At 72.2% G+C, this 55354-nt stretch carries 54 protein-coding genes (1 of these 54 cut by a window edge); 21 read left to right on the top strand and 33 right to left on the bottom strand.

Annotated features, from left to right (window positions below; all coding sequences use genetic code 11):
- Window positions 1–240: 240 nt before the first annotated feature.
- The 3 genes from ACLIBK_RS10340 to ACLIBK_RS10330 all read right to left on the bottom strand — a co-directional run bounded on the left by ACLIBK_RS10340 (window position 241) and on the right by ACLIBK_RS10330 (window position 3349).
- Complete coding sequence (locus ACLIBK_RS10340; RefSeq protein WP_415387172.1) at window positions 241–1095, bottom strand: alpha/beta fold hydrolase; 855 nt, start codon at window positions 1093–1095, stop codon at window positions 241–243.
- Window positions 1082–2263 (bottom strand): CaiB/BaiF CoA transferase family protein, encoded by a 1182-nt coding sequence (locus ACLIBK_RS10335; RefSeq protein WP_415387243.1) that lies wholly within the window; start codon window positions 2261–2263, stop codon window positions 1082–1084. The genes ACLIBK_RS10340 and ACLIBK_RS10335 overlap by 14 nt, the downstream gene beginning before the upstream one ends.
- Window positions 2264–2452: 189 nt before the next feature.
- Entirely contained in the window at window positions 2453–3349 is an 897-nt protein-coding gene (locus tag ACLIBK_RS10330) for a metallophosphoesterase (protein WP_415387171.1), read from the bottom strand.
- Between the two features lie 343 nt (window positions 3350–3692).
- Here ACLIBK_RS10330 and ACLIBK_RS10325 point away from each other — a divergent pair, with 343 nt between their 5' ends.
- Window positions 3693–4376 (top strand): hypothetical protein, encoded by a 684-nt coding sequence (locus tag ACLIBK_RS10325; protein ID WP_415387170.1) that lies wholly within the window; start codon window positions 3693–3695, stop codon window positions 4374–4376.
- A 47-nt stretch (window positions 4377–4423) separates the two neighbouring features.
- Here the strand turns inward: ACLIBK_RS10325 and ACLIBK_RS10320 are convergent, their stop codons facing one another.
- Window positions 4424–5404, bottom strand: a complete 981-nt coding sequence (locus ACLIBK_RS10320) for a tripartite tricarboxylate transporter substrate binding protein (RefSeq protein ID WP_415387169.1) — start codon at window positions 5402–5404, stop codon at window positions 4424–4426.
- A 277-nt stretch (window positions 5405–5681) separates the two neighbouring features.
- Between ACLIBK_RS10320 and ACLIBK_RS10315 the strand changes: the two genes are divergently transcribed.
- From ACLIBK_RS10315 to ACLIBK_RS10290, 6 genes are all read left to right on the top strand, one after another.
- Window positions 5682–6734, top strand: a complete 1053-nt coding sequence (locus ACLIBK_RS10315; RefSeq protein WP_415387168.1) for a catalase family peroxidase — start codon at window positions 5682–5684, stop codon at window positions 6732–6734.
- The gene (locus ACLIBK_RS10310) at window positions 6731–7276 is read left to right on the top strand and encodes a cytochrome b (protein WP_415387167.1); all 546 of its coding nucleotides are present in this window, start codon (window positions 6731–6733) and stop codon (window positions 7274–7276) included. Before ACLIBK_RS10315 ends, ACLIBK_RS10310 begins: the two co-directional genes overlap by 4 nt.
- Window positions 7277–7523: 247 nt before the next feature.
- A complete protein-coding gene (locus tag ACLIBK_RS10305) occupies window positions 7524–9035 on the top strand; it encodes an aldehyde dehydrogenase family protein (RefSeq protein ID WP_415387166.1) in 1512 nt (503 codons plus the stop codon).
- Window positions 9036–9049: 14 nt separating this feature from the next.
- The gene (locus ACLIBK_RS10300) at window positions 9050–9619 is read left to right on the top strand and encodes a hypothetical protein (RefSeq protein WP_415387165.1); all 570 of its coding nucleotides are present in this window, start codon (window positions 9050–9052) and stop codon (window positions 9617–9619) included.
- 213 nt (window positions 9620–9832) lie between these two features.
- On the top strand, window positions 9833–12190 hold the full coding sequence (locus tag ACLIBK_RS10295) for a penicillin acylase family protein (RefSeq protein WP_415387164.1): 2358 nt from the start codon (window positions 9833–9835) through the stop codon (window positions 12188–12190).
- A gap of 40 nt (window positions 12191–12230) precedes the next feature.
- Complete coding sequence (locus ACLIBK_RS10290; protein WP_415387163.1) at window positions 12231–12998, top strand: arginyltransferase; 768 nt, start codon at window positions 12231–12233, stop codon at window positions 12996–12998.
- 144 nt (window positions 12999–13142) lie between these two features.
- Here ACLIBK_RS10290 and parC read toward each other — a convergent pair whose 3' ends face one another.
- Window positions 13143–15386, bottom strand: a complete 2244-nt coding sequence (parC, locus tag ACLIBK_RS10285; protein WP_415387162.1) for a DNA topoisomerase IV subunit A — start codon at window positions 15384–15386, stop codon at window positions 13143–13145.
- A gap of 212 nt (window positions 15387–15598) precedes the next feature.
- On the opposite strand from parC, the gene ACLIBK_RS10280 reads away from it, so the two are divergent.
- Window positions 15599–16993, top strand: coding sequence for a hypothetical protein (locus tag ACLIBK_RS10280; RefSeq protein WP_415387161.1), 1395 nt, complete (start codon window positions 15599–15601; stop codon window positions 16991–16993).
- A gap of 185 nt (window positions 16994–17178) precedes the next feature.
- Here ACLIBK_RS10280 and recO read toward each other — a convergent pair whose 3' ends face one another.
- The 8 genes from recO to folK all read right to left on the bottom strand — a co-directional run bounded on the left by recO (window position 17179) and on the right by folK (window position 24537).
- Entirely contained in the window at window positions 17179–17916 is a 738-nt protein-coding gene (gene recO / locus ACLIBK_RS10275; RefSeq protein ID WP_415387160.1) for a DNA repair protein RecO, read from the bottom strand.
- A gap of 156 nt (window positions 17917–18072) precedes the next feature.
- Entirely contained in the window at window positions 18073–18981 is a 909-nt protein-coding gene (era, locus tag ACLIBK_RS10270) for a GTPase Era (protein WP_415387159.1), read from the bottom strand.
- Window positions 18974–19675 carry a ribonuclease III gene (gene rnc, locus ACLIBK_RS10265; RefSeq protein ID WP_415387158.1) on the bottom strand — a complete coding sequence of 234 codons (702 nt, stop codon included), beginning with the start codon at window positions 19673–19675 and terminating at the stop codon, window positions 18974–18976. Before rnc ends, era begins: the two co-directional genes overlap by 8 nt.
- A gap of 20 nt (window positions 19676–19695) precedes the next feature.
- Window positions 19696–20451 (bottom strand): signal peptidase I, encoded by a 756-nt coding sequence (gene lepB, locus ACLIBK_RS10260; protein ID WP_415387157.1) that lies wholly within the window; start codon window positions 20449–20451, stop codon window positions 19696–19698.
- Between the two features lie 414 nt (window positions 20452–20865).
- Window positions 20866–21273: a holo-ACP synthase gene (gene acpS / locus ACLIBK_RS10255; protein ID WP_415387156.1), complete on the bottom strand. Its 408-nt coding sequence runs from the start codon at window positions 21271–21273 to the stop codon at window positions 20866–20868.
- Window positions 21270–23459 (bottom strand): RelA/SpoT family protein, encoded by a 2190-nt coding sequence (locus tag ACLIBK_RS10250; RefSeq protein WP_415387242.1) that lies wholly within the window; start codon window positions 23457–23459, stop codon window positions 21270–21272. Before ACLIBK_RS10250 ends, acpS begins: the two co-directional genes overlap by 4 nt.
- 107 nt (window positions 23460–23566) lie before the next feature.
- The gene (rpoZ, locus tag ACLIBK_RS10245) at window positions 23567–23971 is read right to left on the bottom strand and encodes a DNA-directed RNA polymerase subunit omega (protein ID WP_415387155.1); all 405 of its coding nucleotides are present in this window, start codon (window positions 23969–23971) and stop codon (window positions 23567–23569) included.
- 65 nt (window positions 23972–24036) lie between these two features.
- A complete protein-coding gene (gene folK / locus ACLIBK_RS10240) occupies window positions 24037–24537 on the bottom strand; it encodes a 2-amino-4-hydroxy-6-hydroxymethyldihydropteridine diphosphokinase (RefSeq protein WP_415387154.1) in 501 nt (166 codons plus the stop codon).
- A 125-nt stretch (window positions 24538–24662) separates the two neighbouring features.
- On the opposite strand from folK, the gene ACLIBK_RS10235 reads away from it, so the two are divergent.
- Complete coding sequence (locus ACLIBK_RS10235; protein ID WP_415387153.1) at window positions 24663–25373, top strand: uracil-DNA glycosylase; 711 nt, start codon at window positions 24663–24665, stop codon at window positions 25371–25373.
- Here ACLIBK_RS10235 and ACLIBK_RS10230 read toward each other — a convergent pair.
- On the bottom strand, window positions 25355–25786 hold the full coding sequence (locus tag ACLIBK_RS10230; RefSeq protein WP_415387152.1) for a hypothetical protein: 432 nt from the start codon (window positions 25784–25786) through the stop codon (window positions 25355–25357). The two genes, ACLIBK_RS10235 and ACLIBK_RS10230, sit on opposite strands and share 19 nt — an antisense overlap.
- Window positions 25786–26526: an SDR family NAD(P)-dependent oxidoreductase gene (locus ACLIBK_RS10225; RefSeq protein WP_415387151.1), complete on the bottom strand. Its 741-nt coding sequence runs from the start codon at window positions 26524–26526 to the stop codon at window positions 25786–25788. Before ACLIBK_RS10225 ends, ACLIBK_RS10230 begins: the two co-directional genes overlap by 1 nt.
- Before the next feature lie 189 nt (window positions 26527–26715).
- On the opposite strand from ACLIBK_RS10225, the gene ACLIBK_RS10220 reads away from it, so the two are divergent.
- Window positions 26716–26922, top strand: a complete 207-nt coding sequence (locus ACLIBK_RS10220) for a hypothetical protein (RefSeq protein WP_415387150.1) — start codon at window positions 26716–26718, stop codon at window positions 26920–26922.
- 270 nt (window positions 26923–27192) lie between these two features.
- On the opposite strand, the gene ACLIBK_RS10215 is transcribed toward ACLIBK_RS10220, so the two are convergent.
- The 4 genes from ACLIBK_RS10215 to dapA form a co-directional block, all read right to left on the bottom strand.
- On the bottom strand, window positions 27193–27864 hold the full coding sequence (locus ACLIBK_RS10215) for a sulfite oxidase-like oxidoreductase (protein ID WP_415387149.1): 672 nt from the start codon (window positions 27862–27864) through the stop codon (window positions 27193–27195).
- 79 nt (window positions 27865–27943) lie between these two features.
- Entirely contained in the window at window positions 27944–28402 is a 459-nt protein-coding gene (locus ACLIBK_RS10210) for a DoxX family protein (RefSeq protein ID WP_415387148.1), read from the bottom strand.
- Window positions 28403–28483: 81 nt separating this feature from the next.
- Window positions 28484–28972, bottom strand: a complete 489-nt coding sequence (gene smpB, locus ACLIBK_RS10205) for an SsrA-binding protein SmpB (protein WP_415387147.1) — start codon at window positions 28970–28972, stop codon at window positions 28484–28486.
- Between the two features lie 18 nt (window positions 28973–28990).
- Window positions 28991–29869 carry a 4-hydroxy-tetrahydrodipicolinate synthase gene (gene dapA, locus ACLIBK_RS10200; protein ID WP_415387146.1) on the bottom strand — a complete coding sequence of 293 codons (879 nt, stop codon included), beginning with the start codon at window positions 29867–29869 and terminating at the stop codon, window positions 28991–28993.
- A 233-nt stretch (window positions 29870–30102) separates the two neighbouring features.
- Here dapA and ACLIBK_RS10195 point away from each other — a divergent pair, with 233 nt between their 5' ends.
- The 5 genes from ACLIBK_RS10195 to ACLIBK_RS10175 all read left to right on the top strand — a co-directional run bounded on the left by ACLIBK_RS10195 (window position 30103) and on the right by ACLIBK_RS10175 (window position 34693).
- Window positions 30103–32067: a transglycosylase SLT domain-containing protein gene (locus ACLIBK_RS10195; RefSeq protein WP_415387145.1), complete on the top strand. Its 1965-nt coding sequence runs from the start codon at window positions 30103–30105 to the stop codon at window positions 32065–32067.
- Window positions 32064–32903 carry an alpha/beta fold hydrolase gene (locus ACLIBK_RS10190; RefSeq protein WP_415387144.1) on the top strand — a complete coding sequence of 280 codons (840 nt, stop codon included), beginning with the start codon at window positions 32064–32066 and terminating at the stop codon, window positions 32901–32903. Before ACLIBK_RS10195 ends, ACLIBK_RS10190 begins: the two co-directional genes overlap by 4 nt.
- A complete protein-coding gene (locus ACLIBK_RS10185) occupies window positions 32900–33343 on the top strand; it encodes a phosphatidylglycerophosphatase A (RefSeq protein ID WP_415387143.1) in 444 nt (147 codons plus the stop codon). The genes ACLIBK_RS10190 and ACLIBK_RS10185 overlap by 4 nt, the downstream gene beginning before the upstream one ends.
- Window positions 33343–33825, top strand: coding sequence for a CinA family protein (locus tag ACLIBK_RS10180; RefSeq protein ID WP_415387142.1), 483 nt, complete (start codon window positions 33343–33345; stop codon window positions 33823–33825). The genes ACLIBK_RS10185 and ACLIBK_RS10180 overlap by 1 nt, the downstream gene beginning before the upstream one ends.
- A 151-nt stretch (window positions 33826–33976) precedes the next feature.
- Window positions 33977–34693 (top strand): glycosyltransferase, encoded by a 717-nt coding sequence (locus tag ACLIBK_RS10175; RefSeq protein WP_415387141.1) that lies wholly within the window; start codon window positions 33977–33979, stop codon window positions 34691–34693.
- 43 nt (window positions 34694–34736) lie between these two features.
- Here ACLIBK_RS10175 and ACLIBK_RS10170 read toward each other — a convergent pair whose 3' ends face one another.
- Window positions 34737–35636 carry a branched-chain amino acid aminotransferase gene (locus ACLIBK_RS10170; protein WP_415387140.1) on the bottom strand — a complete coding sequence of 300 codons (900 nt, stop codon included), beginning with the start codon at window positions 35634–35636 and terminating at the stop codon, window positions 34737–34739.
- A 113-nt stretch (window positions 35637–35749) separates the two neighbouring features.
- Here ACLIBK_RS10170 and ACLIBK_RS10165 point away from each other — a divergent pair, with 113 nt between their 5' ends.
- From ACLIBK_RS10165 to ACLIBK_RS10155, 3 genes are read left to right on the top strand one after another with little or no spacing between them, the layout of a single operon-like run.
- Window positions 35750–36334 carry a MarR family winged helix-turn-helix transcriptional regulator gene (locus ACLIBK_RS10165; RefSeq protein WP_415387139.1) on the top strand — a complete coding sequence of 195 codons (585 nt, stop codon included), beginning with the start codon at window positions 35750–35752 and terminating at the stop codon, window positions 36332–36334.
- Window positions 36331–37026, top strand: a complete 696-nt coding sequence (locus tag ACLIBK_RS10160; RefSeq protein ID WP_415387138.1) for a response regulator — start codon at window positions 36331–36333, stop codon at window positions 37024–37026. Before ACLIBK_RS10165 ends, ACLIBK_RS10160 begins: the two co-directional genes overlap by 4 nt.
- A 5-nt stretch (window positions 37027–37031) precedes the next feature.
- A complete protein-coding gene (locus ACLIBK_RS10155; RefSeq protein ID WP_415387137.1) occupies window positions 37032–38426 on the top strand; it encodes an ATP-binding protein in 1395 nt (464 codons plus the stop codon).
- Between the two features lie 306 nt (window positions 38427–38732).
- Here ACLIBK_RS10155 and ACLIBK_RS10150 read toward each other — a convergent pair whose 3' ends face one another.
- From ACLIBK_RS10150 to ACLIBK_RS10130, 5 genes are all read right to left on the bottom strand, one after another.
- The gene (locus ACLIBK_RS10150) at window positions 38733–40319 is read right to left on the bottom strand and encodes an ABC transporter substrate-binding protein (protein ID WP_415387136.1); all 1587 of its coding nucleotides are present in this window, start codon (window positions 40317–40319) and stop codon (window positions 38733–38735) included.
- Window positions 40320–40345: 26 nt separating this feature from the next.
- Entirely contained in the window at window positions 40346–41542 is a 1197-nt protein-coding gene (locus ACLIBK_RS10145; RefSeq protein WP_415387135.1) for an amidohydrolase, read from the bottom strand.
- 64 nt (window positions 41543–41606) lie between these two features.
- Entirely contained in the window at window positions 41607–42476 is an 870-nt protein-coding gene (locus ACLIBK_RS10140; RefSeq protein WP_415387134.1) for an aldose 1-epimerase family protein, read from the bottom strand.
- Between the two features lie 10 nt (window positions 42477–42486).
- A complete protein-coding gene (locus ACLIBK_RS10135) occupies window positions 42487–43671 on the bottom strand; it encodes a M20 family metallopeptidase (protein ID WP_415387133.1) in 1185 nt (394 codons plus the stop codon).
- A gap of 209 nt (window positions 43672–43880) precedes the next feature.
- Entirely contained in the window at window positions 43881–45287 is a 1407-nt protein-coding gene (locus tag ACLIBK_RS10130; protein WP_415387132.1) for an amidase, read from the bottom strand.
- Window positions 45288–45402: 115 nt separating this feature from the next.
- Here ACLIBK_RS10130 and ACLIBK_RS10125 point away from each other — a divergent pair, with 115 nt between their 5' ends.
- Window positions 45403–46590, top strand: coding sequence for a hypothetical protein (locus tag ACLIBK_RS10125; RefSeq protein ID WP_415387131.1), 1188 nt, complete (start codon window positions 45403–45405; stop codon window positions 46588–46590).
- Window positions 46591–46731: 141 nt separating this feature from the next.
- Window positions 46732–47628, top strand: coding sequence for a polysaccharide deacetylase family protein (locus ACLIBK_RS10120; RefSeq protein WP_415387130.1), 897 nt, complete (start codon window positions 46732–46734; stop codon window positions 47626–47628).
- A 275-nt stretch (window positions 47629–47903) separates the two neighbouring features.
- Here ACLIBK_RS10120 and ACLIBK_RS10115 read toward each other — a convergent pair whose 3' ends face one another.
- The 8 genes from ACLIBK_RS10115 to msrA form a co-directional block, all read right to left on the bottom strand.
- A complete protein-coding gene (locus ACLIBK_RS10115) occupies window positions 47904–48656 on the bottom strand; it encodes an N-formylglutamate amidohydrolase (RefSeq protein ID WP_415387129.1) in 753 nt (250 codons plus the stop codon).
- 115 nt (window positions 48657–48771) lie between these two features.
- Window positions 48772–49623, bottom strand: a complete 852-nt coding sequence (locus tag ACLIBK_RS10110) for a transglutaminase-like domain-containing protein (RefSeq protein WP_415387128.1) — start codon at window positions 49621–49623, stop codon at window positions 48772–48774.
- A 55-nt stretch (window positions 49624–49678) separates the two neighbouring features.
- A complete protein-coding gene (locus ACLIBK_RS10105) occupies window positions 49679–50560 on the bottom strand; it encodes a transglutaminase family protein (RefSeq protein WP_415387127.1) in 882 nt (293 codons plus the stop codon).
- Window positions 50561–50734: 174 nt separating this feature from the next.
- A complete protein-coding gene (locus ACLIBK_RS10100; protein WP_415387126.1) occupies window positions 50735–51676 on the bottom strand; it encodes a sterol desaturase family protein in 942 nt (313 codons plus the stop codon).
- 81 nt (window positions 51677–51757) lie between these two features.
- A complete protein-coding gene (locus ACLIBK_RS10095; protein ID WP_415387125.1) occupies window positions 51758–52510 on the bottom strand; it encodes a polysaccharide deacetylase family protein in 753 nt (250 codons plus the stop codon).
- The gene (locus ACLIBK_RS10090) at window positions 52507–53508 is read right to left on the bottom strand and encodes a YncE family protein (protein ID WP_415387124.1); all 1002 of its coding nucleotides are present in this window, start codon (window positions 53506–53508) and stop codon (window positions 52507–52509) included. Before ACLIBK_RS10090 ends, ACLIBK_RS10095 begins: the two co-directional genes overlap by 4 nt.
- A gap of 153 nt (window positions 53509–53661) precedes the next feature.
- Window positions 53662–54081 (bottom strand): peptide-methionine (R)-S-oxide reductase MsrB, encoded by a 420-nt coding sequence (gene msrB, locus ACLIBK_RS10085; RefSeq protein ID WP_415387123.1) that lies wholly within the window; start codon window positions 54079–54081, stop codon window positions 53662–53664.
- Window positions 54078–54629 (bottom strand): peptide-methionine (S)-S-oxide reductase MsrA, encoded by a 552-nt coding sequence (gene msrA, locus ACLIBK_RS10080; RefSeq protein ID WP_415387122.1) that lies wholly within the window; start codon window positions 54627–54629, stop codon window positions 54078–54080. Before msrA ends, msrB begins: the two co-directional genes overlap by 4 nt.
- A 214-nt stretch (window positions 54630–54843) precedes the next feature.
- Here msrA and ACLIBK_RS10075 point away from each other — a divergent pair, with 214 nt between their 5' ends.
- Window positions 54844–55354, top strand: partial view of a serine hydrolase domain-containing protein gene (locus ACLIBK_RS10075; RefSeq protein ID WP_415387121.1) — the 5' end (the start) only. 593 nt of this gene lie beyond the right edge of the window; the window shows 511 of its 1104 coding nt (coding positions 1–511); the start codon lies at window positions 54844–54846; its stop codon lies beyond the right edge, outside the window.

The following is a 55354-nucleotide window of genomic DNA, read 5'->3' as shown; positions in this document are numbered from 1 at the left end:
CTGTGCGCAGAAAAGCGCGTCGCGGGCCCAGGGTCCCGAAGCCAGGGCGATTTCGGTCAGAAATTTGCCCAGCCTCGCTCTCGGAAGTCTTTCGGATCGTCGGGCCACTCCCGGAGCGAGCGCAGGGAAGGGCGATGTGGCGGGACGAGGCGCTGGGGCGGCCCTGCGAGGAGCGGTGCGCCGGCAACCCGGCTGGGTGCCGCACGACCCACCGGCCAATGATTCAGCCGGGTGAGCGGCTCAGCCTTCCAGGAACCCCAGCACCGGCGCGATCTGCGCCGGATCCATCAGGGCCGGCGCGTGGCCGCAATCCGGCAGCGTTGCCAGCTGCACCCCCGGCTTCGCGGCCGTGCGGGCGGCGGTTTCGGGCAGCAGCAGCGTGCTCTCCGCTCCGCGCAGCACCAGGGTCGGCAGCGCCAGCCGGTCCCACAGGGTCCAGAGATCCGCATCCGCCGCCGGTCCCTGCCGCGCCGGCACGGCGATGGCGGGATCGTAGTGCAGGCGCAGCTCGCCCGCCGCCGTCATGCGGCCGCTGTGCCGCGCGAGGTGGCGCCATTGCGCGTCGCTCAGCCGCCCGAAGGGGGCGTGGACGCGGCGCAGGTAGTGTTCCAGCGCGGCGAGGTCGGGAAAGGCGAGGTCCGGCGACAGGTAGTCCGCGATCGCCGCCAGGGCCGCCGCGGGGATGAAGGGGCCGATGTCGTTCAGCACCATCCGGCGCAGCGCCGCCTCCGGCACCGCGGCCACGGCCATGCCGATCAGCCCGCCCATGGAGGTGCCGACCCAGTCGAAGGGCCGGCCCAGTGCGCGCAGCAGGGGCAGCAGGGCCACGGCGTAGTGCGGCACGGTGTAGAGCGCGCCGTCGGGCAGCCAGTCGCTCATCCCGCGGCCGAAGATGTCGGGGCAGATCACCCGCCGTCCGCGCGCGGCCAGGGCGGCGGCCAGGGTGTCGAAGTCGCGGCCCGTGCGGGTCAGGCCGTGGACGCAGACCACGGGGTCACCGGCGAGCGGACCCCATTCCGTCCAGCGCAGCGTGGCGGGGGCGCCGGCGACCTCGCAGCGGTAGCTGCCGGCGCGGGGGTCGTCAGGCGATCCCATCGGCCCGCAGCTTTGCGATCGCCTCGGCGGAATGGCCGAGGGCGGAGAGCACGGCCTCCGTGTGCTGGCCCAGCACCGGCGGCGGGGCGCGGTAGCTCGGCGGGGTATCGGACAGGCGCACGGGGTTGGCGATGACCTTCACCGTTTCGCCCGAGGCGTGGTCCATTTCCACCACCACGCCGCGCGCCTGCACGTGCGGGTCGGCGAAGACCTGGCTGAGCTTGTTGATCGGGCCGCAGCCGATCTTGGCGGCTTCCAGCGCCTCGACCCATTCGGCGGTGGAGCGCGCCTGCATCACCGGGGTCAGCGTGTCCGTCACCAGCTGGCGGTTCTGCACGCGGGCGGCGTTGGTGCTGAAGCGCTCGTCGGCCAGCAGGGCTTCCTGGCCGGTCAGCTCGCAGAAGCGCTTAAAGGTCGGGTCGTTGCCGACGGAGAGCACGATGTGGCCGTCCGCCGTGGGGAAGACCTGATAGGGCACGATGTTGGGGTGGTCGTTGCCCAGCCGCGCCGGGTCCTGCCCGGTGGCGAGATAGTTCATGCCCTGGTTGGCCAGCCAGGCGACGTGCGTGTCCAGCATGCCGATGTCCACCTGCTGGCCCTGGCCGGTCTCGGCGCGGTGGCGCAGCGCGGCCAGGATGCCGATGCAGCCGTAAAGGCCGGCGAAAAGGTCGGCCACGGGGATGCCGACCTTTTGCGGCAGGCCGTCCGGCTCGCCGGTCAGGGACATCACGCCGCCCATCGCCTGGATCAGCCCGTCATAGCCGGGGCGCGGGGCATAGGGGCCGGTCTGCCCGAAGCCGGTGATGGAGCAGTAGATCAGCCGGGGATAGCGGGCGCGGAGGTCCTCCCAGCCCAGGCCGTACTTGGCCAGGGCGCCGACCTTGAAATTCTCCACCAGGATATCGGTGTCGGCCAGCAGCTGGTGCACGACCGCCTGGCCCTCGGGGCGGGCGATGTCCAGCGTGACGGACTGCTTGTTGCGGTTCACGCCGACGAAATAGGCGCTCTCGCGGGTGTTGGGCACGTAGGGCGGGGCGAAGCCGCGGGTGTCGTCGCCGCTGCCGGGGCGCTCGATCTTGATCACCGTGGCGCCGAGGTCGCCCAGCATCTGCGTGCAGGTGGGCCCGGCCAGCACGCGGGTGAGGTCGAGCACCCGCAAGCCGTTCAGGGCGCCGGGGGTGAGGGCGGCGGCTGCGGCGCCCGGCGCGCCGGCGGCGCCCGGGTTCGGCTGGTTCCCGCTCGGCTGGTTCACGGCGACGCGCTCCCTTCCCGGCCGGGCACGGCCGGGATGGACGGGCGCGGCGGCCCCCTTCCCTGCCGGCAAGCCAGCGGGCCGGTCAAGGGCAGGCGGGTAGGCTCAGGCGAGGTGGATCAGGGTGAGTTCCGGCGGCACGCCCAGGCGGACCGGCAAGGCGCTGCAGCCCAGGCCGCCCGACACGACGAGGTTGCGCCCGTCCTCCTCCACCAGCCCGTAGGCGTAGCGGTTGCCGTAGCGGGACGGCACCATCGGGGAATAGTTGTTCAGCCGCACTTGGCCGCCATGCGTGTGGCCCGACAAGGTCAGGGCGACCCGCGCGGGAACGGCGGGAAAGATGTCCGGCTCATGCGCGAGCAGGATCGCGGGTGCGTCGCCGCTTACCTGCGCCAGGGTTGCCGGCAGGTCGTCCGCCCCGCCGCCGTTGCGGAAGGCCCACTGGCTGTCGGTGCCGCAGAGCCAAAGGCCGTCATCGCCATGGGGCAGCAGCGCGGCGGCGTTGGACAGCACCCGCAGACCGGCGCGCTGCAGGTGGCCCTCAATGGCGGGGCGGCCCAGGCGGCTCCGCTGCACCTCGCGGTCATCCCACCAGTCGTGATTGCCCAGCACCGCGAAGGTCCCTAGCGGCGCGTCGAGCCCCGCCAGCACCCTGGCCACGCCTTCCATGGGCAGGCGCCGGGACACGAAGCGGTGATGCGCTGGCAGGTCCCCCAGCACCGCGTGCAGGTTCGGCCGCAGGGAATTGGCGAGTTCGACGACACGGGCGAGACGGGACAGGGGCATCCAGGGTTCGCAGCAATGCGGGTCCGTGAGCACGCAGAGCGCCATCGGCGGCCGCGCGCCCCAGCCGGGAAGCGCCAGCCGGTATTCCTGGACCACCAGGCGGAAGCCGGGCTCTAGCACCACGGCATAGGCCGCCACCGCACCGCCGGCGGAGGCCAGCGCGGCGACGCCGCCGAGCGAGGCCCGGAGCAGGTGGCGGCGCGTGGGCCATTGCATGCGGGAGGTCTGCCTGTGAAGCGTTCGGTGCGGGGCGCCTTCCCGGCCGCCCGGGGCCGGCGGCCAGGCGGAAGCGGCCGCCTGCCGGGATGGCGGGTGACCGATAGCATGGCGCCGGCCCGGCTTCCCACCCGTCGCAACGCGGTGGCCGGAAGCCGTGTTCGCAGCAACAGGTGATCGGCGGGCCCGCCGGTGCAACCATTCGGCGCTAGCCCTGAATGATGTTCTATCGTAACGTTGCGCTTCCGTTGGACCGGCGGTTCCGCCCGGCCGGCCGGGCACTGCCGTCCCGGCGGCGGGCCGGCGCGAACGGCGGGCGTCACCATTCCGAAGGGGTTCCACGATGGGCGACATGACCGCACTGGACTGGGTCAATCCCTACATGTCGGCGCGGCGCCAGCTGATCTGCGGCGAGCTCGCCCGGCTGATCCCCAGCAAGGACACGGTGATCACCTCGAACGGCGCCGCCAGCGGCAAGTTCTTCGAATGGACCGGCTACACGCAGGCCGCGCTGGAAAGCGCCTGGAAGGCAAACGGCTTCGCCAAGAATGAGAAGGGAAACTGGGAACGGACCAGCGGCGTCGCCGTCACCACCTCCTGCGAGGCGCTGATCGGCAAGGTGTTCAACCGCATCGAGGCGGCGGGGATGGGCAAGCGCAAGGGCGGCACCACCACCTTCAGCCTGCCCGGCAACGACTTCTACGGCCGCGAGCCCGCCACCACGCCGGTCGGCTGGCACTGGTACCGCGAACGGTCGGACACGGTGCACCCGCAGCCCGGCGATGCCTTCCAGATCGGCACGCCGGTGAAGCAGGGGCAGTGGCAGCACCACCATGTCGGCATCATCACCTTCTGGATCAACGACGCGCTGCCGCAGTGGGAAACGGTGGAAGCCGGCCAGGGCGGCCCGGGCAGCGGCTACGATTCCATCAAGCGCAAGCCGCTGCGGCTGGTGGACCCCGTGCACAAGACCGATCCCAAGCGGGTCATCATGGGCTGGCTGAACATCGACGAGCATTTCGGCTGAGGCCGGGCCGGCATCGCCGCCCCGCCCCCGGCAGGGCCGCCCTGCGCCTAGCTATCGGCGCGGATGTTGTTGTCGCGGATCACCTGCCCCCACTTGCTGATCTCCTCCCGCAGGAAGCGGTCGCATTCGGCGGGGGAGGAGGCGACCACCTCGGCGCCCTGTTCCTCGAACTTGGCGCGGATCTCGGGCTCGCGCAGCACGGTCGTGACCACCTCGTGCATGCGGGCCAGGATCGGCTCGGGGGTGCGGGCGGGGGCCAGCAGCGCCCACCAGGTCGGTGCCTCGAAGCCGCCGAAGCCCTGCTGCGCGAAGGAGGGCGTGCCCGGCAGGAAGCGCGACTCCCCCGCGGTGGTGACGCCCAGCGGCCGCAGCGTGCCGGCGCGGACGTGCCCGGCGATTGGCACGATGTTGGTCATGAACAGCGGCACGTGGCCGGCCACCGCGTCCTGCGTCGCCGGGCCCGCGCCGCGATAGGGCACGTGGGTCAGCCGGAAGCCGCCCTGCTGCTGCAGCCGCGTCATCGCCACGTGCGACAGCCCGCCCACGCCGGAGGAGGCGTAGGAGATGCTGTCCGGGGCGCGCTTGGCCGCTTCCACCACCTCGGCGAAGCTGCGGTAGGGCGCGTCGCGATGCGCCACCAGGGCGAGCGGCCCGCTGGCCACCAGCGACACCGGCGCCAGGTCGCGCAGGGTCTGGAAGGGCAGCTGCATCACCGTCTCGTTGGTGGCCTGGGTGTCGTAGGCCAGCAGCCAGGTGTTGCCGTCCGGGGCGGCGCGGGCGACCTCGACCGCGCCGATGCTGCCGGAGGCGCCGCCCTTGTTCTCCACCACCAGGGGCTGGCCGAGCAGCTGCTGCCAGCGCGGCTGCAGGATGCGCGCCAGCGTGTCCACGGACCCACCGGGCGGCCAGCCCACCACCAGCCGCACGGGGCGGTTGGGCCAGTTGCCCTGGGCGCGGAGCGGGCGGTGGCCGGCCAGGGCGGCGCCGAGCAGCCCCCCGGTGCCGGCAACGAGACTGCGACGGTTCATGGCGGACCCGGTTTCCTTCCCAACGCCTGCGCCTCGGAACGGGCGCTGGACTGTGTTCCCGCGTTACACCGGCGCGCGCCCGGAACGGAAGGGCTGCCGTGCCGGGGATGGCATCGGACATGGGCGCCGGCCCATCGCGCCTGCGGGACGGCCCACCCAGACAGTGGAAAGCTGCGGCGATCGGTGCGATTTTGTACACAGGACACGCGCGCTTCGGCCTGCCACCCCGAGACCGACCCAGGCGCGTGCGCTTTCCGCAGCGAATGGAAGGGTTCCCATGCCGTCGCCCCAACCACCGCAGTTCCGCCTGGGGGCCTTCGTGGTGATCGCCGCCGTGCTGGGCGGCAGTGCCGCGGCCTTCGCCTATACCGCCGGCTGGTTCTCGCCGGAGCGCCTGTCGCGCGAGCGGGTGCTGGCCGCGCTCAGCCCGCCCGCCGGCCCGGCGCCGGGGCACCGGCGCAACCACGTCACCGGCCTCTGCTTCACCGGCACCTTCGAGGCCAACGGGGCCGGCGCCGCCCTGTCGCGTGCCTCGCTCCTCGCCGCCGGGTCCTATCCGGTGATCGGGCGCCTCAACCTAGGCACCGCCGACATCTCGGAACCCGAGGGCAAGCCCCGCGTGCGCGGGCTGAGCCTGCGCATCACCGCGCCCGACGGGGCGGAATGGCGCACCGCCATGATCAACGCCCCCGTGTTTCCCGTGTCCACGCCGGAAGCCTTCCTGGCGCTACTGCAGGCCGCCGGCAGCAAGGAGCCGGGCGCCTTGCCGGCCTTTGCCGCGGCGCATCCGGAAATCGCCGGCTTCGGCGCCTGGGCGGGGGGCGGTCCCTGGACCGCCAGCTATGCCGAGGAACGCTACAACGGGCTGAACGCCTTCATCTTCACCGATGCCGGCGGCAACGACCACGCGGTGCGCTGGTCGATGCGCCCGCAGGCGCAGCCGGTTCCCGTGGCGGCGGCGGAACTCGCGTCCCGCGCGCCCGATTTCCTGGATCGGGAGATCCGGACCCGCCTCGCCGCCGGGCCGGTGCGCTGGACCATGACGGTGACCGTGGCCGAGCCGGGCGACCCGGTGGCCGATCCCAGCAAGGCCTGGCCGGAGAGCCGCCGCACCCTGGAGGTCGGCACCCTGACGGTGCAGGCGCTGCAGGCGGAGCCCGATGGCCCCTGCCGCGACATCAACTACGACCCCACCGTGCTGCCGCCGGGGATGCGCACCTCCGCCGATCCCTTCCCCGCCGCGCGGTCCTCGGCCTACGCGCTGTCCTTCCGGCGGCGCGCGGCCGAGGCGGCGCAGTATCCCCACACCCCTGCCGGAGCCCGCCCATGACCGCCATGCGCTTCAGCCCGGCCCAGCGCGTCCTGCACTGGGTGATGGCGGCCTGCATCCTGGCGATGCTGTTCATCGGGGTGGGCATGGTGTCCACCATCTCGGCCCGCTACCTGACGCTGGTGTCGATCCACAAGCCGCTGGGGATCGCGATCCTGGTGCTGGCGCTGCTGCGCCTGGGGCTGCGGCTGCGCCGCGGGGCGCCGCCCCTGCCGGCCGACCTGCCGGAGCCGATGCGGCTGGCGGCGCAGCTGTCGCACGTCGCGCTCTACGGGCTGATGATCGCCATGCCGCTGCTGGGCTGGGCGATGCTGTCGGCCGAGGGCATGCCGGTGGTGCTGTTCGGCGGGCTGCGCCTGCCGCCCATCCTGCCGCCCGGGCTGGAACTCTACGCGCTGCTGCGCGCCGCGCATGGGTACCTGGCCTACGCCTTCTTCGCGGTGATCCTGCTGCATATCGGCGGCGCGCTGTTTCACGCGCTGGTGCGCCGCGACGGCGTGTTCGAGGCGATGGCGCCGGTTCCGACCCGGGCGGTGGAGTAGCGGCGGTTGCGGAAGGCCGGGGGAGTGAACTCCCCCGGGCCCCCTCCTTCTTTCGGGCGTTAAGCGCACGGGTGGCCCGGGGCGCGCCCGAAAACTCCCGAAAATAGAAGGGGGTCCGGGGGGATACTTCCCCCCGGCTTACGCCCCCGCAGGGCCCGCTTGCCCGCCTGCGGAGCCTGGGCGCATGGTCCCCGCCCCCTTTCCCGGTGCCGTCGCGCCCCACCCTTGTCCGAGGACCCCGCCGCCCATGCTGGACCGCCCGCACCCGACGCCCGAGGCGCCGACCACCGACTGCTTCGCCCTGGCGCGGCAGCTTTCGGGCCGGCACTTCATCGGCGGCCGCTACGTCGCGGCCCGCTCGGGTGCCAGCTTCCCGGTGGTGAACCCCGCCACCGGCGAGGAGGTGGCCCGCGCCGCCGAGGGCGACGCGGCGGACGTGGACGCGGCGGTGGGGGACGCTGCCCGGGCGCAGAAGGAATGGGCCAAGGTGCCGGCCCGCAAGCGCGGCGCCCTCGTGCACCAGTGCGCGGCGATCGTGCGGGAGCACGTGGAGGAGCTGGCTCGGCTGATCGCGCTGGAAACCGGCAAGGCGCTGCGCACGGAAAGCCGGGTGGAGGCCAACACCGTGGCCGACATCCTGGAATTCTTCGGCGGCCTCGGCGGCGAGTTGAAGGGCGAGACCGTGCCCTTCGACCCCAAGGTGCTGAGCGTCACGGTGCGCGAGCCGCTGGGGGTGGTGGGCGCCATCATCCCCTGGAACGTGCCGATGCTGCTGATGGCGCTGAAGATCGCCCCCGCGCTGGTGGCCGGCAACACGGTGGTGGTGAAATCCGCCGAGGAAGCGCCGCTGGCGGTGCTGCGGATTTGCGAGCTGCTGAACCGCGTCCTGCCGCCCGGCTGCTTCAACATGCTCTCCGGCTTCGGCCCGGACTGCGGCGCGCCGCTGGTGGAGCATCCGCTGGTGCGCAAGGTGACCTTTACCGGCTCGGTGGAGGTCGGGCGCATCGTGGCCAAGGCGGCAGGCGAGAAGCTGATCCCGGTGACGCTGGAGCTGGGCGGCAAGTCGCCGATGATCGTCTTCGCCGACTGCGACTTCGACAAGACGGTGGCCGGGGCCCTGACCTCGATGCGCTTTACCCGGCAGGGGCAGAGCTGCACCGCCGCGTCGCGCATCTACGTGGAGCGGCCGATCTTCGACCGCTTCGTGGAGGCCATGGCCGCCAAGGTGGACGCCATGCGGATGGGCGACCCGCTGGACGAGGCGACGGACATCGGCACCATCATCAGCCCCGAGCAGTTCGGGAAGGTGCGCGGCTTCATCGACGAAGGGATCGCGACGGCGGGCGCCACCGGCCGCGCCTGTTCCGCCCTACCCGCCGACCCCGCACTGCGGAAGGGGCTGTTCATCCAGCCGCATATCTTCACCGGGCTGACCGGGGAAAGCCGGCTAGTGCAGCAGGAAATCTTCGGCCCCGTCACCTGCATCTTCCCCTTCGACGATGCCGAAGCGGTGCTGGCCGAGGCCAATGGCACGGAATACGGGCTGGCGGCCTCGCTGTGGACCAACAACCTCAAGGTCGGGCTGGACCTGGCGCACCGGCTGGAGGCGGGGCTGGTGCAGATCAACCAGAACCTCGTGGTGCAGGCCAATCTCAGCTATGGTGGCGTGAAGTCTTCGGGACTGGGCAAGGAGGCGTCGCTGGAAGCGATGCTGGAACACTTCACCCACAAGAAGACCATCATGGTCCGCATGGACTGAAAGGCGGGCCTCCCGTGGATTTCTCGAACAAGACCGCCGCCGAGCTGCGGACCATGGTGGACAACGCCGCCCGCGCCAGCGCCGTGCCCAAGGCCACAGCGCAGCGCCTGGCGGCCGCCACCGCGCTGCGCGAAGCGGCGGAAGCGGAACTCGCCCGGCGCGGCCCCGCCGCCCGCCCGCGCGGCGCCCTGACGCCCGAGGCGGAACTGGTGGGCGCGGCCAAGGCGCGGCTGGTGGCGGCCGCGGGCCGCGCGGCGGCGGCCTTCGACCTGTCGCCGGAGCGCGCCAACACCCGCACGCCGCATGCGCTGCTGGGCAAGGATGGCGGGCCGAAGCTGGGCGGCCGGGCGCGCAGCAAGCAGGTGCGGCGGGACCTCTACATCTCCTACCGCAACGGGGACCGGGTCGCGGCGCTGACCTTCCTCCTGCGCGATGCCGAGGACACCGAGGGCAGCTGGGAAGGCGGGGCGGTGGTGCCAGGGCAGCAGGAACCCGCGCCCGGCGGCTACGCCGGCCCGGATGCGGAAGCGGCGGAGGCCGCCTTTACCGCGCTGCTGGAGCAGATCGCGCCCAAGCGCGACTGAGCGCGGCCCGCCGCGGACCGGGTGGCGCGCCCGGTTCGCGGATCGGGCGGAAGCGCCGGCCGCCCGCGGCTGGAAGCGCCGCGCCCTGCGGCCCGGCGGGACGCTCCCTGGCGGCGCCCTCCCGCGGGAATCTCCGCCGGGCGGAGGCGCTGACACCGCGCCCTCACCGGCATACGGCTTGGCGGCAGGGCGCGGCGTGTTCATCCTGCCCGCATGCCGCCCCGACGCCGTCCCCTGTTTCGCCGCGTGTTGCTGCGCCTTCTCGGCGTGCTCGTGCTGCTGGTGCTGCTGGCGGCCGGGGGGCTGGCGGGGGCGCTGTGGTGGACCCTGCCAGGCGTGGGCGGCACCCTGACCCTGGCGGGGCTGTCCGCCCCGGTGCAGGTCAGCTTCGACGCCGACGGCATCCCGCGCATCGCCGCGGCGACCGAGATGGACGCCGCCATGGCCGTGGGCGTGCTGCATGCCCGCGACCGGCTGTTCCAGATGGAAACCATGCGCCGCGGCGCCAGCGGCCGTCTGGCGGAGATCGCCGGCCCCGCCGCGCTGCGGGTGGACCGCTTCACCCGCGTGCTGGGGCTGGCGCGCCGGGCGGAGGCCGATCTCGCGTCCCTGCCCGCGGATACCCGCGCCCTGCTGGACAGCTATGCCGCCGGGGTGAACAGCGTGATCGCCAGCCGCGGCCGCTTCGCCGCGCCGGAGTTCCTGTGGCTCGGCGCGCCGGAACCCTGGACGGCGCGCGACAGCCTGCTCTGGGGCAAGGTCATGGGCCTGTACCTGTCGGGCAACTGGCGGGGGGAGCTGGAGCGCGCCCGGCTGGGGACGCTGCTGCCGGCGGACCGGCTGATGCAGCTCTGGCCGGAGGACACCCGGCCGGGCGGGGCCGAGATTGCCGCGATCCCGGGGGTGGAGCGCCTCCTGGCCGCGCTACCCCGCTTCCCCGGGGACGCGCCGCTGCCGGAGATGGCCTCCAACGCCTGGGCAGTGTCGGCCGAGCGGTCCGCCACCGGCGGGGCGCTGCTGGCCAACGACCCGCATCTGGGCTTCACCGCGCCGATCCTGTGGTACCTCGCGCGGATCGAACTGCCGGGTGGGCGTTTCCTGGCCGGGGCGACCTCGCCCGGCGTGCCCTTCGTGGTGATCGGGCGGTCGGACCGGCTGGCCTGGGGCTTCACCACCACCTCCTCCGACACGCAGGACGTGTTCCTGGAACGCCTCGCCGGCCCGGAGAACTACGACACCCCCGACGGACCCCGCCCCTTCGCCGTGCGGGAGGAGATCCTGGGCGTGCGCGGGGCGCCGAGCGAGACGCTGCGCATCCGCGAGAGCCGGCACGGGCCGGTGATCTCCGACCTCGACCCGCCCTCCGGCAGCCCTACCGTGGTCGCGGTGGCCATGGCCAACCTGGCGCCGGGCGACACCTCCGCGGCCGGGCTGCACGCACTGAACCGGGCGCGCAACCTGGACGAGGCGCGGGCGGCGGCGGCGGGCATCCTGTCGCCGTCGCAGAACCTGACCGTGGCCGATGCCGAGGGGCAGGTCGGGATGTTCCTGACCGGCCGCACGCCGATCCGCGCTTCGGGCGACGGCAGCCTGCCGGCGCCGGGCTGGGACGGCAGCCGCGACTGGACGGGCTGGGTGCCCTTCGACGACCTGCCGCACGTGGCGCGCCCGGCCTCGGGCGCGGTGGCCAACGCCAACAACAAGGTGCAGCCGGCGGACTCGCCGGTGTTTCTCGGCCGGGACTGGCCGGGCGACTGGCGCTTCCGCCGCATCGCCGAGGTTCTGCGCGAGCGCCCGCGGCATGCGCCGGGAGATTTCGTCGCCCTGCAGGAGGACACGGTGAGCCTGCTGGCGCGCGACCTGCTGCCGCTGCTGCGCCGCTTCCCACGGCCGGACGGCTTGGCCGGGCAGGTGCGCGACCTGCTGACCACCTGGGACGGCGAGATGGCGGCTGACCGGCCGCAGCCGCTGATCTTCAACGCTTGGCTGCGGGAGGTCGGGCGGCTGGTGCTCGCGCAGGGCGGGCTGCCGGCCGGCACCGCCTCCGCCAGCCCGGAATTCCTGGCCTCGGTGCTGGGGCCGGAGGCGCCGACGGCCGCCTGGTGCGGCCCGCCCGGTTGCGAGGCGCTGGCCGCCCAGGCGCTGGAACGCTCCGCCCAGGAGCTGGCCGACCGCTTCGGCGCCGATCCCTCGGCTTGGCGCTGGGGGGCGGTGCACGTGGCGCGCTTCGAGCATCCGCTGCTGCGCTTCATCCCCGTGCTGTCGGATTGGACCGGCATCACCGTGGCCACGCCCGGGGATGGGGGAACGGTGAACCGCGGCGGCTATCGGGACGACTTCGCCCATGTGCACGGCGCCGGGCTGCGCATGGTGGCGGACCTGTCCTCGCCGGACGGGATTTGGGTGGCGATCGCCACGGGACAGTCGGGCAACCCGCTGTCGCGGCACTGGTCGGACCTGAATGCCCGCTGGGCCGCGGGGCGGCCGGTGCTGTTGCGGCGGGAGGTGCCGGTGGCCAGCCGCCTGGAACTGCTGCCGGCGACGGAATCGGGACGGGTTTCCGCGCGTTAGCATTGCCGAGCCGGGGGTGAATCCCGACAATAGGAGGCTCATGCTCCAGCGTCCGCCGACCCGCCCGCAGTTCTTCTACACCACCGCCCCCCTGCCCTGCCCCTATCTCCAGGGCCGGACGGAGCGGAAGATCGTGACCGAACTGGCCGGGCCGGATGGCGAGGTGCTGCACGACCGCCTGTCGCGGGCAGGCTTTCGCCGCTCGCACAACATCGCCTATGCGCCGGTCTGCCCGGGCTGCCGCGCCTGCATCCCCATCCGCATCCGCGCCGCCGACTTCGCCCCCGACCGCACCCAACGCCGCATCGCCCGCGCCAATGCCGGGCTGTCCGTGCGCGAAGCCCAGGCCCGCGCCACGGCGGAGCAGTTCGCGCTGTTCCAGCGCTACCAACAGGCGCGGCACGGCGACGGCGACATGGCCGCGATGGGCTTCTACGATTACCGCGCCATGGTCGAGGACACGCCGATCACCACCAACATGGTGGAGTTCCGCGACCCCGGCGACCGGCTGGTGGGCGCCTGCCTGACCGACATGCTCGGGGACGGGCTGTCGGCGGTGTATTCCTTCTACGACATGGCGCTGGAGCGCCGGTCGCTGGGCACCTTCGCCATCCTGTGGCTGGTGGGGCGGGCGGTGCAGCTCGGCCTGCCCTTCGTGTACCTGGGCTACTGGGTGCCGCAGAGCCGCAAGATGGCCTACAAGGCCCGCTTCCGGCCGAGCGAGATCCTGAGCGGCGGCACCTGGCGGGCGCTGACCGACAGCGAAGTGCCGGAGCCGGCGGCCTTCGCGCCGGAGACGGTGGCCTGAAGGCCGGGGGAGTGAACTCCCCCGAGCCCCCTCCTTTTTTCGGGGGTTAAGAGCGCCGTGGCCACCGGCGCACCCCGAAACTCCCAAAAATAGAAGGGGGTCCGGGGGGATATTTCCCCCCGGCTTAGGCGCTGCTGTTACCGCCTACCCGTCGAAACGGTTAGACCGCGGGAAGCCGTTGGGCGGCTGCTTGCCGGCCCCGCCGCGATTGCCGCGCCACGTCGTCAGCACGGTTTCCGTGCGCACCCGGTCGCCCAGCTTCCAGCTGAGGCCGGCGCGGGCGGAGAACACCGTCACATCAGACAGCCCGCCATCCTTGTAGCCCTGAAGCGCGACGCCGCGGCCGCGCGACATGGTCGGCACCTGTTCCAGTGGAAAGACCAGCAGCTTGCGGTTCTCCCCGACTGTGGCGACCGTGTCGCCCTCGGCATCCACGCAGGCGTGCAGCGTGTCGGGGCTGTCCACCACCAGCACCTGCTTGCCGGTGCGCTTCTCGGCCAGCAGGTCCTCGGACTTCGCCACGAAGCCGCGGCCGCTGCGGGAGGCCAGGAGGAACTTCAGCCCTTCCTTCCACACGAAGGCGGCGATCACCTCGTCCTCGTTGGCCAGGTCGATCAGCAGCCGCACCGGCTGCCCGTCGCCGCGGCCGCGCGGCAGGGCATCCGCCTTCACCGTGTAGGAACGGCCGTTGGAGGCCAGGAAGCAGATGCGGTCCGTGGTCTCGGCGTGCAGCCGCAGCAGCAGGGAGTCGCCTTCCTTGAAGCGCAGCTCCGCATCCTCGGGCAGGTGGCCCTTCTGGGCGCGCAGCCAGCCCTTCTCGCTGAGGATCACCGTGACCGGCTCGCGCTCCACGAAGGCGGAGGTGTCCACCGACGTCGCTTCGGGGGCGGCCTGCTGCAGCGTGCGGCGGTCCCCCAGCGGGCCGGAGCCGAACTGCTCGCGCGTGGCTTCCAGTTCCTCGGCGATGCGCTTCCAGCGGGCGGCTTCGCTGCCCAGCAGCTTCTGCAGGCCCTTCTGCTCGGCGGAGAGCTTCTTGTGCTCGCGCCGCAGCTCCATCTCCTCCAGCTTGCGCAGGGCGCGCAGGCGCATGTTCAGCACCGCCTCCGCCTGCACGTCCGTCAGGGTGAAGGTGCGGATCAGCGCTTCCTTGGGGTGGTCCTCCTCGCGGACGATGCGGATCACCTCGTCCAGGTTGAGGTAGACGATCAGGTAGCCGTCGAGGATCTCCAGCCGCCGCTCGATCGCGGCGAGCCGGTGCTGCGAGCGGCGCACCAGCACGATCTGCCGGTGGTCCAGCCAGTGCCGCAGCACCTCGCGCAGCCCCATCACCCTGGGCGTGCGATCGGCGGTCAGCACGTTCATGTTCAGCGGGATGCGGCTTTCCAGCGGCGTCGCGCGGAACAGCGTTTCCATCAGCATCGCCGGCTCGACCGTGCGGGCGCGCGGTTCCAGCACCACGCGCACCACGTCCGTGCTCTCGTCGCGGATGTCGGCCAGCAGCGGGAGCTTCTTCTGCTCCATCAGCTCGGCGATCTGCTCGATCAGCCGCGACTTCTGCACCTGGTAGGGGATCTCGGTGATCACGACCTGCCACAGGCCGTTCTTCGCCTTCTCCACCTCCCACTTGGCGCGCAGCCGGAAGCCGCCGCGGCCGGTCTCGTAGGCCTGCAGGATGGCCTCGTGGCTCTCCACCAGCACGCCGCCAGTGGGGAAGTCCGGGCCGGGCATGTGCTGCACCAGCTCCGCCGTGGTGGCCGCGGGATTGCGCACCAGTTCCAAGGCGGCGGCGCAGATCTCGCCGGCATTGTGCGGCGGGATGGAGGTGGCCATGCCCACCGCGATGCCGTTGGCGCCGTTGGCCAGCAGGTTCGGGAAGGCGGCCGGCAGGACGATCGGCTCCTGCTCCTCGCCGTCATAGGTGGCGCGGAAATCGGCCGCGTCCTCCTCGATGCCGTCCAGCATCGCCTTGGCCACGGCGGTCAGCTTGGCCTCGGTGTAGCGCATCGCCGCGGCGTTATCGCCGTCGATGTTGCCGAAGTTCCCCTGGCCTTCCACCAGCGGGTAGCGGGCGGCGAAGTCCTGCGCCAGCCGCACCAGCGCCTCGTAGACCGAGGCATCGCCGTGCGGGTGGTACTTGCCGATCACATCGCCCACCACGCGGGCGCATTTCTTGAAGCCGCCGGCGGGGTCCAGCTTCAGCTGCTGCATCGCCCAGAGCAGGCGGCGATGCACCGGCTTCAGCCCGTCCCGCACATCGGGCAGGGAGCGGCTGACGATGGTGGACATCGCGTAGGCGAGGTAGCGCTCGCTCAACGCCTCGGCCAGCGGCGACTCGCTGATGCGGTCGCCCTCGGGGCCGGGAGGCAGGGTCTTCACGTCGTCGGGCATGGCGGGCGGCCCAGATGTTCCTAATTCGTTCCTGGCTTCCGTTCTAGCAGCGATGCGCGGCGGAAGCCAGGGAAACACGGCGGCGGCTGGGACAGCGACCGGCGCCGCCCGGCCGCCCGACGCGGCCCGTCGGCAGGTTCGCGGGTGCCCGGGTTGATCTCCGTCCGCCGCGGGCGTTAGCAGGCGCTTCGGAACGACGGGGGAAAGAGCCGATGACCCAGCACCAGGCAGACCGGGCCGGTCACGCCCCCGGGGCAGCAGGTGGCCCCGCGCCGTCGCGCCCCGGCGGGATGCGGGTGCTGGGCCTGCTGGGAACGGCCGCCCTGGCTCTGGCGGTGCCGGCGGCCGGCGCGCTGGCGGGCCCGGGTGCCGAGGCCCGGCGCGGCGCGATGGCGACTGAAGCGATGCCGGTGCAGGACAGCAGCCCGCATTTGCCCAAGGTGCTGACCAAGCCCGAGCCCAGCGGCGCCGAGCGTCCGCCGGTGGTCCGCGAGCCGACCCGGCCGCCGGCCGCCGGCAACCGGCCCTCGCAGGGCGGCAACACGGCCGGCGTAGCGCTGCGGCGCGAGGATGCCGCGAACACCCCGCCGCTGCGCCCCGACCAGCCGGTGAGCGTGCAGCTGAACGGGCGGCAGAACGCCTTTTTCCGCATCGCGCCGGAGGTCACCGGCCCCTTCATCGTGACGACGCGGCGCCTGGGCCAGGGCACAGACAGCACCCTGGCCCTGCTCGACCGTGCCGGCACGGTGATCGAGGAGGATGACGATGGCGGCGACGAGAGCCTCGCCTCCCGCGTGGAGTCCGGCTCGGGCCAGCGGCCGGCCCTGGTGCGCGCCGGCACGGCCGACAATGCCGGCGGCAGTTTCGAGGTGGTGCTGACCCGCGACGTCGACCCCGGGCCGCAGCCCTTCGGCACCAACGCGGCGGAGGCCGCGCGCTACCCGCTGCCGGCTGCCGGGGCGGAGGTGCATGTCCGGCTGCGGCGCGGGCAGGCCGCCTTCTTCGCCCTGCCGGAGGGGCCGCGCAACCTGGCGGCCTTTACCCGCAACCTGCGCAACCAGACCGACACGGTGCTGCAGCTGCTGGACGCCTCCGGCCAGGTGGTCGAGGAGGACGACGATGGCGGCGAGGGGCTCGGCTCGCGCCTGCCGCTGGGCGAGGCCGGTGCGGGTGCCGTGGTGCTGCGCGCGGCGACGCTGAACGAGCAGGCCGGCGAGTTCGACCTCGCGGTCGAGGCGGTGGCGCCCTACGTCCCCTATGAGGGCCCGAGCACGCCGGCCGAGGCGGCGAACCGTCCGCCCCTGGCGCTCGGGCAGTCGCTGCACCTCCGGCTCCGCGCCGGGCAGGCGGCGGTGTTCGCCCTGCCGTCTGAGGACGGGGCGCTGCTGGCCCTGACCCACGGGCTGCGCCGGGGCACGGACACGGTGCTGGAACTGGTGGACCCGGCCGGCACCGTGCTGGCCGAGGACGATGATGGCGGCGAGGGCCTGTCGTCCCGGCTGGCGCTGCCGGCTGCCCCGCGACCGGCCTTCCTGCGCGCCCACGGGCTGGAGGATCAGCGCGGCGATTTCGAGCTGGTGCTGATGCGGGCCGCGCGGGCGGAGTGACGGCATCTGCCTTTGTTTTGGCTTGGTGAAATCAGCAAGCCGAGGGGAAGTATCCCCCCGGACCCCCTTCTATTTTCGGGAGTTTCGGGCTGCGCCCGTGGTCGGTGGCGCGCTTTTACTTCCGAAAAAAGGAGGGGGACTGGGGGAATTCACTCCCCCGGCCTTCTGCTCCTCGGCCAGGCGAGTCACTCCGCCACGGCCAGGGCGGTGACGCGGTCGTAGAACATCTCGCGCGCGTCCGGCACCGCCCGGTGGCGTGCGCCGAAAGCGTCGCGGGCCAGGAAGTGCCCGGTCAGCCGCAGCCCCGCCACCCAGTCGGCAGGGCCGGAAGGGAGGTCCGGGTCGCGCAGGAAGCCCGGCAAGGGCAGCAGCCGGTCCAGGAAGGGTTCGGCGGCGCCCGCCGACACGGCGCGCCCGGTGCGGGGGGACACGTGGGTCAGCGCCTCGCGCGTGCCGGTGGCGGCGCAGCTGTCCAGGTCCAGCCCGTAGCCGAGTTCCGAGAGCAGCAGCACCTCCCAGCGCAGGTAGTCCGGCAGCACGGCGCGGGCGCCCTCGCCCAAATGTGCCAGCACCGGCACCAGGGCGCGGAAGGCCCGCGGGTGCGGCTCGCGTTCCGGCAGGGCTTCGGCTGCCACGGCGCAGGCGGAGGACAGCAGCGACAGGGCCAGCCGGTCCTCCATGGCCAGCGCCGCGGTGGGGTGCACCAGTTCCCCCGTCAGGGAGCCGAGCTGTTCGGCCAGCCGCGCCTTCCAGCGCGCCTCCACGAGGTTGCCGGGCTGCCAGATCGGCGCCTGGTTGCGCGAGGCGCCGCCATGCGCCAGGCCGGCATGGCGGCCCTGTTCCTCCGTCAGCAGGGTGACCACCGCCCCGCCCTCGCCCATCGGCCGGGCGTCCAGGACGATGGCCGGTGCTTCCCATTCCATGCGGGTGGAAATGGCCCCGCCGGGGCCGCTGCGGAAGGGCTGCCGGGGTCCGGGCCTTGCCGCGGAAGCGGGACGGCCGCCATCGGGCGTGCGGAGCGGCGGTTGCCGGGCGCACCGTCCGGCGCGGTGTGCGACCAACCTCGCGGGACGGCGCGGTCAGCCTTCCTCGTGCAGCCCGATGGCGCGCAGCCGGGCGCGTTCCTCGTCCCAGCCGGGACGTTCCTTGACGTTGAGGAAGAGGTGGACGCGGCGTTCCAGCAGCTTGCCCAGTTCCTCGCGGGCGCGGCGGCCGATCTCCTTCACCCGGCTGCCGCCGTCGCCGATCAGGATCGCCTTCTGCGTCGCGCGGGCGACGTAGATGGTGCAGTCCACCCGCACCGAGCCGTCGCGGCGTTCTTCCCAGTTCTCCGTCTCGACGGTGGCGTGGTGCGGCACTTCCTCGTGCGTCTGGCGCAGGATCTGCTCGCGCACGATCTCGGCCGCCAGCATGCGCTCGTTGAGGTCGGAGAGCTCGTCTTCGGGGAAGAGCCAGGGGCCGGGGGGAACCGCCTCGGCCAGCTTCTCGCTCAGCCGGTCCAGGCCGTCGCCCTTCTCCGCGGACACCATGAAGGTTTCGGCGAAGGTGAGCTGCTCGTTGAGTTGGGCCGTCAGCGGCAGCAGGCGCTTGGTGTCCAGCAGGTCGGTCTTGTTGAGCACCAGCCAGAGCGGCGGCGAGCCCTTCTTCAGCCCCTCGACGATGGAGGCCACGCCCTCGGTCAGCCCGGCACGGGCATCCACCACCAGCAGGGCGAGGTCGGCATCCTGCGCCCCCGTCCAGGCCGCCTGCACCATGGCGCGGTCCAAGCGGCGGCGTGGGCGGAAGATGCCGGGCGTGTCGGTCAGCACCACCTGCGACTGGCCGAGCATCAGCACGGCGCGCACCCGGAAGCGCGTGGTCTGCGGCTTGGGCGACACGATGGAGACCTTGGTGCCGGCCAGCCGGTTCACCAGGGTGGACTTGCCGGCATTGGGGGCGCCCAGGACGGCGGCGATGCCGGCGCGGCGGGGGGCGCTGTCGTCAGCCATCCCGGCCTCCATCGCGAGGGGGCAGGCCGGCGAGCCAGGCTTCCGCCGCGGCCTGTTCCGCCGCGCGCTTGGTGTCGCCCACCCCTTCGGCCGTGCGGCCGGCGGCCTGGACGGAGACGGAAAAGACCGGCGCGTGGGATGGGCCGGCGGCGCTGTCCGTGCGGTATTCCGGCAGGCCGAGGCCGCGGCCCAGGGTCCATTCCTGCAGGCGGCTCTTCGCCGACATCGGCGGGGTGGGGTCGGCGGCCAGGAAGCTGGCCCATTCCTGGCGCACGAAGCGCCGCGCCGGTTCCAGCCCGCCATCGAGGTAGAGGGCGCCGATCAGCGCCTCGGTGGCGTCGGCCAGCACGGTGGCGCGCTGGCGCAGCCCGGTGCGGCCTTCCGCCGGCGGGATGCGCAGGGCGGCGGACAGGCCGATCGTGTCGCCGATCTTGGCCAGCACGTCGGCCGCCACCAGCACGGCCAGGCGCTTGCCCAGCTCGCCCTCGCGCTCCTGCGGGAAGCGCTCGCTGAGCCATTCCGCGATGCACAGCGCCAGGACGCGGTCGCCCAGGAATTCCAGGCGCTCGTTGCTGTCCAGCATCCGGCGCTTCGGGTCCGCGGCGGACCGGTGGGTCAGCGCCTGCGCCAGCAGGCCAGGATCGCGGAAGCGGTGCCCGAGGTGCTGCCCGAGGGGGGTGTCGGCGTCCGTCATGTTCTCATCCGCCCCACACCTCAGCGGACGGCCGTGAACAGCCGGCTCCAGCGGATGGTGAAGGGCCAGGCCCAGACTTCCCACCAGCGCGCGGAACCGTCCGTGGAGAAGAACAGGAACTCGGCCCGGCCCACCAGGTTCTCCACCGGCACGAAGCCGACGGCGTACATGTAGCGGCTGTCCTGGCTGTTGTCCCGGTTGTCGCCCATGGCGAAGACGTGGTTCGCCGGCACGAGGTATTCCGGCGTGTTGTCGGCCGGCTGGTCGTCGGAAATCTCGATGATGGAATGCGTGCGCGGCTCGGCGCCGGTGCTGGCGGGCAGGGTTTCCTGGTAGCGCCGCACGGACATGCGCGGCCCGTCGCCTTCCACCGTGTAGGTTCCCACGGATTCGCGCCGCACGGACTGGCCGTTCACGAAGAGGACGCCGCCGCGGACCTGGATGCGGTCGCCGGGGAGGCCCACGATGCGCTTGATATAGTCGGTGGTGCCGTCGGAGGGCAGCTTGAACACTGCCACGTCGCCGCGTGCCGGCAGGTGGCCGAAGATGCGGCCCGAGAACAGGTTGGGCGAGAAGGGCAGCGAGGCGCGGGAATAGCCGTAGGAATACTTCGACACGAACAGGTAATCGCCCACCAGCAGGGTGGGGATCATGCTGCCCGAAGGGATGTTGAACGGCTCAAAGGCGATGGTGCGGATGCCCACGGCGATTAGCCCGGCATACACCACCGTTTTGAGGGTTTCGGCCCAGCCGCCCTGGGCCTTCTTCTTGGTCATGCTCAAGGGAATGGGGTCCGCTTCCGCGCGCCACGGGACGGGGGCGACGGGCGGCGGATAGAGCCCCTGCCCCCCTGCCCTGTCAAGGAAGGGTGACCGGGACGGTCAGGCCGGGTCGCGGAGGGTGGCGGCGTCCCGGGAGGGGGAGAAGGAATTCTCCCCCTCCCGGACCCTCCCCCTCATCTTCTTTCAGGGGTGCTGCCGCGAGCTGGACTGACAGGTCGGGTGCGCCGGAGGGCCATGCCCTCCGGCGACTGTGGCGTCAGCCCACGCTGCCGAGGATGAATGTCTTCCGGGGCCTGAAGCACCCGACATGGCCACTCCGACCGCGGCAGCACCCCGGAAAAAAAGATGATGGAGGGTACGGGAGGGAGAATTCCTTCTCCCTCCCGGGTCACGGGCGCCGCCCCACCCTCATGGCAGCGGCACGGCCGAGACGATCACCACCGCCTCGGCATAGGGCCACTCGTCGGTCATGGTCAGGCTGATCTGGGCGCCCATGCCGCGCGGCGTGATGGCGGCCAGCCGCGCCGCGGCGCCGCCGGTCAGCCGCAGGGTGGGCTGGCCGGAGGGGAGGTTCACCACGCCCAGGTCGCGCCAGAACACCCCTGCCGCCATGCCGGTGCCCAGGGCCTTGGCCGCGGCTTCCTTGGCAGCGAAGCGCTTGGCGTAGGTGGCGGCGCGGATCTTCTCGGTGCGGGACTCCGCCTTGCGGCGCTCGGCCTCGGTGAAGACGCGGTTGAGGAAGCGCTCGCCGTGGCGCTGGATGGTGCGCTCGATGCGGCGGATGTCGATCAGGTCGTTGCCCAGGCCGATGATCATGCCTTGGCGCGCTCCACCTGCTCGATGCCGGGACAGGCGCGCAGGGCGGCGATGACGCCGGACAGGTGACGCAAGTCCTTCACTTCCAGGTCCACGTTCAGCTCGCTGAAATCGGCGGCGCGATGGAGGAACTTCAGCGACTGGATCTTGCCGTGCTGCTTGGCGATGGCGATGGTCAGCGCCGCCACCGCCGCGTCGTCATTGGCGGTGATCACCGCCAGCCGGGCCACGTGCTCGCCGCCGGCGCCGTCCGCCTGGTCCCAGTCGATGTCGATGAAGCGCTCCGGCGTCGCGGCAAAGGAGGTCAGGGTGGAACATTCGGCGTTGTGCACGGTGACGCCCTTGCCCGTGGTGACGATGCCGACGATGCGGTCGCCGGGAACGGGGTGGCAGCAGCCGGCGAAGCTGACGGCCATGCCGGCCACCAGGCCGGAGATGCCGTGCGCGACTTCGGGGCGGCGGGCCTGGCGTGGCGGCACCACGGTGGCGCCGGGCTTGCCGCGGGCACGGCCGACTGGCAGGCCTTCGTGCACCGGGCGCTGCGGGCCGCGCAGCTCCGGTACGGCGGCGTGCAGCACGTCGCGGGCGGAGATGTTGCCGTTGCCGACGGCGATGCAGAGCTCCTCGAAGCCCGGCTGCTTGAGCGCCTTGACCGCGGGCTCCACCGTCTTCTCGGAGAAGTCGAGCCCTTCCTGGCGGAAGGCGCGGGCGATGGCGCCGCGGCCGCTCTCGCGCGATTCCTCGCGCTGGCGGGACAGCACCACCCGGCGGATGCGAGCGCGCGCCTTGCCGGTGACGACGAAGCGTTCCCAGGCCGGGTTGGGCGAGTTGCCCCGGGCGGTGATGATCTCGACCTGGTCGCCGTTTTCCAGCGGCTGGCGCAGGGGCTTGATCTGGCCGTTGATCTTGGCGCCCACCGTGCTGTCGCCGACCTGCGAGTGCACGGCGTAGGCGAAGTCCACGGGCGTGGCGCCGCGCGGCAGGGCGATCAGGTCACCCTTGGGGGTGAAGCAGAAGACCTGGTCGCGGTGCAGCTCGAGCTTGGTGTTCTCTAGGAAATCCTGCGCCTCGCCGGCATTCTCCAGGATGTCCAGCAGATCCTTGACCCAGGGGTAGCGGCGGCGCGGCTGCGCGGCACCCTCGGGGCCCTGCTTGTAGATCCAGTGCGCGGCGACGCCGTACTCGGCGACCTCGTGCATCTCGGGGGTGCGGATCTGCACCTCGATCTTGGCGTTGTGCCGCTCGGGCACGGTGACGCCGGTGTGCAGCGACTGGTAGCCGTTGGTCTTCGGCGTCGAGATGTAGTCCTTGAAGCGCCCGGGCACCACGCGATAGGCAGAGTGCACGGCGCCCAGGGCGGCGTAGCACTGGCCCTTGTCCGGCACGATCACCCGGAAGGCCATGATGTCCGAGAGCTGCTCGAACTCCACCTTCTTCTCGTGCATCTTCAGCCAGATGGAGTAGCCGGATTTTTCCCGGCCCTGCACGTCCAGCACGGGCACTTCCGCCTCCACCAGCTTGCGGCGCAGGTCGGCGGCGATCTCCTCGATCAGGTCGGCGCCCTGGCCGCGCAGGAAGGCCATCCGCGCGGTGATGGTTTGCCAAGCGTCGGGCTGCAATTCGCGGAAGCAGATGGATTGCAGCTCGGCCCGCAGCGCCTCCATGCCGATGCGCTCGGCGAGGGGGGCGTAGATCTCCATGGTTTCGCGCGCCACGCGCTGCCGCTTCTCCGGCTTCACCACGAAGTTCAGGGTGCGGACATTGTGCAGCCGGTCGGCCAGCTTCACGAGCAGGACGCGGATGTCCTCGCTCATGGCCAGCACCAGCTTGCGGAAGTTCTCGGCCTGCTTGGTGCGCTCGGACTGGATTTCCAGCCGGGTCAGCTTGGTGACGCCGTCCACCAGCTTGGCGACCTCGGGCCCGAAGCCCTTTTCCAGCTCGCGCAGCGTCAGGCCGGTGTCTTCCACCGTGTCGTGCAGCAGGGCGGTGGCGATGGTCGCGGTGTCCAGCCGGTAGCCGGCCAGGATGCGGGCCACCGCGACGGGGTGGCCGATATAGGGGTCGCCGTTCTCGCGCTTCTGGCCGGAATGGGCGTCGCGGGCCAGGGCATAGGCCCGCTCGATCAGGCCGCGGTCGGCCCGCGGGTCGTAGGCGAGGACGAGGTCGGCGATCGCGGCGCCGTCCATGGCCTCGGGCGCCGGCGCGAGGCCGGCGGGGGGCGCCGCGGCGACGCCCTCGGGGGCGTGCGCCGCCCAGCTCCAGGGGGAACCGGGGGCGCTCACGCCGGCTCCGGTCAGCGGCGGTCGCCGCCGCCCAGCTCGGCGGCGATGGCCGCCTCGATGTCGTCGGCGCCGAGGTCGTCCACGGTCATGCCGGCATCGGCCGCCTCGCCCTCGTTCACGTCCATGACGCCGAAGATGTTCTCGTCGGTGGCGATGAGGTCGATGACCTCCTCTTCCACCGGCTCCGGCTCGGGCGCGCGCAGCAGGGACTTCACGATGTCCTGCTCCAGCGCGTCGAGGTCCAGCGTTTCCTCGGCGATCTCGCGCAGGGCGATCACGGGATTCTTGTCGTTGTCGCGATCCACCGTCAGCTCTTCGCCACGGCTGATGTTGCGCGCCCGCTGCGCGGCCTTCAGCACCAGCTCGAAGCGGTTGGGAATCTTGTCAATGCAGTCTTCAACCGTGACTCGGGCCATGGAACACCAGTGTTTCTGCGGGGGACAGCGTCAGATAGCGACGACGCCACGATGCCGCAAGGGTTTCACAACCGGTGCATGGACATTGCCGGTATGCCGCGCAGCAGTTCCGCCATGCTCATTCCGGTCACGGGATGGTGCCAGTCCGGGGCAACCTCGGCCAGCGGCACCAGCACGAAGGGGCGCAGATGGGCGCGGGGATGCGGCAGGATCGGGTCCGGCCCGGCCCTCACCAGGTCGCCCACCGCGAGGAGGTCCAGGTCCAGGGTGCGGGGCGCGTTGAGGTAAGGGCGGGCGCGGCCGGCGCCGCGTTCCAGCGCCTGCAGCGCCCGCAGCAGCGCTTCCGGGTCGGCCGTGCCGCCCAGCCGGGCGACGCCGTTGCAATAGGGCGGCGAGCGAGGGTCGGGCGGGTCGGCCGGGGTTTCCCACCAGTCCGACACGGCCCGGAGGGGCAGGCCGCAGAGCCCGTCCAGCGCTGCCGCGGCCCGGCGGCAGGTGTCCAGCGGCGAGGCGCCGTCCGGCCCCGGCAGGTTGGCCCCCAGGGCGATCAGCGTATCCCCGAACACCTCTTCACTCCTCGGCTGCCGCAGGCTGCGGCGTGACCGGCGCCGCGCACGGGCGCTTTCCCGGCCCTGGCTGCCCAGACCGGATGCCTTGCCCAGGCCGGTTCCGATGCCCGGCGATCCGCTCTATGGCCCGACACAGAATGCCGCACCCCCCTGCCCCTGGCGACCCGTCCACCGATCCGGACCGCGATTGCCCGCTCTGCCCCCGCCTCGTCGCTTATCGGGAAGCCAACCGGCTGGCGCAGCCCGGCTGGCACAACGCGCCCGTGCCGTCCTGGGGGCCGCGCGGGGCGCCGGTGCTGGTGCTGGGGCTGGCGCCGGGGGTGCGCGGGGCAAACCGCACCGGGCGTCCCTTCACGGGCGATTATGCCGGCCGGCTGCTCTACGCCACGCTGCTGCGGCACGGCTTGGCGACCGGGATCTATGCCGAGGACCCGGCGGACGGGCTGCAGCTGACTGGCTGCCGCATCACCAATGCCGCGCGCTGCGTTCCCCCGGCCAACCTGCCCACCACGGAGGAGGTCCGCACCTGCAACCGCTTCGTGCAGGCGGAGCTGGCGGCGATGCCGGGGCTGCGGGCGGTGCTGGCGCTGGGCACGGTGGCGCATGCGGCGCTGCTGCGGGCGCGCGGCCTGGTGCTGGCGCGCTACCGCTTCGCCCATGGCGCGCTGCACGAGCTGCCGGGCGGGCTGATCCTGGCGGATTCCTACCATGTCAGCCGCTACAACACGAACACCGGCGTGCTGACGGAAGCGATGTTCGATGACGCCGTGCGGGGGATGCTGCGGCGGATCGGCGTGGCCTCGGCCGCCCCGGTTCAGTCCGCCCCGGCGTGACGTGGGTCCGCCTCGGGTGAGGGTTCCGCCGGCGTGGGGGGCGCGGGCCAGGACGCCGCATCTCCCCGGCGGGCGATCGTGACGTAGCCGCGGCGGAGCAGCAGGGACACTTCCTCCACCCCGGGCTCGGTCAGCAGGAAGGCTACGATGGCCCGCAGGAAGGGGTCACGCCGGGGGATGAAGCGGCCGCTCCACGGTCGGGACCAGTCGAAGAAGCCGTTGATCGAGGCGCGCTGCGGGTCCTCGTCGTAGCGCCGGGCGCCGCCGTGCCGGCTGCCCATGCGGAAACGGTAGATCAGGCCGCTGTAGTGGTATGTCGGGTAGCCGTCGGCACCGGGCTCGCCGATCTCCTCGAAGCGGTCCGTGGATACGGCCAGCGTGCCGCTGCCACGCCGCAGCCACGGGGGCAGCATCAAACGTGCTGCCCGCCATTGATGTGGATCTCGGCGCCGTTGATGTAGGAGGAGCCGGCGGAACACAGGAACAGGATGGTTTCCGCCACCTCCCCCGCCTCGCCCAGGCGGCGCAGCGGGATCTGCCGCTCCACGATCTCGGCCGTGCCGGGGGACAGGATGGCGGTGTCGATCTCGCCGGGGGCGATGGCATTCACGCGGATGCCGTGCTCGCCGAACTCATGCGCCAGTTCCCGCGTCAGGGCGTTCAGCGCCGCCTTGGAGCAGGCATAGGCGGCGCCGGCGAAGGGATGCACGCGCGAGCCGACGATGGAGGTGACGTTGACGATCGTCCCCTGCCCGGCCCGCAGCTGCTCGAACAGCCCGCGCGCCAGCATCGCCGTGGAGAAGAGGTTGACGTTGAACACGCCCGTCCAGGCCGCGTAGTCCGTGTCCAGCACGCCCATGCGGCCGCCGCCCGGCGCCTTGGGCGAGATGCCGGCATTGTTCACCAGCGCGTGCAGCTGGCCGTCCGGCAGGCGCTGCTTCACCAGGGCGATCAGCTCGCCCACCGCCACGGGGTCGGACAGGTCGGCCTGCAGGTGGCTCTCGCGCGCCTCGGGCCAGCGGCATTCCTCCGAGAAGGGCTGGCGGGACACGGTGAGGATGCGCCAGCCCTCGGCCTGGAAGCGCTTCACGGTGGCGTGGCCGATGCCCCGGCTCGCCCCGGTCAGCAGCATGATCTTGCGGGATGCCGACATGGAGGGGTGCCTTCTCTGCCGGGCGGGTTATGCGGCGCGCGGTGCCGGCCGGTCCAGGGTCCCGCCGCGGCCCGACCCTGGCAGCCCCCACCATCCCCGGACGGAGCGGGACGGCACCGGGCCGTGCTGCAACCGTCCCGGCGCCCCGGCAGTTTCCCTGCCAGCACCAGCACGGCTGAGGAGTCTGCCATGTCCGACGGCAAGGGCCATGATCCGGGGGACGCGGTCCCGCCAGGGGTCGCGGTGAAGTACCCCGCGCCGCTGAGCGAGCACGACCGCGACGTCAAGCGCAAGCTGGAGGAGCTCGGGGCGGGTCACCCGCCGCCGGAGCGCGGTCAGCCGCAGGGCCAAGCGGAAACGATCGGTCCCGAGAACCGCGACGGCGAAGCGGACTGATAGAGGTGCCTGCCAGGCCGGCCACCGGGAGGGGGAGAAGGAATTCTCCCCCTCCCGGGCCCTCCCCCTCATCTTTTTCCGGAGGGCTGCCGCGGTCGGGGCTGTGTACGTGGCGCGCACCAGAGGGCGAAGGTCTCCACCCGCACCCGGCAACTCCCGAAAAAGGATGAGGGTGGGTCTGGGAGGGAGAATTCCTTCTCCCTCCCAGAGGCCACAAGCACTGCGGTATGAGCGAAGCAGCCGACTGCGCGCCGCCCCGGGCCGGCCGCTTCAGCCGTAGCGTTCCTCGTTCCAGGGATTACCGCGGTTGTGGTAGCCGCGGACTTCCCAGAAGCCGGGCCGGTCGGCCGCCAGGAACTCGATCCGGCGCAGCCACTTGGCGCTCTTCCAGAGGTAGAGATGCGGCACCACCAGCCGCATCGGCCCGCCATGCTGGTGTTCCAGCGGGGCACCATTCCAGGCAAAGGCCAGGACGTTCTCCGGCCGGTCGAAGTCGTCCATGGCGAGGTTGGTGGTGTAGCCGTCATGGCTTTCCAGCGACACGAAGCGCGCCTCGTCCTTGGGGCGCACGCGCTCGATCAGCGCCGAGACGGGCACGCCGTCCCAGTCATTGTCGTAACGGGACCACTGGGTCACGCAGTGGATGTCGTTGCGGAACTGCTGGCGCGGCATGGCCTGCAGTTCCGTCCAGTCCAGGGTCGCGGGGGCGGCGACCAGCCCGTCCAGCCGCAGCTTCGCGGCCTCGGCCGGTACGGCGGGATGAACGCCGAGGTCCAGCACGGGGAAGTCGCGCACCAGGCGCTGGCCGGGCGGCAGGCGGTCGCGTTCGGGGTCGCCGGCCTGCCCGGTCAGCAGGCGCCCTTCGCGGGCCCAGCCTTCCTTGGTGCGGACCAGCTTGTCCTTGATCGCGCCCTCGATCCGGACGCCGTCCTCTTCCGCCATGTCCCGCCTGCCCCTAGCTGATCGGGCCGCAGGATAGAGCAGCCGGCGCCCCGATGGCAGCGGGGCGCGCGGCCGGGATTCAGCGCGTCGCCGAGCCCAGGGACACGTCGGACAGCGCGTCGCCGCTGCGGGAAGCGGCCGGGCGCAGCGCCAGGATCGACACCAGGATCAGCGCGCCGATCATGCCGACATGTTCGGTGGCGGTGTGGAAGGACACCACGCCCATGATCCCTTCCAGCGCCCAGAAGCGGTGGACGATCAGGATGGTCAGCAGGGTGAAGATCCCCAGCGCGCCGGCGCCGAGCCAGACACCGCGCCGGGCGATGATCAGGGCCGAGCCGCCGAGCTGCACGATGACCGTCGCGACGTTGAACAGCCAGGCTGGTTCCAGCCCGAACTGGCGCATCTCGCCCATGCCGCCGCTGAAATCCAGCAGCTTGGCCAGGCCGCTGCCCCAGAAGGGAAAGGTCAGCAGGATGCGGCCCAGCGCCTCGGTGGCGGCGGGCGCGAGCAGGGTTCTTACCCAGGCAGGCGTCACGGCAGGAATTCCTCTCGATCTCGGAACGGAGGGATTCCTAGCGCCCGGACCGCCTCCCTTCAACATCCCGCGACCGGGTGGTCAGCCCTTTTCGCCCCGCATCAGCCGCGCCTTGTCGCGCTGCCAGTCTCGGGCGGCCATGGAGGCACGCTTGTCCGCCTTGGTCTTACCCTCCGCCAGGCCGAGCACGATCTTGGCCAGGCCGCGCTCGTTGAACAGCACCTCCAGCGGCACCAGCGTCGCGCCCTCGCGCGAGATGGCGCCGGCCAGGGAGGTGACCTGCTTGTTGTGCAGCAGCAGCTTGCGCGGCCGGCGCGGCTCGAAATGCGCCATGAAGGAGCCGGCCTGCCATTCCGGGATGTAGCAGTTGAACAGCCACATCTCGCCGTCGCGCTCGCCGGCCCAGGCTTCGGTCAGCGTGGCGCGGCCGGCGCGCAGGCTCTTCACCTCCGGGCCGAGGAGGACGATGCCGGCCTCGACGCGGTCGTTGATCTTGTACTCGAAGGTCGCCTTGCGGTTCCGTGCGGCGGTGCCGTGGCTGATCAGGCCCTTCTTGCGGGGTTCGGCCATGCGCTGTTCCGTTCGGCTTCAGTTGAGCAGCCCCGCGCCGGTCAGCGCGGCGCGGACGCGGTCGCGGCTGTTCTGCGCGATGGGGGCCAGGGGCAGGCGGCAATGCTCGGAGCCGTGGCCGAGCAGGGAGGCGGCGAACTTCACCGGGCCGGGCGAGGTTTCGCAGAACATCGCGTCGTGCACGGGCACGAGGCGGTCCTGGATGGCGATGGCATCCGCCGCGCGGCCTTCCGCCCAGGCATCGTGCATCTCGCGGCACAGGCGGGGGGCGATGTTGCCGGTGACGCTGATGCAGCCGTGGCCGCCCGCGGCCAGAAAGGACACGGCGGTGTGGTCCTCGCCCGAGAGCTGGCAGAACTCCGGCCCGCAGGCGAGGCGGGTGTGCAGCGGGCGCGTCAGGTTGGCCGTGGCGTCCTTGACGCCGACGATGTTGGGGTGCCGGGCCAGCCGCGCCATGGTGTCCACGCTCATGTCCACCACCGAGCGCGGCGGGATGTTGTAGATGATCAGCGGCAGGTCCACCGCGTCGGCGATGGCGGTGAAGTGCAGGAACAGGCCCTCCTGCGTCGGCTTGTTGTAATAGGGCGTCACCACCAGCGTCGCATCCGCCCCTGCTGCCTTGGCGTGCTTCGCCAAGCGGATCGCCTCGGCCGTGCTGTTGGAGCCGGCGCCGGCGATCACCGGCACGCGGCCGCCGGCGGCTTCCACGCACATCTCCACCACGCGCTCGTGCTCGGTGTGGCTCAGGGTGGGGCTTTCGCCGGTGGTGCCGACGGGGATCAGGCCCTGGGTGCCCTCGCGCACCTGCCAGTCCACGAATCCCTGGAACGCCTTCTCGTCCACGGCGCCGTCGCGCGTCATGGGCGTGATGAGGGCGACGAGGGAGCCCTTGAACATGGGGGAGAATTCCTTCCGGCGAAGGGCGGGAACCTAGGCGCACGGCCCCGCAGGGACAAGGATGCGGCGCGCCGCGGCGGAAGATGGCTGCCGGCTGCCCCGGGTAGCCCCAAGCCGCCGCGGGCGGCCCGCGCTCCGCCCCCGGGCGGACTGGGCTGTGCTGGGCCGGGACGCGCCCGGGTTATCCTCTGCCGCGGGACAAGGGACGGCGGCTTCGGCTAAACAGGCCCGCGATGCGACGCTCCCTCCTCGCCCTGCTGCTCCTGGCCGCAACGCCCGCCGCCGCCCAGCCCTGGGCCAGCGAGACGCAACGCGCCGCCGGCAAGGCCGCCATCGCCGCCGCCGGGCAGGGCCGGGTGGCGGAAGCCGAGGCGATGGGCGTGGGCGCCGACCCGCTGGCGCGCAAGATCGTCACCTGGATCCGGCTGCAGACCCGCGGCCAGGCCACGGCGGCCGAGCTGGCCAGCTTCATGGCCGCCAACCCGGACTGGCCCCTGCCGGAGGTGCTGGCCCGCCGCGCCGAGGAGGCCCTGGCGGTGGAGCCGGACGACGCGCTGGTGCTGCGCCACTTCGACCGCGTCCCCGCCCGCGGGCTGGACGGCGCGGCGCGGCACGCGGACGCCCTGTCCCGCGCCGGCCGCGCGCTGGAAGCCACGGCGGTGCTGCGCGCCGCCTGGGCCGAGGCGCCCGGCGACGCGCTGGCGGAAGCCGCCTTCCTGCCGCGCGCCGCGGCGGTGCTGACGCCCAGCGACCATTGGGCGCGCTTCGACCGGCTGAGCACCGCGCGGGACTTCGCCGGGGCCGGGCGGGTGCTCTTCGCGCTGGACCCGGCCCGGCGCGGCGCGGCGGAGGCGCGGCTGGCGCTGGCCGCCGACCGCGCCGACGCGGAGGCCCTGCTGCCGCCGGCCGGCGCCCGCGACCTCGGGTTGCTGGCGGAATACGCCCGCTGGCTGCGCCGGCGGGAGCGCGACGCGGAGGCCGCCGCGGTTTGGCAGGCGGCCGAGCCGCTGCAGCGCGACCTGCCCGCCGCCACCGGGCGCGCGATCTGGGCGGAACGGCAGGTGCTGGCGCGCAAGCTGCTGCGGCTGGGCGATGCCCGCACGGCCTATCGGCTGGCGGCGCAGCACGGTCAGGCCGGCCCCGGCGAGGCGCGCGGCGATGCCGAGTTCCTGGCCGGCTGGATCGCCCTGCGCCGGCTGGGCGACCCCGGCGCGGCGCGGACGCACTTCGCCGCGGTGGGCGAGGGCAGCAACAGCGTGATCACCCGCGCCCGCGGCGCCTACTGGGAAGGCCGCGCCTTCGCCGCGCAGAACAACCCCGGCGCCGCCAGGGAGCGCTGGACCGCGGCCGCGGCGCTACCCACCAGCTTCTACGGCCAGCTCGCTTCCGTGGCGCTGGGCGAGGACGCGTCGCGCCTCGCCGCCCGGGTGCAGACCGCGGCCAGCGGTGCCCCGACCCCGGGCGACCTGGAAGCCTTCGTGGACCGCGAGCTGGCGCGCGCCGTGCTGACCCTGGCCGACCTGGGCGAGAGCCGCCGCACCCGCGTGTTCCTGCTGCGGCTGGAGGACCTGTCGCCGGACGCCGCCACCCGCGTGCTGACGGCGCGGCTGGCCGCCACGGTGGGGCGGCCGGACAACGCCGTCTGGGTGTCGCGCCGCGCCGGGGCGGACGGGGTGATGATGGTGCCGGAAGGCTGGCCCACCCCCTATCCGACCCCGGAGGGCGGTCCCGAGCCGGCGCTGGTGCAGTCCATCTCCCGCCAGGAGAGCAACTTCGACCCCAGCGCGGTGTCGCCCTCCAACGCGCGCGGGCTGATGCAGCTGCTGCCGGGCACCGCCGCCGACGTGGCGCGCAAGAACGGCATCCCGCACCAGCTGGCCTGGCTGACCACGGACCCGCAGCACAACACCAAGCTAGGCGCGCTGTATCTCGGCGACATGCTGGCGCGGTTCGGCGGCAACCCGGTGCTGGCGGCCGCAGCCTACAATGCTGGGCCGCGCCGGGTGGACGAGTGGCTGGGCACCTATGGCGACCCCAACGGCGGCGGCGTGGAGCTGCTGGACTGGATCGAGCAGATCCCTTTCACCGAAACCCGCAACTACGTGCAGCGGATCGTGGAGAACGTCGTGGTGTACCGCGCCCTGAACCCCACCGGTGCGGCGTCCGAACACCCGCTGTCGCGCTGGCTGGCGCCATGATGCTGCGCCGCTTCGCCGCGCGCGACGGCCTGCCGTTGGCCGCGCTGGACTGGCCGGGCGACCGCGGCCGCACGCCGCTTCTGTGCCTGCCCGGCATCTGCCGCACCGCCATGGATTACGAGGAGTTCGCCCTGCGCCACCGCGGCCACCGCCGGGTGGTGGCGCTGGACTATCCCGGCCACGGCGAGAGCGGCCGTGCCGCCGAGGTGTCGCGCTACACGCCGCAGGCGGTGGTCGGGGATATCCTGGACGCCTGCGCCGCGCTGGGCCTGCACCGCGCGGTGGTGGTGGGCACCTCCTTCGGCGGGCTGATGGCGATGTTTCTCAGCCTGGTGCGGCCGACGCTGCTGCGTGGGGTGGTGCTGAACGACATCGGCCCGGTGGTGGAGCCGCTCGGGCTGGAGCGCACGCGCGGCTTCGTCGGCCGCGACCCCGCCTTTGCCCGCGACGAGGAAGCGGTGGCCTACCTGCAGCAGGTGATGCCGGGGATGCCGCTGCGCGACGCGGAATCCTGGCGCCGCTTCGCCACCCTGACCTATCGCCGCGGCGAGGATGACCGGCTGCACCCGCGCTGGGACACACGGCTGGCGCAGGTGATGGAGGGCGGGGCGCCGGTGGCGGATTTCGGGCCGGTCTTCGCCGGGCTGCGGGACATCCCGACCCTGCTGATCTGGGGCGAGCGGAGCGAGTTCCTGTCCGCGCGCACCGTGCAGGCGATGCGGGCGGAGAAGCCGGACCTCGGGCTGATCGTGCTGCCGGATTCCGGGCACGCGCCGACCCTGGGGGAGCCGGAACTGGCGCCGCGCCTGGATGCCTTCCTGGAACGGCTGGCGTGACGCCGGCGGCGCTGGTCGCCACCCTGGGCGGGATCGGGCGGCTGCGCCCGGCGCCGGGCACCTGGGGGTCCGCGGTGGTGCTGCCGCTGGCCTGGCTGGGGCCGCTGCCCTGCCTGGTGCTAGCGGCGCTGCTGGCGGTGGCCGGCACCTGGGCGGTGTCGCGGCTGCCGGAAGCGACGCAGGACCCGGGCTGGGTGGTGGTGGACGAAGGGGCCGGCCAGTGCCTGGTGCTGGCCGCCCTGCCCGCCTTGCCGGGCGGGCTGGCCGGGCTGGGCTGGGTGCTGCTGGGTTTCGCGCTGTTCCGGCTGTTCGACGTGCTGAAGCCCTGGCCGGTGTCCTGGGCCGACCGCCGGTCCGGCGCCGCCTGGGTGATGCTGGACGACCTGCTCGCCGGTGCCCTGGGGGCGCTGGCGGTCCTGCTGCTGCGGAGCTTCGCCTGATGCTGCCCGACGCCACCCTGGAACAGGCGGCCGCGCTGCTGGAGCAGCTACGCGCCCGGGGCGAAACCCTCGCCACCGCGGAATCCTGCACCGGCGGGCTGATCGCCGCGGCGCTGACGGCGGTGGCGGGGTCCTCGGCCGTGGTGCTGGCGGGCTTCGTGACCTACAGCAATGCCGCCAAGACCGCGATGCTGGGGGTGCCGGAAGCCACCCTCGCCGCGGTGGGCGCGGTCAGCGAGGAGGTGGCGCGGGCCATGGCGGAAGGGGCGCTGGAACGGTCCGGCGCCGACCTCGCCGTGTCCGTCACCGGCGTCGCGGGCCCCGGCGGCGGGTCGGCCGAGAAGCCCGTCGGGTTGGTGCATCTGGGGCTGGCGCGGCGCGGGGCGCCCACCCGGACGGTGCGCCGGGTGTTTCCGGGGGACCGCACGGCGGTGCGCGCCGCCACGGTGGCCGAGGCGTTGCGGCTGCTGGCCGAGGGATGAACCCGCCGCGCCGCCCGCACGGGCCGGAGCAGTGCCGGGCGGCGGGAGGCCGGCCGCGTGACGCGAAGCCTGCCCTGCCCTGCTCGCGCCTCCGCGCCCGGCCGCCGGCGGTTCGGCCGCCACCCCGGAGGTAGCCGTCCTGCGCGTCGCCGTGGTCACCCCCTATGCCGACGAGCCCGCCGCCACCCTGCTGCGCTGCCACAACAGCGTGCGGGCGCAGACCCATGCCTGCACCCACATCATGGTGGCCGACGGCGCGCCGCGGGCGGAGGTGGCCGGCTGGGCGGTGGAGCACACCGCCCTGCCCCGGCGCTACGCCGACAACGGCAACACGCCGCGCGGGATCGGGGCGATCCTGGCCTGGAACGGCGGCTTCGACGCCGTGGCCTTCCTGGACGCCGACAACTGGTACGCGCCCGACCACGTCGCCAGCCTGGTGGCGCTGTGCCGGCGGGATAGCTGCGCCGTGGGGTTCAGCGACCGCCAGATCGTGCTCGGCGATGGCGAGTTGGTGGCCGTGCCCGACCCGGAGGACGCGGCCCGCGCCCATGTGGACACGAGCTGCATGTTCTTCACCGCGGCCGCCGCCCGGCTGACAACGGCTTGGGCGATGATGGACCAGCCGCTCTCGCCGGTGGGCGACCGGGTGATGCTGGCGCTGATCCGTCATGCCGGCCTGCCGCATGGCTGGAGCGGGCAGCGGACGCTGTTCTTCCGCTCGCTCTACGCCCACCACTACCGGCTGGCCGGGCGCCCGCCGCCCGACGACCTCCACGCGGTGGATGCCGACCGGCTGCTGCGCGACTATTCGCCGGCCCGCTCCGCCGAGCGGATCGGCATCCGGCTGGACGTGTCGCGCCTGGTCTGACGCGCGCGGCGGGGCCGGTGCTCGCGCCCCGCCGCGGCGCGGTTCAGGCGGCGCGCTTGGCGACCTCGTCCGGGCTCATGCGGACCAACGCCTCGTAGTCGGCCAGCAGGGTCTCGGTGATGGCGCCGGGGGTGTAGCTGTGCTCGCCGATGGCGCGCACGGGGGTGACCTCGGCGGCGGTGCCGGCCAGGAAGACTTCCGTGGCGCGCGGCAGTTCCTCGACCTTGATGGTGCGCTCCACCACCTTCATCTGGCGGTTCTTGGCCAGCCGCATCACCGTGCGGCGGGTGATGCCGTCCAGGAAGCAGGCCGGGGTGGGGGTATGCACCTCGCCGTCGAACACGAAGAAGGCGTTTGCCCCGGTGGCCTCGGCCACGTCGCCCTTGTAGTCCAGCATCATGGCGTCGTCGAAGCCCTCGGCCTCGGCGGCGTGCTTGGAAAGCGTGCCGATCATGTACAGGCCGGCCGCCTTGGAGGCGGTGGGGGCGGTGTCGGGCGCCGGGCGCTTCCACTTTGCCATGCCCAGGCGCACGCCCTTCATGCGGTTGTCGCCGAACAGGTTGGGCCAGCCCCAGGTGGCGATCGCCAAGTGGATGGTGGTCTGCTGCGCCGACACCGCCAGCTGCTCCGAGCCGCGCCAGGCGATCGGCCGGATATAGGCGTCCGTCAGGCCGTTGCGCCGCACCACCTCGATGCAGGCGGCGTCGATCTCCTCGGCGGTGTAGGGGATCTCGAAGCCCAGGATGCGGCCGGACTGGATCAGCCGCTCGGTGTGCTCGCGCAGCTTGAAGATGTTGCCGGCGTAGCAGCGCTCGCCCTCGAACACGCCGGAGGCGTAATGCAGCCCGTGCGACAGGACGTGCAGCTTGGCGTCGCGCCAGGGGACCATGGCGCCGTCCCACCAGATCCAGCCATCGCGATCGTCGAAGGGAATCAGCGCCATGTTGTTGATCCTTCAGGGCAGCTCGACGCAACAATCTTGCGTAACGAGCGGAAACTAGAACTTCATCGCGTTTTGTGTCAATAAAACTGACCCAACTCGGAGTCATGGCGGCCATGCCGGAAGGGCCCATCTCGGGCAGCGCGAACAAGGGCGGCATGCCGGTTTCCGCCGGGCGGGAGCACCTGTTCCTGCGGGAGGACGAGCTGCGCCTGGCGCAGGACCTGCTGTTCTTCGGCTACCGCGACTTCACCAGGGATGCCGACGTGCTGCTGGAGCAGCTCGGCCTGGGACGGGCGCACCACCGGGTGCTGCATTTCGTCGGCCGCCGGCCCGGCCTGACGGTGGGGGAGCTGCTGGGCATCCTCGGCATCACCAAGCAGAGCCTGGGCCGGGTGCTGGGCGCGCTGCTGGAACAGGGCTACGTCACCCAGGCGCCGGGCCGCGCCGACCGCCGGCAGCGGTTGCTGAGCCTGACGGAGAGCGGCCGGATGCTGGAACGCCAGTTGTTCGACAAGCAGCGCGATACGGTGATGCGGGCCTATCGCGAGGCCGGGCCAGCGGCGGTGGACGGCTTTCGCCGGGTGATGCGCGGGCTGATGGGGGCCGAGGCGCGGGCGCAGCTGGACCAGCTGGGCGGCCAGCCGGCCGCGCCCGGCACGGCGCCGGCGGGCGGCATGGCGGGGGGAATGCGGCGATGAGCGAGCAGCCGCACCTGCTGGTGGTGGACGACGACCCCCGGCTGCGCAGCCTGCTGCAGCGCTTCCTCAGCGAGCAGGGCTTCCGGGTCAGCGCCGCGGGCGACGCCCCGGCGGCGCGGCAGGCGCTGGGCTCCATGGCCTTCGACCTGCTGGTGCTGGACGTGATGATGCCCGGCGAGTCCGGCCTGTCGCTGGTGGAGAGCCTGCGCCGCGAGGGGCAGGAGGTGCCGGTGCTGATGCTGACCGCCGCCGGTTCCCCCGACGACCGGGTGGCGGGCTTCGAGCACGGCGCCGACGACTACCTCGCCAAGCCCTTCGACCCGCGCGAGCTGGCGCAGCGGGTGCGCGCCATTCTGCGCCGGGCAGCTCCGGCCGCCGCCGCCCTGCCCGTGGCGCCGGTGCAGCTGGGCCGCTCTTGGTTCGACCCCGAGCGGGGCGAGCTCCGCAACGCCGAGGGCACGACGCGCCTGACGGGCGGGGAAGCGGCGCTGCTGTCCGCCCTGGCACGGCGCGCCGGCGACGTCCTGTCGCGCGAGGAGATCGCCGTGGCCCTGGGCACCCCCGATGCCGGGGAGCGCGCGGTGGACGTGCAGGTCACCCGCCTGCGCCGCAAGATTGAGCCCGACCCGCGCGAGCCGCGCTTCCTGCAGACCGTGCGCCACCGCGGCTACGTGCTGAAGCCGGGGGCCTGAGCGCCGTGAGCGCGGCGGCGGAGCGCGGCGGCACGCCCCTGGGCCGCGGCGCGTCGGCCCGGCGCCGGGCGCGCTGGCGTCCCCCGGGCTGGCGCTGGCTGGTGCCGCGCGGATTGCTGGGGCGGTCACTGCTGATCATCCTGGTGCCACTGCTGGTGGTGCAGGGCATCGCGCTGCAGCTGTTCTACGGCACGCATCTGGGCGTGATCTCGCGCCGGCTGGCCGACGGCATGGCGGGCGAGATCGGCATGGTGATCGAGACCATGAACCGCCTGCCGCCGGACTCCGACCAGCGCTGGCTGTTCCAGGAAGCCTCCTGGCGGTTGGACCTGTCGCTGGCCTTCGAACCCGGCGCGGTGCTCTCTGCCCCCGAAGGGCCGCGCGCCGCGTCCCTGCCCTTGCTGCCGCTGGAGGAAGACCTGGAGCGCGGCTTGCGCGAGCGGCTGCGGCTGCCCTTCGACGCCGACTGGCAGTCCGACCCGCGCTCGGTGATCGTGCGGGTGCAGCTGAACGAGGGCGTGCTGCACGTGGAGGCGCCGCGCAAGCGGCTCTTCGTCGGCACGCTCTACCTGTTCGTGATCTGGCTGGTGGGCGTGTCGCTGCTGCTGTTCGTGGTGGCGGCGCTGTTCATGAAGAACCAGGTGCGCGCGCTGCGCCGGCTGGCGGGCGCGGCGGAAGCTTTCGGCATTGGCCGCGACATCGGCCCGATCAAGCCCGAGGGCGCCATCGAGGTGCGCCAGGCCGCCACCGCCTTCAACCAGATGCAGGCCCGCATCCGGCGCTTCGTGGCGCAGCGCACGGAAATGCTGGCCGGCATCAGCCACGACCTGCGCACCCCCCTCACCCGCATGCGGCTGGGGCTGGCGATGCTGCCCGCGGCCGGGGCGGAACAGGACATTGCCGAGCTGACGCAGGACGTGGAGGAGATGGAGCGCATGGTGGCGAGCTACCTGACCTTCGCGCGCGGCGAGGGCCAGGGGCGCTCCGAGCCCGGCGACCTCGTGGCGCTGGCGGAGGAACTGGCGGCCAAGGCGCGGCGCGACGGTGCGGCGGTGGCGGTGCGCGCGCCGGCCGAACTGGTGCTGCCGATGCGGGCCGACGCGCTGCGGCGCTGCCTGCAGAACCTGCTGGACAACGCGCGCAAGCATGCCGGCCGGGTGTCGCTGACGGTGGCGCAGGCGGGGGATGGCTGGGCGGAGGTGATCGTGGACGATGACGGGTCCGGCATTCCCGGCGAGGCGCGGGAGGAAGCCTTCCGGCCCTTCGCCACGCTGACCGCGGGCGGCACCGGGCTGGGGCTGGCCATCGCCCGCGACATCGCCCGGGCGCATGGCGGCGACATCCTGCTGGAAGACAGCCCGCTCGGCGGGTTGCGGGCGCGGGTTCGGCTGCCGTTGTGAGGTAGCGAGGCGTAGTGCCCGATCCGCGTGGGGCGCGCCCGTGACCTCGGGAGGGAGAAGGAATTCTCCCTCCCGAACCCTCCCTCATCTTTTTTCGGGGGGCTGCCGCAGTCTGGGTGGGGGCGTGTGCCGCTCTGCAACTCAGAAAATCTCATGCGGCTCAGCGTGGGCTGATCCGACAGTCGCCGGAGGGCATGGCCCTCCGGCGCGCCCCACGTCGCAACCCGTCCTGAGAAACGAGAAGAAATGAGGGGGAGGGTCCGGGAGGGGGAGAATTCCTTCTCCCCCTCCCGGAACGCCGCCGTGTCAGGGTGCTGGGCGCAGGCCGGTGGCGATGGTTTCCTCGTCCACGCGGGCGGCATAGGTCAGGCCGCGGCGCATCGCCCAGACGCTCTTCTGGATATGCAGCGGGATGATCGCCACATCGTTCAGGGCGACGCGCATGGCCTGCTGCATCAGCTGCTCGCGCTGGCCGTCATCCGGCGTTTCCAGCGCCCGCGCCGTCAGCGCATCCATCTCCTGACTGGCGTAGCGGCCGTAATTGGCGAGGCCCAGCCCGCGATCGGCGTTGCGGCCGCCCAGCACGGCCTTCAGCGCGGAGGACGGCTCGCCGGTCGAGTTGCTCCAGCCCAGCATGTAGACGGACGCGTCGAAGCGGTTCAGGCGCCCGATCACGGTGGCCATCGGCGCTGCTTCCACGCGGGTGCGCACGCCGATGCGCGTCCACATCTGCGCGATGGTCTGCTGGATCTGCGCGTCGTTGACGTAGCGGTCGTTGGTGCCGCGCAGGGTGATGGTCAGGCCGTTGGGATAGCCGGCCTCGGCCAGCAGACGCTTGGCGCCGTCGGCATCGAAGGTCGGCACGGGGATGGAGGGGTCGTAGCCGAAGACGCCGGGGGGCATGAACTGCCCGGTGGCGACAGCGGCGTTCTCCATCACGCGCGACACGATGGCGGGGCGGTTGATCGCCATGCTCAGCGCGCGCCGGACGCGAACGTCGCGCAGCGGGTTGGTGGTCAGCGCCTCGCCATTGGGGCCGGTGATGTCGGGCGAGGCACCCTGCCGCTCCACGTCGAGGCCCAGGAAGATGAGGCGCGTGCTGGTGTTCTCGGCGATGGTCAGGCGCGGGTCGTTGCGCAGCCGCGCGATGTCGGGGGTGGGGACGTTGTCGATGAAGCTGACATCGCCCGAGGCCAGCGCCGCCACCCGCGCGCCGTCATTGGTGATGACGCGGTACTGCACCTGCGACCAGGCCGGCTTGACGCCCCAGTAGCCATCGTAGCGCGTCATGTCGACGCGGTTGTTGGGGTCGTAGGACACGAAGCGGAAGGGGCCGGTGCCGATGGCGTGGCGGCCGCTGTTGAACTCCGCGCTGGTGGCGCCCTGCGCCGCGCGCTGCACGATGAAGACGTTGGCGAGGTCGAAGGGCACCAGCGGCGCCACGCTGCGCGTCTTGAAGCGCACGGTGTGGGGATCCACCACCTCCACGCTCTCGATCGCGCGGGTGTAGACGGCGAAGGAGCTGGGGCTCTGCACCACGGGGACGCGCGCCAGGGTGGCGACCACGTCCTCGGCGGTGAAGGGCGTGCCATCGTGGAAGGTCACGCCCTGGCGGAGCTTGAACTCCCAGGTGTTGTTGTCCACCAGCCGCCAGGATTCCGCCAGCCCGGGGGCCAGGCGGGAATTCTCGTCGCGCTGCACCAGCGCCTCGAACATATGGGCCGAGAGCATGATGGAGGGGGTGAAGGTGTAGTAGTGCGGGTCGATGTTGGCGGGGGGTGCGCTGACGCCCATGGACAGGGTCTGCGCCTGCGCCGGGGCGAGCGCCGCGGCAACGGACAGGGTGACGGCGGCGGCGGCGCTGCGCCAGCCGGCCGGGAAGGAATGGTGCATCGGGATCGTGCCTCTCGTTGCTGCGCTCAGGTGTCCGCCAGACCCAGTTCCTGCTGCACCAGGCTGGACCAGTAGGCGGCGCCGAGCGCCAGGATCTCGTCGTTGAAGTCGTAGAGCGGGGTGTGGAGGTTGTGGCAGCTCCCGTCCGCCGCGACGCCGTTGCCGATGCGCATGAAGGCGCCGGGCTTCTCGCGCAGCATGAAGGCGAAGTCCTCGCCGCCGGTGGACAGCGCCACCTCGCCGACCTTGTCGGCGCCCACCAGCGCGGCCGCGGCGGCGCAGGCGGATTGCACCTTTTCCGCGTCGTTCACCGTGGGCGGGCAGAGGGATTCGTAGCGCAGTTCGGCGGTGCAGCCGTGCACGGCGGCCAGACCTTCGGCCAGTTCGCGCAGGCGGCGCTTGATGGTGTCCTGCGTCGCCGTTTCGAAGTAGCGGGCGGTGCCGCGCACCACCACGCTCGACGGCATGACGTTGGGGCTCTCGGCGGTGCCGCCCTGGACGAAGCCGACGCTGACGGCGCCGCTCTCCACGGGGGACAGGTTGCGGGCCACGATGGTCTGCACGCCGAGCAGGAAGTGGCCCAGCACCACCGTGGCGTCGGTGGCCAGGTGCGGCGCGGCGCCGCCGTGGCCGCCGGTGCCGGTAAAGGTCACGCCCCAGAAATCGGCGCCGGCCAGGATCGGGCCGGGGCGGGTGGCGAACTGCCCCACCGGCAGGCCGGGGCTGTTGTGCAGCCCGTAGACGGCATCGCAGGGGAAGCGGTCGAACAGCCCGTCCTTCAGCATGGCCCGGGCGCCGGTGCCGGCTTCCTCCGCGGGCTGAAAGATGAAGTGCACGGTGCCGGCGAAGTCGCGCTTGCCGGCCAGGAACTTCGCCGCGCCCAGCAGCATGGCGGTGTGGCCGTCATGGCCGCAGCCATGCATCTTGCCCGGCACGGTGGAGGCGTGCGGCAGGCCTGTCTCTTCCGTCATGAACAGCGCGTCCATGTCGGCGCGCAGGCCGATGGCGCGCTGGCCGGGGCGGTTGCCCTGCAACGTGCCGACCACGCCGGTGACGCCGACGCCTTCCGTGACGTCCAGACCCCAGCCGCGCAGCTTTTCCGCCACGATGCCGGCGGTGCGGTGTTCCTCGAAGCGGGTTTCGGGGTGGGCGTGGATGTCCTGGCGGATCGCCGCCAGCTCGGGCTCGAAACGCCGGATTTCGTCGAGGATCGCAGGGTTCAAGGCGCGGGGTTCCATAATTGCGGCGCGTAACGGGCCGCAGGCTGCGCCCGGCCCTGTTGGCGGGTCAACCGGGGGTGGGCCGGACCGACCAGGAGAAGTGCCGCGTGCCGCCCGGTTCCAGGAGCACCAGCCCGGGCTTGTTCGCGAACTCCCCGTCCCAGCCGAGCGGGCTGGCATGGCCGTGCCAGGGTTCGATGCACAGGAAAGGCGCACCGGGCTTGGACCAGAGGCCGAGGTCGCCGTAGCCCTCCCAGCGCATCTCCAGCGCCGGGCCCGCGGCAGCGGCGTAGCGCAGGGCCTGGGCGGGAAAGCCCGGCAGCACCACGGCATCCGCGGCGAAGAGCGCGTCGCGCAGCGGCAATGCGCCGGCTTCCAGGGGCAGTTCCTCCCCCCCGTCCAGCAGCCCTTCCGTCAAGCGCCGTGCCGGAAGGGAGGTCAGCCCGGGGTTGGCGAAGCTGATGCTGTGGCTTTCCTTGGCGCCGCCGCCGGGCAGCGGCCAGGCAAAGGCGGGATGGCCGCCGATCGAGAAGGGCAGCACGGGCTCGCCGGGGTTCGACACGCTCGCGGTGCAGCGCAGCGCGCCGTCGGCGACCGCGAAGGTGAGGTCGAGCACGAAGCGGAACGGAAAGGCTTCGCCCGTCGCGTCGTCGTCCTCCAGACGCAGGGTGCAGGAGGCTGCGTCCCGCGCCGTCCAGCGGAACCTGCGGTCGCGGGCGAAGCCGTGCTGGGTCAGGCGATGCGCGCGCCCCCCGTGGCGCAACGTGTCGCCGGCCAGCTTGCCGACGATCGGGAACAGCACCGGGGCATGGCGCGGCCATTGCGGCCCGGCCTGCCACAGCCATTCCGCGCCGGAGGCATCCTGCAGGGATTGCAGTTCCGCCCCCTGCTCGGACACCGTGGCGGAAAGCGCGCCGTCGGTGATCCGGTGGGTCATGGCCGGGCGCTCACAGCCCGGTGGCCTCGAGGCGCAGGATGGCGCGGGCCAGGGCCTGGGCGCGGGGCACGAAGCTGTCCACCTCCAGGTATTCCTCCGGGCTGTGCGCCTTACCGCCCACCGGGCCGACCGAGCACAGGGTCGGCGCGCCCACCGCGGCGGTGAAGCCGCTGTCGGCGCAGCCGCCGGCAAATTCCCCTGCCACCGACAGGCCGGTTTCCGCCGCGGCCGCGCGGTAGCCCTCGAAGAGCCGTGCCGCCGCGGGGTCCTGGGTCAGCGGCAGGAACTCGCCGCGGATGGTCAGGACGGAGCGGGTGCCAGGCACGAAGGCGGTGGCGGCGATGGCGTGCAGCTTGCCCAGGATCTCCTCGCGGTCGGCGGGATCGACGTAGCGCATGTCGATCTGCGCCTGGGCGGAGGGGGCGACGGTGTTGACGCTCTGCCCGCCGCTGACCAGGCCGACATTGAGGGTGATGCCGCGCGACAGGTCGGTCAGCGCGTGGATGGCGGTGATCTTCTGGGCCAACTCCCCGATGGCGCTGATGCCGGCCTCGAAATTGCCGCCGGAATGGGCGGCGCGGCCCTCGATATCCAGCACGGAGAAGACGCCGCCCTTGCGTCCCGTGACCACGTTGCCGCCGGGCCGGCCGGGCTCGCTGTTGAACACGGCGCGGGCGCGGCGCGCCTCGGCCTCGATCACCGGGCGTCCCTCGGGGGAGCCGATCTCCTCGTCGCCGGTGAAGAGGCCGACGAGCGGGCCGGGCGCGCCGCCGAACTTCCGGAAGGCGGCGAGGACGAACATGTTCATCACCAGCCCGCCCTTCATGTCGCAGACGCCCGGCCCGTAGGCGCGGCCATCCTCGATGCGGAAGGGGCGGCGGGTCGGCTCGCCCTTGGGGAACACGGTGTCGCGGTGGCCCATCAGCACGATGTTGCGCTGCTGGTTGCCGGACATCCCTTCTTCCGACGCCACGGTGGCGCGCAGGCAATCGCCGAAGCGGGCGCCGGGGACGGTTTCCACGGGGATGTCGTGCGCCGCGCAGAAGCGCGCCACCTGCGCGCCCACCGCGTCCACCCCAGCCTTGTCGTAGGAACCGCCATCGGTGTTCACCATGGCTTCCAGCGCGTCCAGCATCGGCTGCCGCTGTTCGGAAAGCCAAGCCAGGATGCTGGCCTCGGTGGCGTTGCTGGTCATGCGGGGGCGCCTCGCCGGAGAGATCGGGAGCGGCGACCCTAGCAACGTCGCCCGGGGATGGCACGGGGCCGGCCGGCGTTGTTTCGCGGTGGCACGGAAACGTGGCGTCGCCGGGAAGTCCCCGGCCTGCGATCCACCGCGGTCGGGCTATCCGGCCGGCACGGGCGCTTTCCGGGCAGCCCCTGGCGCGAGCGGGAGACCTGCGCTCCTCATCGCTGCGGCCCCGCCATGTCGGAGAGCGGCATCGCCGCCGCGCGCTCGATCAGCCGCGCGGCGCGGAAGCACAGGTCCTCGCGCCCCTGGGCCGCGGCCAGCTGCACCGCGCGCGGCATGCCCTCCGCATCCAGGTTGGTGGGCACGCTGATCGCGGGCTGGCGCGTCAGGTTGAAGGCAAAGGTCCAGGGCGCCCAGTCCCGCCAGAGGGCCTGTGTCGGGTGCAGCGTCGGCTGGTCGGCGGCAAAGGCGGCAGTGGGGGTGGTGGGGCAGAGGAGCAGGTCGTGGCGCAGGTGGAACTGCCCCATCAGGTGCGCGGCTTCCGTGCGCATCGCCTCGGCGCCCAGGAAGTCCACGGCGCTCATGCCGCCCTCGCGCCGGGCCACCTCCTCCAGCCCGGCATCCAGCAGGGAGCGCTTATCTTCCGGCGCGGTCGCAACGAGGCGGGCCAGGGCGACGCCCCAGACCCGGCCGAAGATCTGGCGCGTGTCGGGCAGTCCGGGGTCGGCGTCCTCCACGATCGCGCCGGCGCCGCGCAGCCAGTCCGCCGCGCGTTCCAGCGCGGCCTCCCCTTCCGCGTCCAGCGGCGCGTCGAAGCCCAGGCGGCGCACCAGGGCGACGCGCAGCCCGGCCACCCCGGTCTCGATGCCGCTGCGCCAGTCCTGCGCCTCGTCAGGGAGGCAGAAGGGGTCGCGCGCGTCGGCCCGGCCCATCACCCCCAGCATCAGCGCCGCGTCGCGCACCGTGCGGGTGATCGGCCCGGCCACCGACACGGCGCTGAAGGCGCCATGCGGCCATTGCGGCACCCGGCCATAGGTCGGCTTCACCCCCACCAGCCCGCAATAGGCGGCGGGGATGCGGATGGAGCCGCCGGCATCGGTGCCGACATGCAGCGGCCCGAAGCAGGCCGCCCCCGCCGCGGCCGCGCCGGAGGAGGAGCCGCCCGCGGTGCGCCGGGGGTCCCAGGGATTGCGGGTGACGCCCGTGAGCGGGTTGTCGCCCGGGGTTTTCCAGCCGAACTCCGTGGTAGTGGTCTTGCCCAGGATCACCGCCCCCGCGGCTTTCAGCCCCATCACGGCGGGCGCGTCCTCCGTGGCCGGGGCGGTGTCGGACAGGCGGCTGCCGCGCCGGGTGGGGAAGCCGGTGACGTTCATCACGTCCTTCACCGTGACCGGCACCCCGTCCAGCGGCCCGATCGGCCGGCCTGCCCGCCAGCGCGCCTCGCTCTCGCCGGCTTGGCTGAGGGCCCGCGGGTTCAGGGCGGCGAAGGCGTTGACCCAGGGGTTGTAGCGGGCGATGCGCTCGGTGACGGCTTTCAGGGCCTCGACGGGGCTGAGGGCGCGGCGGGCATACAGGGACAGGAGCTGCTCGGCGGAGAGAAGAGCGGGGTCGGTGGAGGTCATGCGGCCAGCATCCGCTCTGGAAAGGTTTCGAGGGAAGGGGCAGAAGGAATAAACCTGTGCGGGACGATGCGGGATGTCCCCTTCCCGCTTGCCCCTGCTTGGTCGGAGAGATCGGATGACGGTTGAGCTCAGCATCGAGGAAGCCGAACGTCTCTACCGCACCGGCGACTTCCCCGCGGCTGAGGCCGCCGCGCGAAACGTGCTTTCGCTCTCTCAGCCTTCGGAGCGCCAAGTCTATGGCCGCTTCTTCGATTTCATGTGCCAGTGCGCCTTTCTGCAAGAACGCGATCCAGACCGCCTGGTTCGGATCGAGGAATACTGCCGGGCGGACATGACGGCCCACGGCCCTACTTTCTGGAATCAACTGCACCTTGGGGCGTTGCATCAGTGGCAGCGGCGCTTCGACGCAGCCGAGATGTGCTGGGAAGCCGCTCGAGCGCTTCCCTTCGGCGCCAATCACCGTGGAGCTGGCGCCTACTCCTCACGATCATTCGGCTGGATGGATACGATCCTGTCCGCGACCGAGCCGCTCCATCGTGCTACGCAGCCGCAGCTGTTCTGGCTAGATCCGCAACGCGAGGGCACGGCAGGTCCTGTCTTCCTGGTGTCCTGCAATAGCAAGTACTTGCAGGACTGGCTGCCGATCTACGCCACCTCGCTGCACAAGGCGTGCCCCAATGCACTCGTGCACTTGCATGTTGTGCGCCCGGATGCCGATGATCGCGCACTGATTGATGAGGTCAGGCGTGCTCTGCCGACCATGACCTTCAATGCGACCGCGGAAACACCTGCAATCCTGGATAGTTTCAAGCGCAGCGATACGGTGAAGGCCTATTACGCGAGTGCCCGCTTCATACGACTGGAGCAGCTGGCACTTCATTATCGAAGCGACTTCTTCGTGTCCGACATCGACCTGATCTTCAACGCCGACCCATCACCGCTCCTCGCTGAAATGGGTGACGCGGCGATCGGGCTGCGGCTGAGCAACATGCACGCTTTCTTTCCCTGGACCTTCACCGGCGCGAACTTTGCTGCCGTTCGGTTTACACCCGACGCCATGCGTTTTTTCTGGGTGGTTTCAGAATATTGCCTGAACATTTTCCATCATGCGGATGTCCAGCATCCACAGTGGTACATCGACCAGAACGCCCTCACCCATGCTCACGAGTACACGAAGGCACGGCAGGAAGGTCCAGGGGTAATCAACCTGAACACGATGGCCCTGAGTCGCTTCGTCCGTTTCGGAACCGCCAGCAAGGCCGAGTTCCGGGCCGAAGCCATGCGCCTGCTGGGTCGCTCGTGATGGCAGGCTCGATGAACACTGGCGCGTGATGGCCGGGCGCGCCATCCTCCCTCGTGCCAGGATTTGCTCCGTGGCGCACAGCGCGTGGCCGCACCAGCGCTTCAACCGGCAGACATCGCGCCCACAGACAGAGAGAATGACATGACGCCGCAAAAACCCTGGGAATGGCCCGAAGAGCAGTGGCGCCGCATCGTCGGGCGCGCCCGTGCCGGCCGTTCCCTGCGTCCCGCCATCTGGCCCAACGGCGCACGCTGCTGCGTGGCCCTCAGCTTCGACGCCGACCACGACACCATTCCCCTGCGCGACGCGGACGAGAGCCCGATGCGCATCAGCCAGGGCCAGTATGGCAGCCGCCAGGGCGTGCCGCGCATCCGCGCACTGCTGGAGCGTCACGGCATCAAGGCGTCCTTCTTCTACCCGGCGGTGTCGGCGCTGCTCTACCCCGACGAGGTCCGCGCCGTGGCGGCCGAAGGGCATGAGATCGGCATCCATTCCTGGATCCACGAGGCCAACACGCAGCTTCCCCCCGGCGTGGAGCGCGAGCTGACCTTTCGCGCCGCCGACACGCTGGAAAAGATCACCGGCCACCGCCCCGTGGGCATGCGCACGGCGTCCTGGGATTTTTCCGTGGACACCATGACGATCATCCGGGAACTCGGCCTGCTCTACGACAGCAGCCTGATGGCCGATGACGACCCCTACGAGATCGTCGCGGATGGCGAGGCCACGGGCATCGTCGAATTGCCGGTGGAATGGATCAAGGACGACGCGCCCTACTTCAACTTCCAGCGCTTCTCCGGCCTGCGCCCCTATACCCCGCCCTCCGGCGTGGAGGAGATCTTCCGCGCCGAGTTCGACGGCGCCTATGCCGAGGGCGGGCTGTTCCTGCTGACCATGCACCCGCACATCACCGGCCACCGCTCGCGCATCGCGCTGCTGGAACGGCTGGTGCAGCACATCCGCAGCCATGACGACGTCTGCTTCATGACGCATGAGCAGGTCGCCCGCTGGTGCCTGGAGCATGCCGCGCCCGGCTGAAGCATTCCCACCGCGCCCGGCCTCGGCCGGACGCGGTGCCGGGCTGCGGCCATCGGCAGGGCAGTTGCCGGCGCCGCAGCGTGGCCGGCCCGACACGACGCCGCGCCTCAGCCCTCGGGCGGCGGGCCGTTTTTCCGCCCCACAGGGCTGCGCTCCGGGCGCCATCTTTCCCGGCATCAACCCGAGGTCCCGCAACAGCGCAGAGCGCCGCCCGTAGCCGGATCTTCTGCGGCGCCGTTCCGGTTGCCGGGCGGGGTGCGCCAGCGGCCCCTGGCTCAGGCCTGGACGGCCTCCGCCAGCACGGGAACCAGCCGGTCCGTCCATTCCCGGACCCCCGCCTCGGTGGCGATCAGATCCTGGCGGACTTCCAGCAGGACGGCCGGCAGGCCGCGCCCGTCGCCGTGCACCGGCACGGTATGGTCGTGCTCCGGCTCGATCCGGTAGGGCTCGTTGTCGCCGACGCAGAGATCGGGCTGCGTCCGCAGGCCGGCGATCAGCTTTCGGGCGAACTCCAGCGCGCCGGCGTAGAGGATGCCGGCCTGCCAGGGACGGGCCGCGCCCAGGAACACCGGCGTGAAGCTGTGCACGCCCAGCACGAAACTGCGCCGTTTCGCCGCCTGTCGGGCATCCAGATGGGCCGACACGGCATCGCGCAGGGGTGCGAAGTAGGCGGCCTCGCGCCAGGCGCGCTCCTCGGCGGACAGGTCGCGGTTGCCGGGGATGGCCGTCGCCTCGGACAGGGTGGGGATGCTGGTGGGAGCGCCGGGCGGGCGGTTGCAGTCGATCAGCAGCCGCGAATAGCCGCTGAGGAAAAGGGGCGCGTCCAGGGCCGCGGACAGGGCGCGGGCCAGCGGCGCGGCGCCGATGTCCCAGGCGATGTGGCGCTCCAGTTCCGCCGGCGGCAGGCCCAGCCCGGCGTAGCGCGCCGGGATGAAGTTGGACGCGTGCTCGCAGAGCAGCACCAGCGGCGAGGCACCGGCCTCGTTCACCACCGTCACCGCCGGCGGCTCCGGCTCCCCCGCGTTCATGCCGGGCGCCCCGCGAAGCGACCCCGGAAGGCCGGCACCGCTGCGGGCGTCACCTCCCCTACCCTCCCCGCAGCGGCTGGTCTCGCTCCGCCGCGGTCGGCCGCGGGCCGTCGCGTCACGCCTTGACCGCGGCCAGGGCGGCGGCCTCGTCCTTTACCTCGTCGGTGATCACGTGGAAGCCGCTCAGCCGCGCCGAGCCGAAGGCGGTGGAGATCGCCACGTCGGTGGCGTCGCGGCCGCGGCCCATCAGGATGCGGCCGATGCGCGGCGTGTTGTGGCGGGCGTCGAAGGTGTGCCAGCGGCCGCCCAGGTACACCTCGAACCAGGCGGAGAAGTCCATCGGGTAGTCCACCGGCGGCACGCCGATGTCGCCGAGATAGCCGGTGACGTAGCGCGTCGGGATGTTCATGCAGCGGCAATAGGTGACGGCGAGGTGCGTGAAGTCGCGGCAAACGCCCTTGCGCTCCTCGTTGGCCTCGAAGGCCGTTTTCGTGGAGCGGGCGTGCTCGTAGCCGAAGGTGATGCGGTCATGCACGTGGTCGCAGATCGCCTGCACCCGCTCCCAGCCCGGCCGGGTGTGCCCGAACAGCGACCATGCCTGGTCGGAGAGCTTGTCGGTTTCGCAGTAGCGCGAGCCCAGCAGGAACACGAGCACCTCGTCCGGCAGGTCGGCGATGCGGTGCTGTTCCGCGTCGGGCACGGCCGGGTCGTGCAGGCCGCTGTCCTCGATCAGGAAGTCGGCCGAGATGGTCAGCCGCCCCGGCGGCGCCACCACGCGGGTGACGGCGTTGTTGAAGCCGTCGCGGTAGTGGCGCACCGGCACCGGCTCGCCGGAGGATGAGGTGAGGCTCATGCGCTGCGGCGTTCGGAGGTCCGGCTCGCGGTCGGGCACGATGCTGAGCAGCAGCAGCATCGGGGTGGTTTGCGCGCAGTCGTAGGAGATCTCGTAGCCGGCGCGAATGAGCATGGGGGGTCCTTCCGGGCGGCGTCCGCGCCGCGTTCTGAGGTTTGCAAGAAGGATGCTAGGCGGGTGGATCGGCCTCTGCACCGACTTCCACCTCCACCGTCATGCCCAGGCTGTCGGCCGGAAAGCCGGTATAGGAACCCGAGAGCGGCACGGCCTGGCGCGGCTCGCGCGCCACCGCCACGCGGAGCAGGTCGCGCCCGTCGGTGATGCCGTTGGTGGGATCGTACTCCACCCAGCCGGCGCCGGGGAGGTAGACCTGCATCCAGGCATGGGTGGCCCCGCCGCCCTGGTGCGATGCGGCACGACGGGAATGCAGGTAGCCCGTCACGAAGCGGGCCGCGAGGCCGAGCGAGCGCACCGCCTCCATCATCAGCACGGCGAAGTCACGGCAGGTGCCGGAACCCAGGCGCAGGGTTTCCGCCGGTTCCTGCACCCCCCGCTCGTCACGCCGGAGATAGGTGAAGCTGGCGCGCACGTGCTCGGCCATCGCCGCCAGCAGGCCCACCGTGCCGGTGGGCCGGTCCTCGTGCAGGAAGCGCCGGGCCCAGCGGTCCACGGCGCGCTCGGGGTCGCGGTAGTGGCGCTCCATGCAGCGGGCGAGGTCGGGCATCTCTTCCGCATCGTAGGAGAAGGGGTACAGGCGCGCCTGTTCCTCGATCCAGCGGTCGGGCGGGCCGGGCGGCCGGTGGTCCAGCCGCAGCGTGCTCTCGAAGACCAGTTCCCGGGAGCGGAGGTCGAACTGCGCCACGGCGAGCTGGTTGCCGAACACGTCCTGCCGCCAATGCAGGGAGGAGGGTTCCGGCGTGATGCGCAGGCCGAAATCGAGTAGGCGCTGGTCCTGGCTGTCGCGGGGGCGGCACAGGATGCGGTGCTCCCCCAGGCGCACGGCCTGGCGGTAGCGGTAGGTCGTGACGTGGCGGACGGACAGGATCGGCATGGGACTTCGGTGTCGGATCCAGTGCACGTCGCGTGCCGCGCCGCTGGGGCGGGGCCGGCCGGATCGGGGGCTACTGCTTAGGCCGGCGCGCGACGCGGCACCAATGCCCAGGGAACGCGCCTGATCCGTTCCCTGGACGACACGAAATCGTGACGGTGAAGCTGCCCCTGCGCATCAGCCCCGCAGCGCCGTCCAGAGCCGGCGCGTGCCCTCCACCTGCTGGCGCCACCAGCCGCCGGACACCAGGCTTTCCGGCGCTTCCGGGTCGCCGGTTTCGGGAAAGCCGTCGCGGCGCCAGTCGGCGGTGCCGAAGACCCAGTCCCAGACCGGCAGCAGCACGGCGAAATTGCGCCCTTCCTGCCCGGCGGAGAGCACGCCGTGGTGCAGCCGGTGGAAGCGCGGCGACACCAGCAGCCGCTCGCCCAGCCTGCCGAAGCTGACGCGCAGGTTGGCGTGGCTCAGGGACTCCGCCAGCCGCAGCACCAGCACCACCAGGGGGAACTGCTCGGGCGGCACGCCGATCAGCAGGGCGATGGCCCCGACCCAGAGGGCGCCGAGCAGGTCGTCGATGACGTGGTTGCGGTCATCGGTCCAGAAGGTCATCTGCTTCTGGGCGTGGTGGATGGAGTGCAGCGCCCACCACCAGGGCAACCGGTGCTGCAAACGGTGGCGCCAGTATTCGCCGAGGTCGAGGATCACCACGTAGAGCACGAAGGCCAGCACCGGCATCTCGCGCAGCGGCGGGATCAGGCTTTCCAGCGAGGGCGACACCCAGCCGAGATCGGCCATGGCGGCGTCGAAGGGCGCGCTGACGCCGGACAGCAGCACGAAGGCGATCAGCGGCAGCACGCCCAGGCGCGCCATCAGCGTGTAGACGATGTCGGTGCGGATGGCGCGGGCATCGCGGCGCGGCTCCACCGGGCGCCACGCTTCCAGCGGCCGGCAGATCAGGTAGACCACGGCCACCTGGAACAGGCCCAGCACCACGAAGTTGAGCCAGTTGAAGGCGTCCTCCTCGTAGGCCATCAGGCCGGTGGCGTAGAGGAAGGGCTGGAGCGCCTCGGCGTAGAGCCAGCCGGAAGCGGTATCCAGGAGGTGGGTCAGCGCGTCGAGCATGGGAGGGGTTCTAGCCTTCTCCGCGGAACCGTCACCGAGCAGTGTCGCAAGGGTGCCATGCCGGCGGAACCCTGGAAGGGGTCAGCTCCGCCCGCCCGGCGGCAGGGTGGCGAAGCAGAAGCCCTTTTCCTGCAAGCCCGCGATCAGCGGCTCCAGCACCCCGGCGAAGGGTTCCTTGCGGGACCGCACGCCCCAGTGCAGCAGCAGCACCTCGCCATCCCGGATGCTGCGCAGGGCGCGGGCGAGCAGGGCGTCGTTGGGCTGGCGGTCGCTGTCCAGTTCGTCGCCTAGGAAGCCGTTGCTGCTCCAGCCCTGGTGCGTCAGGCCGCAGCGCCGGGCCATGGCGAGGGCGTTGGGCGAGGTCCGCCCGCCCGGCGCGCGCCAGAGCGGCAGCACCATTGCCTCCGGCACCATCTCGCGCAGTTGGTCGGTGGGGCGGCGCAGCTCGGCGCAGAAGCCGGCCTCGTCCAGCACCTCGGCGCCCTGGCCGGGGCGGGCGTAGCGCACCCGGCCGGGGCCGGGATCGGCGCCGATCACCCAGTGGCGCCAGGTGTGGCTGGCGAAGACGTGGCCCTCGGCGGCGCGGGCGCGCCAGAAGGCGGCCCAGCTTTCGCCCAGGGTGCGGTCGCCGCGAAAGGTTGGCTCGTCGGCCACGAAGAGGGTGGCGCGGACCTGACGGCGGCGCAGGATGGCGGCGATCTCCTCCGCCTCGCGTGACCAGCCGGTGTCGATGGTCAGGTAGAGCGTGCCGCGGCAGGCGGCGGGCTGCGCGGCGGCGGCAAAGGGCAGCAGCCCCAGCCCGGCGGCCAGGGCGCGCCGCGACAGGCCGTTCAACGTGCCGCGGCCGGGGTCGCGGGCTGCGCCTGCGCCACCGCCGCGTCGGCCGGGCGGTACAGGATGCCGTGGGGCGAGCGGCCGACGCGCACCGTGTCCACCTCCCCCGTGGCGAGGTCGAGGATGCCGACCTTCTGCGCCCAGCGCAGCGTGGCCCAGATGCGGCCATCGGGGGCGAAGCTCAGGTCGTCCGGCCCGCCGGGAACCTCGTAGACCCGGCGGATGGAGAGGTCGCGCGGTTCCAGCGCCACCACGCGGCTGTCCACCCGGGTGGTGGCGTAGAGCACGGACCCATCCGGCGAGGGGAAGATCTGGTGCGCCCCGCGGCCCACCACGACCTCCCGCTCCACGGCGTGGTTCTCGGGGTTCACTACGGACAGGTAGTTGCTGCCCATCACCCCCACCAGCAGCTTGCCGTCGTGCCAGAGAATGCCGGCGGGGTCGCGCCCGACCTCCTGCTTCCACAGGATCTCGCGGGTGTTGAGGTCGATGGCGGCGATGTTCTTCTCGCCCTGCAGGGTGACGTAGGCCACGTTGCTGTCCGGCCGGAAAGCGAGGTGGGAGGGCATGTCGCCCACCCGCACGCGGCCTTCCAGCTTCAGCGCCTGCCCGTCCCAGGCGTAGACGTCCACCTGTCCGCGCCGCAGGCTGGTGACCACCAGCCGCTTGCCGTCGGGGGTGAAGGCGAGGTGGTAGGGGTTGGAGATGCGCTCGCGCCGTTTCACCTCACCGGTGGCGGCGTCCAGGAACAGCATCTCGTTGCCGCCGGAATCCCCGATCAGGATCTGCGCGCCGTCGGGAGTTGCCACGATGTGGTGCACCTCCCGCAACACGGAGATGCGCCGGATCTCCGCCCGGGTGCGGCCGTCCAGCACCTGGATGTTGGCGTCGCCCGAGTTCAGCACGTAGACCAGATCCTCGCCCGCGCGCGCGGCACCTGCCAGCAGCGGCACGGCCAGGACGAGGGCGGAGAGGCGGGCCAGCAGGCGGGACGGCATCCGGGGGTCCTCGGCGAGGGAAAACGGGACCGGTGGGGCTCTAAACAGTTCCGGGCCGCTTGGGCAGCCCGGAACGACCTACGGTCGGCTTACTTCGTCGCAACACTGCCACAAAGGGCAATGTTGCGGTGGGCCTATTCAGCCCTGGCCGGTTCAGCCCTGCCCCGGGGCCGGCTCGAAGCGCAGGGACACGCCGTTCATGCAGTAGCGCAGCCCCGTGGGCGGCGGCCCGTCAGGGAAGACATGGCCGAGATGCCCCTGGCACTTGGCGCAATGCACCTCCGTCCGCGTCATGAAGTGCGAGCGGTCGGTGGTGGTGGCCACCGCCCCCTCGATGGGGCGGAAAAAGGAGGGCCAGCCGGTGCCGCTCTCGAACTTGGTGACGCTGTCGAAGAGCGGCGTGCCGCAGCCGGCGCAGTGGAAGGTGCCGGCGCGCTTCTCGCCGTTCAACGGCGAGGAGCCCGGGCGCTCCGTGCCGTGCTCGCGCAGCACGCGATAGGCCTGGGGCGTCAGGCAGTGCTGCCATTCCGCCTCGGTGCGGGCGGCGATCTCGGCTTCGGTCTCGGCGCTCATGCGGCGCGCTCCTTCAGGCGGTGCGAGAAGGTCTTGCGGAACTTGGCCACCTTGGGGCCGATCACCGCGCGGCAGTAGCCGGACCAGGGGGTCCGGGCGAAGTAGTCCTGGTGCTCCGCCTCGCCGGGCCAGAAATGCGGCGCCGGTAGCAGGTCGGTGACGATCGGGCCGCCGTAGAGCTTCTCCGCCTCGATCTCCGCCATCACCTGGCGCGCCGTGCGCTCCTGCTCGGGCGAGGTGAAGAAGATCACGGAACGGTACTGCGGGCCCACATCGGCGCCCTGGCGGTCGCGGGTGGTGGGGTCGTGGATGGTGAAGAAGACCCGCAGGAGGTCCTCGAAGGACACCACCTTCGGGTCGAAGCGGACCTGCACCACCTCGATGTGGCCGGTCTTCTTGGTGCAGACCTGCTCGTAGGTGGGGTTGGCGACGTTGCCGCCGGCATAGCCGGAGACCACCTCGGTCACGCCCTGGAGGTTGCGGTACACGGCGTCGAGGCACCAGAAGCAGCCGCCGCCGAGAAGGGCCGTTTCCGTGGCCGGGTTCATGGATTCGCTCATGGGCAGGGATGTGGTGCGCCGCCCGCGCCGCTCCAACGGGGGAAGGTTCGGCGTCGGGCCGACTTTCCGGCCCCGCCTGCCGCGCAGCATCGCCGTCCGGCTGCGCCGACCCGGCCGCGCCCTCCTCCCCGCGCTTTGGCCCCGCCGACGCCGCCCCGGGGGCTTCCGCCCGACCGTGGCCAGGGCGCAATCTCTCGCCCCGATGATCTTCCCGCCCCCGTTTCCCGCCCCCTTCCCGGAGGGCGATCCCGCCGAGCTGGGCTTCGACCCCGCCCGGTTGCGCGAGGCCGCTGCCTGGGCCGCGACCCAGGACAGCCCTTTCCCGCGCGACCTGCTCGCCCACCTGGAGGCCGGCCATTTCGAGCCCGCCCCCGACAATGCCGTGCTCGGCCCGGTCGAGCCGCGCGGCGCGCCCAACGGCCTCATGCTGCGGCAGGGCGTGCTGGTGGCGCGCTGGGGCGACACCCGGCAGGCCGACCGCACCTTCAGCGTGGCCAAGTCCTGCCTGTCGGTCCTGTGCGGCATCGCCGTGGGGGATGGGCTGATCAACGACCTCGACGCCCCCGTGGGCGCCAGCGTGGACGATCCGGCCTTTCGCGGCCCGCGCAACGGCGCCGTGACCTGGCGCATGCTGCTATCCCAGACCAGCGAGTGGGAAGGCACGCTGCACGGCAAGGCCGACCGGATCGACCGCGGCCGCAGCGTGGACCGCG

Source organism: Roseomonas sp. BN140053, assembly GCF_047690175.1.
Classification (GTDB): Bacteria; Pseudomonadota; Alphaproteobacteria; order Acetobacterales; family Acetobacteraceae; genus Roseomonas.
This window is presented reverse-complemented; position numbering and strand designations above follow the sequence as displayed.

Coding starts and splice junctions, on each gene's coding strand:
- ACLIBK_RS10190 (WP_415387144.1), top strand. CDS start 32,064: ATGATGCTGCGCCGCTTCGCCGCGCGCGACGGCCTGCCGTTGGCCGCG.
- ACLIBK_RS10340 (WP_415387172.1), bottom strand. CDS start 1,095: ATGGGATCGCCTGACGACCCCCGCGCCGGCAGCTACCGCTGCGAGGTC.
- ACLIBK_RS10165 (WP_415387139.1), top strand. CDS start 35,750: ATGCCGGAAGGGCCCATCTCGGGCAGCGCGAACAAGGGCGGCATGCCG.
- rpoZ (WP_415387155.1), bottom strand. CDS start 23,971: ATGGCCCGAGTCACGGTTGAAGACTGCATTGACAAGATTCCCAACCGC.
- ACLIBK_RS10310 (WP_415387167.1), top strand. CDS start 6,731: ATGACCGCCATGCGCTTCAGCCCGGCCCAGCGCGTCCTGCACTGGGTG.
- ACLIBK_RS10305 (WP_415387166.1), top strand. CDS start 7,524: ATGCTGGACCGCCCGCACCCGACGCCCGAGGCGCCGACCACCGACTGC.
- ACLIBK_RS10235 (WP_415387153.1), top strand. CDS start 24,663: ATGGCCCGACACAGAATGCCGCACCCCCCTGCCCCTGGCGACCCGTCC.
- ACLIBK_RS10280 (WP_415387161.1), top strand. CDS start 15,599: ATGACCCAGCACCAGGCAGACCGGGCCGGTCACGCCCCCGGGGCAGCA.
- dapA (WP_415387146.1), bottom strand. CDS start 29,869: ATGTTCAAGGGCTCCCTCGTCGCCCTCATCACGCCCATGACGCGCGAC.
- ACLIBK_RS10290 (WP_415387163.1), top strand. CDS start 12,231: ATGCTCCAGCGTCCGCCGACCCGCCCGCAGTTCTTCTACACCACCGCC.
- ACLIBK_RS10225 (WP_415387151.1), bottom strand. CDS start 26,526: ATGTCGGCATCCCGCAAGATCATGCTGCTGACCGGGGCGAGCCGGGGC.
- ACLIBK_RS10160 (WP_415387138.1), top strand. CDS start 36,331: ATGAGCGAGCAGCCGCACCTGCTGGTGGTGGACGACGACCCCCGGCTG.
- ACLIBK_RS10090 (WP_415387124.1), bottom strand. CDS start 53,508: ATGCCGTCCCGCCTGCTGGCCCGCCTCTCCGCCCTCGTCCTGGCCGTG.
- ACLIBK_RS10100 (WP_415387126.1), bottom strand. CDS start 51,676: ATGCTCGACGCGCTGACCCACCTCCTGGATACCGCTTCCGGCTGGCTC.
- lepB (WP_415387157.1), bottom strand. CDS start 20,451: ATGACCAAGAAGAAGGCCCAGGGCGGCTGGGCCGAAACCCTCAAAACG.
- ACLIBK_RS10295 (WP_415387164.1), top strand. CDS start 9,833: ATGCCGCCCCGACGCCGTCCCCTGTTTCGCCGCGTGTTGCTGCGCCTT.
- ACLIBK_RS10135 (WP_415387133.1), bottom strand. CDS start 43,671: ATGACCAGCAACGCCACCGAGGCCAGCATCCTGGCTTGGCTTTCCGAA.
- rnc (WP_415387158.1), bottom strand. CDS start 19,675: ATGACGGACGCCGACACCCCCCTCGGGCAGCACCTCGGGCACCGCTTC.
- ACLIBK_RS10105 (WP_415387127.1), bottom strand. CDS start 50,560: ATGCCGATCCTGTCCGTCCGCCACGTCACGACCTACCGCTACCGCCAG.
- ACLIBK_RS10130 (WP_415387132.1), bottom strand. CDS start 45,287: ATGACCTCCACCGACCCCGCTCTTCTCTCCGCCGAGCAGCTCCTGTCC.
- era (WP_415387159.1), bottom strand. CDS start 18,981: ATGGCTGACGACAGCGCCCCCCGCCGCGCCGGCATCGCCGCCGTCCTG.
- ACLIBK_RS10315 (WP_415387168.1), top strand. CDS start 5,682: ATGCCGTCGCCCCAACCACCGCAGTTCCGCCTGGGGGCCTTCGTGGTG.
- ACLIBK_RS10115 (WP_415387129.1), bottom strand. CDS start 48,656: ATGAACGCGGGGGAGCCGGAGCCGCCGGCGGTGACGGTGGTGAACGAG.
- ACLIBK_RS10215 (WP_415387149.1), bottom strand. CDS start 27,864: ATGGCGGAAGAGGACGGCGTCCGGATCGAGGGCGCGATCAAGGACAAG.
- ACLIBK_RS10220 (WP_415387150.1), top strand. CDS start 26,716: ATGTCCGACGGCAAGGGCCATGATCCGGGGGACGCGGTCCCGCCAGGG.
- ACLIBK_RS10110 (WP_415387128.1), bottom strand. CDS start 49,623: ATGCTCATTCGCGCCGGCTACGAGATCTCCTACGACTGCGCGCAAACC.
- ACLIBK_RS10325 (WP_415387170.1), top strand. CDS start 3,693: ATGGGCGACATGACCGCACTGGACTGGGTCAATCCCTACATGTCGGCG.
- ACLIBK_RS10330 (WP_415387171.1), bottom strand. CDS start 3,349: ATGCAATGGCCCACGCGCCGCCACCTGCTCCGGGCCTCGCTCGGCGGC.
- msrB (WP_415387123.1), bottom strand. CDS start 54,081: ATGAGCGCCGAGACCGAAGCCGAGATCGCCGCCCGCACCGAGGCGGAA.
- parC (WP_415387162.1), bottom strand. CDS start 15,386: ATGCCCGACGACGTGAAGACCCTGCCTCCCGGCCCCGAGGGCGACCGC.
- ACLIBK_RS10150 (WP_415387136.1), bottom strand. CDS start 40,319: ATGCACCATTCCTTCCCGGCCGGCTGGCGCAGCGCCGCCGCCGCCGTC.
- ACLIBK_RS10120 (WP_415387130.1), top strand. CDS start 46,732: ATGACGCCGCAAAAACCCTGGGAATGGCCCGAAGAGCAGTGGCGCCGC.
- ACLIBK_RS10320 (WP_415387169.1), bottom strand. CDS start 5,404: ATGAACCGTCGCAGTCTCGTTGCCGGCACCGGGGGGCTGCTCGGCGCC.
- ACLIBK_RS10250 (WP_415387242.1), bottom strand. CDS start 23,459: ATGGACGGCGCCGCGATCGCCGACCTCGTCCTCGCCTACGACCCGCGG.
- ACLIBK_RS10195 (WP_415387145.1), top strand. CDS start 30,103: ATGCGACGCTCCCTCCTCGCCCTGCTGCTCCTGGCCGCAACGCCCGCC.
- ACLIBK_RS10180 (WP_415387142.1), top strand. CDS start 33,343: ATGCTGCCCGACGCCACCCTGGAACAGGCGGCCGCGCTGCTGGAGCAG.
- msrA (WP_415387122.1), bottom strand. CDS start 54,629: ATGAACCCGGCCACGGAAACGGCCCTTCTCGGCGGCGGCTGCTTCTGG.
- recO (WP_415387160.1), bottom strand. CDS start 17,916: ATGGAATGGGAAGCACCGGCCATCGTCCTGGACGCCCGGCCGATGGGC.
- ACLIBK_RS10170 (WP_415387140.1), bottom strand. CDS start 35,636: ATGGCGCTGATTCCCTTCGACGATCGCGATGGCTGGATCTGGTGGGAC.
- acpS (WP_415387156.1), bottom strand. CDS start 21,273: ATGATCATCGGCCTGGGCAACGACCTGATCGACATCCGCCGCATCGAG.
- smpB (WP_415387147.1), bottom strand. CDS start 28,972: ATGGCCGAACCCCGCAAGAAGGGCCTGATCAGCCACGGCACCGCCGCA.
- ACLIBK_RS10125 (WP_415387131.1), top strand. CDS start 45,403: ATGACGGTTGAGCTCAGCATCGAGGAAGCCGAACGTCTCTACCGCACC.
- ACLIBK_RS10140 (WP_415387134.1), bottom strand. CDS start 42,476: ATGACCCACCGGATCACCGACGGCGCGCTTTCCGCCACGGTGTCCGAG.
- ACLIBK_RS10230 (WP_415387152.1), bottom strand. CDS start 25,786: ATGCTGCCCCCGTGGCTGCGGCGTGGCAGCGGCACGCTGGCCGTATCC.